The organism is Mesorhizobium sp. WSM4845 (genome assembly GCF_055811455.1).
This window is the reverse complement of the sequence record NZ_JBVVQA010000002.1, coordinates 113,350-171,020: the sequence shown is the minus strand read 5'-3', so window position 1 is coordinate 171,020 and position 57,671 is coordinate 113,350. Positions and strand designations below refer to the sequence as shown.

The window sequence follows — 57,671 nt, the reverse complement described above, 5'->3', positions numbered from 1 at the left end:
GAATTTGTGTCGATCAGTCTCATACTCGACCACTTGGCCGACCTGTTGACTCGACGACGAAACATGAACCGCCCAGATCGGTTTTTCTTTCGCATCGCGCGGCCTGCGACGCGCAAACAAGGCGCCGGTCGCCTCGTCGTACTGCGTTTCCACGAAGAGCTTGGCAAACGTCGGATGTGCTCTGTCCGCGCGGCGATTGTTCAGACAGACCTCGGAATAGCTGGTTAGTTCGAGGGTTCGTGCCTTCCTGCCATGGTTGACAATCGTAAGTGCCCGCACTTCTGCGTCGACATCTGGTGCGACGCATACTTTCCAGGAAATTTCGATGTCTTCGGCTCGACAGCGAAACTCGGCCCTGTCTCCATGAAACGTATGCGTGTAGATATTATGAGGTCGGAAAAGTGGTTGCTTGCCGATGGACCATGGAGTGTTGTCCGCCTGGTCTCGGACGTAGCAAAACTGGCCCCAACAATCGCGGGTGACATCCTCTCGCCACCGGGTAACGTCAAGGTCCTTCCATGTGCCCCAACCGGCTCCTGTAGCAGTGAGCATGACACTGTAGCGACCGTTAGAGAGCAAAGCGACGGTGGGGGCCGGATCCATCGATTCAGGAGCGCTACTGTGTCTGGTCGGCTCGGGCGCGCTATCGCTGTGGATTGATTTTGCCATCAACGTTTTCCCACTCAAGCGACGACACCGGCTTCGAAGGCAATCGTCACTGCAACCACCGCCGACAACTTTCCCGCGGCCTAATCGGCGACATGTCCATTCCAGATCCTTACTGCGGGTATCTCCCGATAGTAAGTGAGAACGCTCCACGTACCGGTATTCAGAAGAAAATGTTGTCCGGCTCGCGGTGGAAGCCCGATCCAACGCGCCGCAAGCACGCGCAGCACGTGCCCATGCGCGAACAGAGCAACGTCGCCGTTCGCAGCCCGCGCCCGCGTCACGACTTGATCCACACGCGCGCCAACTTGCCTCGGCGTCTCGCCCCCCGGGCATCCATCCCGGAAAATCAACCAGCCCGGTCTTTTCGCCTGGATTTGCTGGGGCGTCAGCCCCTCGTATTCGCCGTAGTCCCACTCGATCAAGCTTGGGTCGACGATGGCGCCGGCGCCGAGACCCACCAACTCACAAGTCTCCCGTGCGCGCTGTAGTGGGCTTACGAGAACGAGCGCGAACGTCTGCCGCGCCAACACCGGACGCGTCCGTTCTGCCTGTCGTCGTCCGTTGTCGGTCAAGGGGAGATCTGTTGAACCTGTGTGTTGCCCGCTCAGGCTCCACTCGGTCTCCCCATGCCTGATCACGAATACGTTCACGTCCAGCTCTCCTGGCTTAGACGCTGTCCCAAGGCCGTTGCTTGTCCCGACACTCCGCCCGCGATTTCGGTCAGGTCGCCGCCGTGTAATGCGATGTACCCCTGTGCTCGATCAGATCGTGACGGATCGCCTGCTTGAAGTAAGCGGCTCAAGCTGCCAGCCGCGGCAACCGGTCGATGACGTCGCCTGGCCCATGGAAGCGGGTCAGGTCGTTCACGACGGACATATCCAAAGGCATGGGGGCATCTCGTTCAGCTTCGCTCCCTCGAGGTAGTGCGGCTTGTGCCCATACTCCACCGCCCGGCTGGTCGTGATGCGGCGGACTACCAAAGCCCACCTATGCCGCCTCCATCTCATCGGTGTACATCCCAAGACTAGCCGCGCCGTTACAGCGAGCCCGGTGGTAAAGGGCCAGTTGGCCCATCTTCAGCTCCTCGTCGCGTCCATGCCACGCCTCCAGCGCCGGATCCTGGAGTGCGCGCCCGTAGGAGAAACTGATCTTCCAAGGCTTTGGCCCGGGCAGTTGGTTGATCGCGTTGAGGTGGGCGGTGGCCACCCGGTCGTCCTGACCACCCGACAGGAACACGATGCCGGGGACCGCCGCGGGCACGTGCCGGCGCAAGCAGCGGAGCGTGGCGCCTGCGACGTCCCGCATGGGAACCGGACGAGAGTAGTTCTCACCCGCGATCACCATGTTGGGCTTGAGCAGCATGAACTCCAGCACGACACGCTGTTCGAACAGGGCACGGAACACGGCGTGAAGGACCACGCCAGTGACATCCTCGCAGCGCTCGATCGTGTGCGATCCCTCCATCAACACCTCCGGTTCAACGATTGGCACGAGTTGCTGCTCCTGGCAAAGCGCGGCGTACCGCCCTAAGGCGTGTGCGTTGGCACTCACGCACGCGGCGCTCGGCAGCGTCTCCGCAATGCGTATGACTGCCCGCCACTTCGCGAAGCGGGCGCCCATGCCGCGGTATTCGGAGAGGCGATCCCGGAGCCGTCGAGCCCTTCGGTGACTGTCTCCTCGGGAGAGCCGGCAAGCGGCTTCGCGCCTGTGTCAACCTTGATCCCGGGCAGGATCCCCTGGCTGGAGAGGACCTGAGTGAGCGGCGTCCCGCCGGAACTCTTCTGGCGGATGGTCTCGTCGTGCATGATGACGCCGCTGATGAACTCGGCCGCGCCCGCGGAGGTGAAGAGCATTTCACGGTAGGTGCGCCGGCTTTGCTCGGTGGAATGGATTCCGAGCGCATCGAACCGCTTGATCAATGTGGGCACGGTCTCGTCCGCCGCCAAAATACCCTTTCCCTCGGCGACTAGCGCCGCTGCGATGCTCCCCAAATCGTGGGTCATCGTGGGCCCTCCCGTTTGCTCTCCGTCGTACTCGTGCACCTTTATCCGAACAAGAAATTATATGGCGCAAGTCAGATGAGATCAAGAGTACGAGAAAGAGTGTCGCAACAAGTCAGCGGGTTTCCCAAACAGGATTGCCTGCCTCAACCGTGTTGGCGGCAGTCCGGTCGCTGCTGAAGTGTGCCTCGCTCTCTGCACCCGACAGCTCAGTGCGCTCGCATGCCCTGATGTTGTCCTACAGCGCTACAGCCATCCTCCCGCGAAACCTGCTCGACGCAATCCCTCTACCACCGGCGAACAGCGGCGCATGAGTTTCCAGAGCAGGCCAGTCCGGTAGTTTTCGATCATAAGCACGACCGGTCCCTGGTCGATCCCAAAGTGGTACGGGGACACCCACCATCCCGTGGGACTTTCTTCTATCGTGAATGACGGATTGAAGGACGGTTTGAATCCGTAAAGCCGTGTCATGCCGAGATTCATCCGGGCAAAATTGCGGGCAGTGGGGATAACGATCTCTGGCGCGAATGGCAGCGAGGCTATGACAACCCAAGGTGCGACCGTCCCGTCGTCGGGCCCGAACGGAGCGCCGCGGGCAATATAATCGAAGAACTGCCGCTCAAGGCCATTGACCGTTCGCGTGATCCAGCCCGGCCCGTCGCAGGCCGTGAACCCCCAGCAATGTTGGCCATAGCCGGCGAACTCCATCGGGTTTCGAATTGCATACTCCTGCTGCACGAAAGTTGCTTGCCGGCTGTTCTCGAAATAGTCGCTGTCGTGGTGACGCATGAACGCATCGCGGATGCCGCGAAAGTCCACCCACATGTGCGACAGCTGATGAGTAAAGAGCGGGCCTGAATAAAGCAGCTCGCGGCCGTAGATTTTCTTCCATTCGTAGGTTGAGGTGTAGGCGGCATAGCTCTGCGGGTGCAACGGGTGGGTCGGCGAGCCAAGGCCGAGGATGTAGAGTAGCAAGCCCTCATCGTAACCCCGCCACCGATGCGGGATGAATCCGCTTTCCGGGCGCCAGCCATGCGTCAGCGAAAGACCGCCATTGCAGGCCCAGTTCCAGTCGGCACGCTCATACAGCGTAGTAGCGAGGTGGCGGATTTCCGCTTCATCCGGAGTGTCGCGATCGAAATAGGTAGCGACGGTTAGGGCGCCTGCAAACAGGAACGCGGAATCGATCGTGGACAACTCGCACTGCCAAACGCGGCGACCCGTCTCGATATCCAGAAAATGATAGAAGAAGCCTTTGTAACCAGATGTGTTTGGCTCCGGTCCCTGCGGACAATCCGTCAAGTATCGCAATCGTTTGCGGGCGATCTTTGCCGCGAATTCGCGGATAAGAATTCCTCGTTCTACAATGACGGGAATTGTCGCGAGCGCCATGCCGATTGCGGCGATGCTTGCCGGAGCATTCGGTTCCGTCTTGTCGCGTACCAGCCCGTTGTCGGGGTTCGTCTCATGCAGATAGTACAGCAATGTCGAGAACTGCAACCGCGCCAGGTCTTGATCGGTCGGCAACCGATCAAGCTCGGCATCCGTCGACAGCGTGTCGGGCATAGCGCGTAAGTGCTCCGTTAACCGAGGTTTACCGGGGCATCGGGCATGTTCGCCTCAAAGACTGATTTGGATTGCAGCTCAACTCAAATATTGTCGCTTTCCGTTGACGTCCGTCGAGACTCGCCGCCCTTGTCCATCAAGCCCCATTTCCAACCGCTGATGTCCGGCAGATCATCACCATACTTCTCGATGTACTGTCTGTGTTCGATCAGCTTCTCGTGAATAGCCTGCTTGAAGTAAGCGGCGCGGGCGCCCAGTTGCGGCAGGCGATCGATTACGTCCTCCACCAGATGGAAACGATCGAGGTCGTTCAACACCACCATATCGAAGGGAGTAGAGGTCGTGCCTTCTTCCTTGTAGCCGCGGACGTGCAGGTTGTCGTGGTTGGTTCGGCGATAGGTCAGCCGGTGGATTAGCCAGGGATAGCCGTGGAAGGCAAAGATGATGGGCTTATTCTTGGTAAACAGCGCATCGAAATCGCGACCCGGCAAGCCATGCGGATGTTCTTCCGGCGGCTGCAGCTTCATCAGATTCACCACGTTCACCACCCGCACCTTTAATTCCGGTAAGTGCTCGCGGATCAACGCCACTGCAGCCAGCGTCTCCAGGGTCGGGACATCGCCGCAACACGCCATCACCACGTCGGGCTCGCTGCCCTTGTCGTTGCTGGCCCACTCCCAAATGCCAAGACCTTGAGTGCAGTGCTTGACGGCTTGGTCTATCGTCAGCCATTGCGGCGCGGGTTGCTTGCCGGCGACCACGACATTGACATAGTTGCGACTGCGCAGGCAGTGATCGGTCACCGCCAGGAGGGTGTTGGCATCGGGCGGCAAATAGATCCGGATCACTTCCGCTTTCTTATTGGCGACATGATCGAGGAATCCCGGGTCCTGATGGCTGAAGCCATTGTGGTCCTGGCGCCAGACATGCGAGCTGAGGAAGTAGTTAAGCGATGCGATTGATCGGCGCCAGGGAATCTCGTGGCAGACCTTCAGCCACTTGGCGTGCTGGTTGAACATCGAGTCGATAATGTGGATGAAGGCTTCATAGCAGGAGAAGAAGCCATGCCGGCCGGTTAATAGATAGCCCTCCAGCCAGCCTTGGCACTGATGTTCGCTGAGCACCTCCATCACGCGGCCATCTGGCGCCAAATGGTCGTCCTCCGGGTAGATTTCGGCCATGTAACATCGGTTGGTAACCTCCAACACGTCCTGCCAACGATTGGAGTTGTTTTCATCCGGGCTGAACAGGCGGAAATTGTTGCTTTCCAAATTCAATTTCATCACATCCCGGAGAAACTTGCCCATCAGCCGTGCCGACTCGACCGTGGTTGCGCCTGGGCTGGGCACCGCCACTGCATAGTCCCGGAAGTCTGGCATCTTAAGGTCGCGCAACTTCAAACCGCCATTGGCGTGCGGATTGTCGCTCATTCGGCGATGCCCCATCGGAGCCAGCGATGCCAGTTTGGAATTGAACCGGCCATCTGCATCGAACAGCTCGTCAGGCCGGTAGCTCTTCATCCACTTTTCAAGAATCCGGATGTGCGCCGGCTTGTCCATGTCGCCCATGGGAACCTGGTGGGCGCGCCAATAGTCTTCACACTTCTTGCCGTCGATTTCCGGCGGGCAAGTCCAACCCTTCGGCGTGCGGAAGACGATCATCGGCCAAGCCGGGCGTTTCAGGTTGCCGTTGTTTCGGGCATCAGCCCAGATTTGTTCGATTTCCGCCACTGCGGTGTCCAGCGCGTCAGCCAACTGCTGGTGGACGTCCTCCGGGTCGTGTCCCTCGACGAAGTAAGGCGTATAGCCCATGCCCTCGAAAAACTTTTGCAATTCGTCCTTCGGAATGCGCGCTAAGAAGCACGGGTTGGCGATCTTGTACCCGTTGAGGTGAAGAATGGGCAGCACGCAGCCATCGCGGGCCGGATTCAGGAATTTGTTTCCATGCCAGCCGGTCGCGAGAGGCCCGGTCTCGGCTTCGCCGTCGCCAACGACACAGGCGACGATCAGGTCCGGGTTGTCGAAGGCCGCACCAAAGGCGTGGCTCAAGGCGTAACCGAGTTCCCCGCCCTCATGAATGCTGCCGGGCGTCTCCGGGGCAACGTGACTGGGAATGCCACCGGGAAAGCTGAACTGCTTGAACAGTCTCTTCATACCCTCCGCGTCTTGGCTGATATTTGGGTATACCTCGCTGTAGGTACCTTCCAGATAGGCGTGAGCAACCAGGGCAGGGCCGCCGTGTCCCGGTCCGATGATGTAGATCATGTTGAGGTCGTCGCGTTTGATGACCCGGTTTAGGTGGACATAGAGCATGTTCAGACCGGGCGTCGTGCCCCAGTGGCCGAGCAGGCGAGGCTTGATGTGCTCGCGTTTCAGCGGCTCCTTCAACAATGGGTTGTCGAGAAGATAGATCTGGCCAACCGACAGATAGTTGGATGCCCGCCAGCAGGCGTCCATCGCCTGTAATTCGTCAGTCGAGAGGGCGCTAACGGCCGCCGCCGAAATTTCGCCAGAACGACCTTTCTTTTTCGTTGCGGTCTTAATCGATGCCATCGTTCGCTCCTCTTCCAGAACGGGACCGGTCGCGTTGACACGGTCTTGGCAAGCCGCAGTTACTGCGCAGTTGGCATGGATATGAGAACGATGAACCGATACGGCTTATCCGAGGCCGACTTGGACGCTAGTATAGACCAAAATGGGCAAGGATGCTCGCGATTTCGCCTGGCGTTCTGACCTTGGCGGGACCGCGGGTGTCGTCACAAATCTGCCATCACCGGCACCGCATAGTTCTCATTGACCCGCCGCGGTGGCCTCGCCGCGCTCCACGAGGTGCTCAGTGCACGCGGTGACATGTCCGGGGAGGCGGCGGAGCGGTGGCAGCGAATTATCGGCCTGTTCGGCATCGACGCGGAGGCGGCCGTTTCCGAACTGTCGGGCAAAGCGATCAAGCCAGCCCGACTGGTCAAGGTATCCTGGCGACGGGGGAAGCCCTCAAAGGACTGTCTCGGAGGACACGCTTTTGGTCCAGATTGACTCAGACAAAGCCGAAACTGCTCACGAAAAATACGAGCGCTTGATTGCGCGCGCGAAGCTTGTGCCGGCAACGAAGACCATCGTCGTGCACCCTTGCGACGAGACTTCATTGCGTGGCGCTGTTGAGGCTGCCGACGAAAGCCTGATCGTACCGATCCTGGTGGGACCATGCCGCAAAATCCGCGCGGTGGCGGAGGAACACAGTCTCGACATCGGTCGTTTCGAGCTTGTCGACATGGCGCACAGCGATGCCGCGGCCGCAAAGGGTGTTGAACTGATCCAGGAGGCGAAGGGAGAGCTACTGATGAAGGGCAGCCTCCACACCGATGAGTTGATGCGGGCCGTCACCGCGTCCGCAACGGGGTTGCGCACGGCGCGGCGGATCAGCCATGTGTTTGTGATGGATGTGCCAGCCTATGCCGAGACATTGTTCATCACCGATGCGGCGATCAATATCTTTCCCGATCTCGACGCCAAGCGCGACATCATCCAGAACGCCATCGATCTCTTCACTCAGGTCGGTCTCGGCGAGCCGCGTGTCGCTATACTTTCCGCCGTGGAAACCGTCACCTCGAAAATACCGTCAACCATCGAGGCCGCGGCGCTGTGCAAGATGGCCGATCGCGGCCAGATCACGGGCGGCGTGCTGGATGGTCCGCTCGCCTTCGACAACGCCATTGACCCGGAGGCGGCTAGAATCAAGGGCATCCGGTCCGTCGTGGCGGGGCGCGCGCAGATCCTGGTGGTCCCCGATCTCGAAGCCGGCAACATGCTTGCCAAGAATCTAACCTTCCTTGCCAAGGCGGACGCCGCCGGCATCGTGCTCGGCGCGCGCGTCCCGATCATCCTCACATCGCGGGCTGATTCCATTCGCACGCGGCTGGCTTCCTGCGCAGTCGCAGTGCTCCTTGCCGACGCGCGCCGTCGCTCGGCAGCCTTGCCGGCAACGTAGCCATGGATGCGATCCTGGTCCTCAATGCCGGCTCCTCGAGTCTGAAGTTCCAGGTATTCGGATTTGACGGGTCGGGCGGTCTGCAAAGGCAAGTCAAGGGTCAGATCGATGGCGTCGGCACATCACCGCGACTGCTTGCCATCGGGCCTGACAAGAAGCCGTTGGTAGATCAAGCCTATTCCCCAGGCGATGTCCCGGATCTTCCCGCCGCCACAAACGTCGCGGGAACCTGGCTGCGGAAGACGCAGGGATTCAAACTCACCGCTGTCGGCCACCGCGTCGTTCATGGCGGGCCGGACTATGCTGAGCCCATACAGGTGGACGAGGACGTCCTACGAAATCTTGAACGTTACGTCCCGCTTGCTCCGCTGCACCAGCCGAATAACCTGGCGCCTATCCGCGCCCTGTTCGAGCGACGTCCGGAACTGCCGCAAGTTGCCTGCTTCGACACGGCATTCCATCGAGGCCACAGCGCGTTAGCCGACCACTATGCGATTCCTGAGCGCTTTTATGCGGAGGGGGTGCGGCGGTACGGGTTTCACGGACTGTCCTACGAGTATGTCTCCGGACGTCTGCGCGAGATTGCACCCGATATCGCGAGCGGACGTGTGATCATCGCGCACCTCGGAAGCGGCGCCTCCATGTGCGCGCTATCAGAAGGCCGCAGCGTTGAAAGCACGCTTGGATTTACGGCGCTCGACGGATTACCGATGGGAACGCGCTGCGGACAGATCGATCCGGGCGTGATCCTCTACCTCATTACGGAAAAGGGCATGACGGCGGCGCAGGTGCAGGATTTGCTGTACCGTGAATGCGGGCTGAAGGGGCTGTCTGGAATCAGCAATGACGTTCGCGACCTGCTGAAGAGCGATGATGCCAACGCCGCCTTCGCATTGGACTATTTCGTTTACCGTATCGGCCTGTACGCAGGGACGTTGGCGGCAGCGCTGGGTGGTCTCGACGCCTTCGTATTCACGGCAGGGATCGGCGAGAACTCGGCCGAGATCCGGGCGCGCATAGTCGAGAAACTTGGCTGGCTTGGCGCCGAGCTGGATCAAGCCGCCAATACAGCCGGAGAGTTAGTGATCTCGAGCGAGGCAAGCCGTATTGCGCTGTTCGCGGTCCCGACAGACGAAGAACTGATGATCGCGCGTCTCACACTGGAACTTATCGGGGCGGACAAAAAGGACGGTCTGGGCGAAAGCACGCGTATCAGTGCGGAGCGTTCGCCCTAGAACCACTACTGTCGATCGCAAAGTAAGGCTTGCCCGCCGGCAAGCCCACGGAGGAAAGGCCCGTCGCATGATTCCCGTCGCAAAAGCGCAATTGCTTGAAGGCAAGAAGGGGCTCATCGTTGGCATCGCGAATGACCAATCAATCGCGTGGGGCTGCGCCAAGGCTTTCCGCGCACTGGGTGCGAGCTCGCTGTCACTTATCTGAATGACAAGGCGAGAAAGTACGTCGAACCGCTAGCTCGGGAGTTGGAAGCGCCGATCATGATGCCGTTGGACGTCGGTGTGCCGGGTCAGATAGAGGCGGTCTTCGAGCGCATTGAGAAAGCCTGGGGCGAACTCGATTTTCTCGTCCACTCGATCGCCTTCTCACCGAAGGATACACTCCAGGGCCGCGTGGTCGATGCGCCAGAGGAAGTCGCCGCCATCGGCGAGTGGCTCAAGCGCGAAGGCACCTGTCTGCTGCTCGCGCCACACCACGATGTCGGTTTCATCTCTTCCGAGAACGTGCCTATCTTAGGCTAGTGCCCGTTATGCCGGGCGGTCAGAGGTACGGTTCGGCATCAAGCTGCGATTGCTGCTCATTGTGGCCTTGCCGGTGTTCGGAAAGTTACCACATAGCAGCATCAGGCAACAAACCAGCCCGTCACTTCCAGAAGGGGCGGGTCTCGTCGAGGCTTCCCCACAAGGTTTTTGCGCCAGCCCAGCCAAATTCGGCGCGCGCCTGACTCGCTCCGATCACCCATCCGATGGCGCGTTGCGCGGCCGGATCGCCGGCGCCGGGCGCTTCCGCTCCCGTCAACATGGCTCTGGCGACCGCCGCGTCGTTCAGATCGCCGAAGACCGCCTGAAGTTTCTTCAATTGCTTCAGGAACGGTTCAGCACGTTTCGCCGGGTACAAGGGAGAGAAGAACTCAACCGTATAGCGCAGCTTCTTTAGTTCCTTGCGCAACTCGTGGCGCTGCTCCACATCGAGAGTCTCCAGTCCACGTGCGTGCTTGCTAACTTTCTTCCAGCGCTTGCTGAGTGCCTTGCCAGCCAACTCGACGACCGGCGCTGCAAGCCGCTCGGTCTGGCCAAAATCTTGAGGAACGAGCCAGCCTCGCGCCTCCACGAAACGCGCCAGGTCGATCAGGAACGCCTGCACGCGCGCGTCGGGGAGAACCTTGCGAAGGTGATCGCGCAGTCCCCCCGCCTGCCTCGAGAGAACATCGGCAAGGGGCGGCAGACCCGGTTCATCCGCGTGGGCCTCGGCCTCCCGCCGTACGATATTGTTCGTCACCATATCGATATCCCTGAGACGCCCGACCTCCTGGCCAAGCCAGCGGGCTTCCATGCTGAGCCGCGTCATTTCCGGGCTCTTCAGAACGGAAGCGCAGACAGAGAACGCGCTTCGCAATCGGCGCAGGCCGATCCGCAACTGGTGCGGCCCTTCGGGATCGTCCAGCTCCCGGATCACTACGACATTCGTGGCGACCTGATCGAGGCACTCGCGAAGGACGTCGCGTGCCGCCTGCTCGGCGATCTGAGCCCGATCGAGTGCAACGTCCTCGGCATTGCGGGGCGCGAGCGGCGGGTCGATCCGTCCCTGTTCCGCGAGCAGATAGCCGCGCGCCGCCTTGGTAAGGCGGGAGAACCTCAGGCCCCCCTCAGGAAACAGTAGATGTGCAATGTCGAACAGTCCGCCCAAGCTGCCCTCGATGAGTTCGATCTCGAGTTCACGCAACTCGGCCGAGCGCCCCCCGGCGTGGATTTCGCCGATGTCTATTGCCAGTTCCGCACGCGTGCCGTCCTCAAGGGACAACTCGCTGGCGGAACGCCTGATCACGGTCTCGCAGACGAACTCAAGCGGCGCGCCGTTCACGCGGCGAACGACCTCCTCTCGGACCGCTGCGTCCGGAATCGCTTCGAGACACAGCCGCCCGCCCGGAGCCGGGTTCTCCACCTCGCCAACCTGCGAGAGGCCGCCATGCTGCTCTGGCTTGGTCTTAACGGTCTGTATCCAACGCCGCCCGTCGCGCCGGAGTCTGAGCGCCATTCCTGCCTTCTTCAGCGCATGATCAGGGGTGTCGAGATAGATGCTTTTGAGCGTCCTGGTTTTCGGGCGGCCAGTAACCAGCTTCAACGCCTTCGCGCGCACGCCCAGTTGGCTCGACGTCAGTTCGTCGAGGAGAAATTTTAGCTCGATCTCGCTCATGGCCGAGTGTTGTAGTGTTGTCAGGCCCGGTGCAAGACTATAGAGTAGCTTAAGCTAATAAAATTGCTATGCCAGCTAAGGATTCAACCCGGTGGGCTTGCGCCTTCCCGTGCTTACGAGCCTTTCCGGTTATCAACCGGGCTGGGTGCGGAGCGATGTCTCTGCCGGGCTTGCAGTTGCCGCGGTTGGGCTTCCCAGTGCTATCGCCTATCCTGCGATAGCGGGCCTGCCGCCTGAGACCGGCATCTACGCGAGCATCGCGCCGCTGGTTGCCTACGCGATCTTTGGCCCCTCGCGTCAGCTCATAGTCGGTCCGGACGCGGCTACGATGACGGTGCTTGCGGGGGTTTTGGTCGCGGTTACCGCGAGCGTGCCAGTCGGGCTCGAAGTGGACCGAACTGCGATCGCAGCAATCCTCGCGCTTGGCGTCGGTTTGTTTTGCCTGGCGGCGTGGGTGCTTCGGCTCGGCGTTCTTGCAACCTTCCTGTCGCGTCCCATCCTGACGGGGTTCTTCATCGGCATCTCGCTTTCGATCCTGATCGGCCAAATCGGTCGCTTCACCGGACTCAAGATCGAGGCGGAAGGCCTGCTCGCACCGGTCCTCGAACTTCTGCGCAAGGCCGGATCGATACATTGGCCGTCTCTTCTGCTGGCCGTGGGGATGTTCGGTTTGTTGCAGATCGCGCGGGCCATGCGTTTTCCGGTTCCCGGGCCAGTGCTGGTCGTGGTCCTCTCCGTAGTGCTTTCGGCCGTTTTCGACTTTGAAGGACGCGGCATCGCCGTAGTCGGCGATATTCCGACAGGGTTGCCCTCGTTGTCGTTGCCAGCGATCGCTGACCTTCCGATCCAGACATTGGCCCTCGGCGCCGCGGCGATCTTCCTCGTGAGCTACGGCGCCGGCATCATTACGGCCCGCAGCTTTGGGGCAATAGGCGGCTACCCGGTCGATCCAAACCGCGAACTCATCGGATTTGGCGCTGCGAACATAGGGGCGGGCCTTTTCGGCGCCTTCCCGGTGACGGCCTCCGACTCGCGCACGGCGGTCAACCTTACCGTTGGCGGACGCTCGCAGGTGACGAGCATCGTGGCTGCCGCGACCCTGATCGCGACACTGCTGTTTCTCGGTCCGACCCTAAGGATTATCCCGATCCCTGCGCTCGGGGCGATTCTTGCGGCTACTGCAATTAGCCTGATAGATCTCGCCGCCCTTAGGCAGATTTGGCGCATCAGCCGCATGGAGTTCGTCTTCGCCCTTATCGCGATGTGGGGTCCGATCGGTCTGGGCGTCCTTAACGGGGTTGTCATCGCGATCGGCGCGACGCTGGTCTATGTTTTGCGCAAGCTGATGTTTCCCCGCGACGCTATGCTCGGCCGTGTTCCAGGCCATGACGGTTTCTACAAACTGCATCGAACGCCTGAGGCCCGTCAGGTACCCGGCCTCGCCGTATGCCTCATTCAAGGCAGCCTGCTGTTCTTCAACACCGACTACGTCGCATCGCGGCTGCGGTCCATTGCCGAGGAATTGCCGGCCGACACACGCTGGCTGCTGATTGATGCAAGTGCAATTTCCCAGATCGACAGCTCGGCAGCGGCAATGCTGGAGGAGCTATGTGACGAATTGCGCAATCGCGGGATCAGGCTTGGCGTAGCGGAGCTTCACGCCGAAGCGCGCGATATCCTTGTTCGCGCCGGCGTGATCGAGCGCATTGGCTCCGACATGGTCTTCGACATTCCCGAAGAGGCGTATCATGCGTTCGAGGCCCAAGCGTGACAGTTCAGGGACTCTCCTGCTGTCACCTAACTGTCATTTTAATGGCTGCGTGCCAGTGGAGTGGAGGAAGACATGAGTAAGAAGAATAGAGACAGGGCGGCGGCTACGATATCCGAACCGGCGGAGGAAGCGAAATCGGGAGGAAAAAAATATGCGAAGGAACTCGCCCGGTTGCAGGTCGAGCTTTCCCACCTTCAGGCCTGGGTAAAGAAGTCTGGTGCCCGCATCTTGATCATTTTCGAGGGCCGTGACGCCGCCGGGAAAGGCGGCGTGATCAAGCGCATCACCGAGCGCGTCAGCCCACGCGTGTTCCGCGTCGTCGCCCTGCCGGCTCCGACCGATCGGGAGAAGACCCAGATCTACATTCAGCGCTACGTCCAGCACCTGCCCGCCGGAGGCGAGATCGTGATATTCGACCGCTCCTGGTACAACCGTCCTGGCGTTGAACGCGTCATGGGCTTCTGTAGCGAGAAGCAGGTGCGGCGCTTTCTCGAACAGGCGCCAGGTTTTGAAGCCACCCTTGTCGAAAGCGGCATAACGTTGCTCAAATACTTCCTCGATGTGAGTGAGGAAGAACAGGAGCGGCGTTTCCGACAGCGGGCCGACGACCCCCTTCGACAGTGGAAACTGAGCCCGATGGATGTCGAATCGTACAACCGCTGGTGGGATTACACCCGCGCTTACGACGAGATGATCCGTGCAACAGACACAAGGCATGCGCCCTGGTGGATTGTGCCGTCAAACGACAAGAAGCGCGCGCGCATCAACTGCATTTCGCACATTCTGAGCTCCATCCCCTATGAGCGCGTCGAGTTCGAAAAACCTAACTTCAGCAAACGCCAGAAGCGGCCCGACAACTTCGTGGACGATGCAACTCCGCGCAACGTGGTGCCGAACGTGCTTTGACCCAGCTAGACACGCAGTTCAGAACCATTACCGGTTCCTATTTGGTTTCGGGCTCCCAATTTAAGAAGAAGCCGACGTCGCCAGGGATTCCGCCGGGGAAGTTAATAATCATGGCCTTAAGCTTATAACCCTGCGGCTTCGCATTCTTCTGGTAGCGCTCATAGAACTGCTTGGCCTTGCCCTGGAGCGTTTCGGGCCATTGCGGATCAGCGCTGTTGATGGCTCGGCCGCTGTCAGTGCAAAGGGCCGACGGAAAACTATATACTAGTGCTTCGTACTTGCCGTTCTTGACAGCGTTCATCACCAGGCGGCGGACCATCGCGATTTCATTCTCGTTCACCTGGTCCTTGAGGAAACTTTCTGTGAACTTCGTGAGCTCCTGATTTTTTTTCGCCCGCAGCTTTTCCTGCTTGTCTGCCTCCGCCATCTGCTCCTCTAGGAGAGCCATTCGCAGTTGCTCAGCGCTCGGCGGCGCCGCATTTATGTCTAAAGCTGTGTCTTTGATGTTGGCCATTTTCTCCTCCACTCGAAACCGTTCGAGAATAGAACACAGAGGCAGATCGACGTCTTGCCAATCTCGTTCGTTGGGCTCAATTCATGCCCACCCAACCGCAAGAAGTAAATCAGCAGGGTAGTCGACTGAGGCAGGCTGCCAGCCGCACATTGAAGGAATCGGCCGCCGCGGCAAGAAGTCTGTCTTCGCAGTCCAGCTACCATCCCATGATGCCATGTGGCACATCAAGGTCAAATTCGCGATAGGCGGTAGAATGTGTCGCGACAGGCCGCGCTAGTAGCAATTACCGGAATCGGCTTCCCGGGGCGAGCATGGGCGATAGGACCTGTTTGAGTGATACCCATTGCCATAATACCGGTCGCCATAATACCGGTTGCGGTAATACCGGTCGCGGTAATACGGTTCGCCATAATACCGGTTGCGGTAATACCGGTCGCGGTAATACGGTTCGCCATAATAGGATCCGCCATAATAGGCTCCGCCATAATAAGGTCTGCCATAATAAGGTCTGCCGTAATAAGGATCGCCGTAGAAGCCGCTTCGGTAATACCCGCCGTAGTAGCCGTTGTTGTTGGCGATCATGCTGCCGAGCAGCGCTCCAGCGACAAATGCGCCGGCGGGAAACCAAAAGTCGTTGTGCCTATGGTATCCCGGACGATAGTGGCGATAGCCGCGATAACCCCTGTACCAGCCATCTCGAATTTGGATGACATCGGACTGCGCGCTTTGTGCCCTGGGCGCGAAGATCGGTGCGGCATCAACTGGAACAGTGCTTGTAAGTGCAAAAGTGGCGACCAGGGAGGTCGCTATGCCTGACAGGAACCTCATGATCGCGTCCCTCGCTGGTGGCAATGTTTGCCGTATGCGAAACGTCGTCATTAACTGAAAGAATCCAAATTTGTTCCCGAGACCGGCAAATTGTCTCAAGCCGCTCCGAACCTTTGACGGTCAGACAGGCCGCCGTCCCCAGAGCTACGGGCGCCGGCAACATCGATTCGCCTGCGTCCGGATGGGGATCCCCGCCGCCGAAAAACTCCCGATGCGTTTTAAGCGAGAATACCAGACCCAGTGAGTAGATGATCAGTTCGGTGAGGTTGCCCAGCGTCGCATTGAGAAGGCCGCCCACCCGTATCGCCCGTTTTGGTCGCCATCGACTCGGTGGCGTAGCTCAGCAGCGCGGCCAGCGGCACGATCGCCAGCACGGAAAGCACAAAAAGCAGCGTGTGTGCTTCGGGCTCGAGTGCTTGGGCGACGAACACCGCAGGCGCAAAGGCCAACAACCAGAGAACGGGATTGTCACGGATTTCTTTGAGCAAGGGGGGCCATGGATACGATCAGCGAAATACTGTTTGTCTTAGAACGAGCGCTGGCTGGTCCATGGCTTCAACCCCGCCAGCAGGCTTCCGAGCCATCAGTGCTGGTTGCCAAAAATGTCAGCTATCAGGCAGCGAAATGGGCTGATGAAGGGCGGCTTCGGGTCAACTTATTCCGTAGCGCGAGCGAATCTGGACGACTGGAACGGGTCGAAATCGGTATTTATTTCGTCTTCGGTACCAAGCGTCAGATTTCAACACTAGTGTCTATTTCGCGCCGAGCCTGGCCAGCACGGCCTTGGGGATGTTGTATTCCCGGATCACTGCGTCGTGCTTGCGCAAGCCGCACAATTCGCGCTGGATGAAATAGCCATGGACCGCCTCCGCCGCGTCCCTGAGCAGGCGAGCACGACGTTCGCCATCCTCGCCATGTTCACGCAACCTCGCCAGCGTTTCATCCACCCGCCGGCCGGCGCGGCCGAGCGCCGCCGCCTTTTCGCCGAGGATTTCATGGCCGAGCAGGTCGAGCGCGCTCTCCCGCGCTCCCGACCGTCCGAAATTCGATGGCATTCTCACCGACATGATTCACTCCGTTTTTTGCTGAAATCTGGCCCTACTCCGCCGGCCGCGTCTCCTCCAGCACGCTCTCCTCGTTGAACAGGAAGCCGCCGGACTGCCGCTTCCACAGCCGCGCATAAAGCCCGTCGATAGCGACCAGTTCGTCATGCGTGCCTTGTTCGACGATGCGGCCGCCGTCGAGCACCACCAGGCGATCGAGTGCCGCGATGGTCGACAGCCGGTGCGCGATTGCGATGACCGTCTTGTTCTCCATCAGCCTCGCCAGATTTTCCTGGATGGCCGCCTCGATGTCGGAATCGAGCGCCGACGTCGCCTCGTCGAGTATCAGGATCGGCGCGTCCTTGAGGAAGACGCGGGCGATCGCCACGCGCTGGCGCTGGCCGCCCGACAATTTCACGCCGCGCTCGCCGACAAAGGCCTCGTAGCCCTGGCGATCACGATTGTCGCGCAAGTCAAGGATGAAGTCGTGCGCCTCGGCCTTCTTCGCGACCGCGACCACCTCGGCGTCGGTCGCGTCCGGCATGCCGAGCTTGATGTTGTCGCGAAGCGAGCGGTGGAAAAGCGCAGTATCCTGGCTAACGACGCCGATATTGGCGCGCAGCGAATCCTGCGTCACCTTTGAAACATCCTGGCCGTCGATGGTGATCTTGCCGGCCTCGAGGTCGTAAAGGCGCAGGATCAGATTGGCCAGCGTCGTCTTGCCGGCGCCGGACGGCCCGACCAGTCCGACCTTCTCGCCCGGCCGCACTACAAGATCGATGCCGTTGAGCACGCCGAATCCCTTGCCATAGTGGAACTCGACCTGTTTCACGTCGATGCGGCCGCCGGCGACGACAAGCTCCCTGGCGTCAGGCGCGTCGGTCAGGCCGAGCGGCTGCGAGATCAGCGCCTTGGAATTTTCCAGCACGCCGAGATTCCGCAGGATGCCGTTGAGCTGCATCATCAGCCGGCCGAGTAGCATGTTGAGCCGCAACACCAGCGACAACGTGAAGGCGACGGCGCCGACGGTGATCGAGCCTTCGAGCCAGAGATAGACCGCAAAACAGGCGATCGCGGTGATCATCATCCCCGACAGCGTCGTCAGCGCCATGCGCACGCCGGTTAGCCGGCGGGTGAACGGGCGCAGCGCGTCAAGATAGATATCGAAGCCGCTCCTGATGTAGCGGTCGTCGCCGTCGGCCGAGAACAGCTTCAGCGTCTGCACGTTCGAATAGGAATCGACGATGCGGCCGGTGATCATCGAACCGGCCTCTGCGGTTTGCTCGGCATGCTTGCGGATCGCCGGCAGATAGCGCCTGGCCAGCCAGCCGAAGGCGGTGATCCAGATCACCACCAGCGCCGCCAGCCGCAAGTCGAGGCCGGCGACCAGCACCAGCGTCGTCACCGTATAGACGACCATGAACCAGACGACCTCGATGAAGCTTTGCATCAAATCGCCGGTCGCCTGCCCGGCCTGCCAGACTTTTGTTGCGATGCGGCCGGCGAAATCGTTCTGGAAGAAGTTGTAGGACTGGCGCGAGACATGGCGGTGCGCCTGCCAGCGCACCAGATTGTAAAAGCCGGGGGTGATCGTCTGCTCGTCGACCAGCGCCGCCACGCCTACGACGATGGTGCGGACGACCAGCACCACGGCGGCCATGAAGACAAGTTCGGGACCGGCGGCAGTCCACAGCGCATCCCAGCTGCGCTCGCCAGGGAGCTGGTCGAGAATGTCGACCAGCCTGCCGACGAAGTAGAACAGCCCAGCCTCGACCAGCGGCGCAATGCCGCCGATGACAAGCATGGCGAAGAAGGCGACCTTCGCCTGGCCGACATAGTGCCAGAGGAAACCGCTGACGCTGACCGGTGGCCGAAGGCTCGCGGGCTCCCTGAACGGATAGACCCAGTTCTCGAACCAGCGATAGACGGCAATCATCATTCTGGTGCCATCATTCTGCGGCCCATCATTCCGCTGCTTGACCCTTCACAATGGCATCGTTGGCGGCCGCACGCTCGTCGAGCAGGAAGCCGCCCGACTGACGCTGCCAAAGCTGCGCATAGAGCCCGCCGCTGGCGACGAGTTGCTCATGCGAACCCTCCTCGATGACGCGGCCCTTGTCCATAACGACGAGCCGGTCCATCGCCGCGATCGTCGAGAGCCGGTGCGCGATGGCGATGACGGTCTTGCCTTGCATGAGCTTGTAAAGGTTCTCCTGGATCGCCGCCTCGGCCTCTGAATCGAGCGCAGACGTCGCCTCGTCGAGGATGAGGATCGGTGCGTCCTTCAGCATAACACGGGCAATCGCGATGCGTTGCCGCTGGCCGCCTGACAATTTGACGCCACGATCGCCGACATGCGCATCGAAACCGGTGCGGCCACTGGCGTCCGAAAGCCTTGATATGAAATCAAGCGCCTCGGCGCGGCGTGCTGCCTCGACCAGCATCTCGTTGCTGGCGTCCGGTCGGCCATAAAGGATGTTCTCGCGCACTGAGCGATGCAGCAGCGAGGTATCCTGCGTGACCATGGCGATCTGGGCGCGCAGCGAATCCTGCGTCACCGCCGCGATTTCCTGGCCGTCGATCAGGATCTTGCCGCTTTCAAGGTCGTAGAAGCGCAACAGAAGGTTGACCAGCGTCGACTTGCCGGCGCCCGAGCGGCCAACGATGCCGACCTTTTCGCCCGGCTTCACTGTCAGCGACAGGCGTTCGATCATGCCTTTCTGCTTGCCGTAGTGGAAGCGGATGTCTTCGAAACGGATCTCGCCCTTGGTCACGACAAGGTCCTTGGCGCCAGGCCTGTCTTCGACGACGCGCGGCAGCGAGATCGAGCTGATGCCGTCCTGCACCGTGCCGATATTCTCGAACAGGGTGGACATCTCCCACATGATCCATTGCGACATGCCCCAGAGCCGAAGCACGAGGCCGATGACCAGGGCGACGGCGCCGATCGTCACCACCTGGCCGAGCCAAAGCCACAGCGAGATCGCAGTGACCGAAAACAACAGCAGTGAGTTGAGGACGTAGAGCAGGCCGTAGAGCTGCGTCACCAACCGCATCGATCGGTAGACCGTATCGAGAAAGCCGGCCATGCCTTCCCGGGCGAAGGACGCCTCGCGCCGCGCATGCGAGAACAGCTTGACCGTCTGGATGTTGGAGTAGCTGTCGACGACGCGGCCGGTCATGGTCGAGCGCGCGTTGGCCTGCTCCTCGCCGACCTTGCCCAACCGCGGGATGAAATAGCGCAGCAGCAAGACATAGCCGGCAAGCCAGACGGCAAGCGGTGCCGCCAGCCGCCAGTCGGCCGAGCCGACAATGAACAGCATGCCGAGGAAATACACCACGACATAATTGAGCACATCGATGAGCTTGATGACGCATTCGCGCACGGCGAGCGCCGTCTGCATCAGCTTGGTCGCGATGCGTCCGGCGAACTCGTCCTGGTAGAAGGCCATCGACTGCTTGAGCAGGTAGCGATGCACCTGCCAGCGGATACGCATCGGATAGTTGCCCATCAGCGTCTGCTGGTTGAGGAGCGCATGGAACCAGACCGTCCCCGGCAGCGCGAAAACCACGATGAAAGCCATGCCTGCGAGCTTCCATCCCTCGGTCTGCAGGAATGTCTCGCGATTCTGCACCGACAGCCAGTCGACGATCCTGCCCATGAAGCCGAACATCCACACTTCGGCAAGGGCGATAGCCGTCACCAGCATCGCATCGATTGCGATGTAGGGCCAGGCGCCGCGCGTATAGTGGACGCAGAAGGCGATCAGCGTCTTCGGCGGCTCGACCGGCTCCTCGGCAGGGAACGGATCGAGCCTTGTTTCAAACCAGCGGAACATTGTCTTGGTACTCACATGCTCGTTTTCGCTCTCGCCGCGCGGGAGCGTGTAGCGTCCTGGGAGCGCATGGCGTCATGGGTCGCGTGGCAGCAAGGACCGGCGTCCCGGAATCACCCGGGCCGCCGATCCTGCTTCGCGCAATATAGGATGTCGCGGGCTTTTCGCCGACAGGCTCGTTTGACGATCCTGACAGCGCTGCGTCGACGACCCGGAGTTTCGCGCCGGATTTCGCGCCAGGGCGGATCAGCCTGATGATCCGGCGCACCAGCGACGGCCGGCTGCGGTCGGGAACCGCGCGCGAGAAGTCGACGTCCGGCAGCATGCCGCGATGCGGGCGCCGGCGGGTTTCGGCGTGAACCGCCGACGAGTAGGTTTCGCCGACCAACAGCGCCCAGGTCGCCATCCTGCGCTCGTGCAGGTTTCTTGAACCGGGAATTTTGCAGGGATCGAACATCGGTCCGTCCTCCATGTGAAAATAGGGAGAAAAATCCGGCCTGTTCGCAGCTGAATGGCCAGCGAAAGGCGGGGGTTGAACAGCGGCGTGCTCAGGCGGGGCGTTCAGCCCCTTCGACAGCTTGAAAAACATCGCAGGATTCCTTCGAAGACCGAAAAAGGGTTTCGGCTAAGAATCGGTGCGATCGAAGTCTAAAAGGTCAGGAGAATCGTCGAACCGAAACCGCCGGCAGGCTGGTAAGCCCACATGAGGGGCGCTGGATGTGCATGATCATCATGAATTACCCCTCCATCGGTTCGGGTTGACAATGCCCGGCGTATAACCGACTTCGCAGAAAATGACCACCCGCCGGTCCAGAAATTTCCAAAACCGCGAACCTGTTGTGGCCGATCTGCCACTTATTAGAAGGATGCGGAAATGAACAACCGTCTCCGCATCGCGCTCTACCAGCCGGATATCGCCGGCAACACCGGGACAATCCTGCGCTTCGCGGCTTGCCTCGGTCTCGGCGTCGACATCATCGAACCGGCCGGCTTCCCGCTCTCCGACCGGGCGCTGAAACGGGCCGGCATGGATTATCTCGAAATGGCGGCGCTGACCCGGCATGTCGAATGGCAAGCCTTCGAGCACTGGCGCAGAGGCGAAGCGCGGCGGCTGGTACTGCTGTCGACCAGAGCCGCGACCGCCTACACCGATTTCGCCTTCGCCGGTGCCGACATTCTTCTGTTCGGCCGCGAATCCGCAGGCGTGCCTGACCCTGTCCACGAGGCGGCGGATGCGCGACTGATCATCCCGATGCAGCCGGGCGCGCGCAGCATCAACGTCGCGCTTTCCGTCGCCATGGTGGCCGGCGAGGCGATCCGACAGCTCGGATAGGATTTGCAGATCCTCAGCGGGTGCAGCGATTGTGGGGCTTTCTCGCCGACGACCGCACCGTCACTTGTCATTCTCACCCAGGCGCACATCGCCTTCTCCTGCGGTTTGCATTTCAAGGGTTTCTTCGTTACAAGCTCAACTTAACTTGAGGTCAAGCGGAAAATTCGAATGGCTCCGGTGACGGAACTGACGGTCGGCCAGGTGGCCACGCGCAGCGGGGTGGCAGTGTCGGCGCTGCATTTCTACGAGGCGCGCGGACTGATCCGCAGCCACCGCACATCAGGCAACCAGCGGCGCTACGGCCGCGACGTGCTGCGGCGGGTGGCGATCATCAAGGTGGCACAGGAGGTCGGCATCTCGCTGGCCGAGATTGGCGAGGCATTGGCATCGCTGCCTGAAGGCCGCACGCCGACGCGCGAGGACTGGAATGTGCTTTCAACCGCCTGGCGCGACCAGCTCGATCGCAAGATTGCCCAGTTGAAGAAGCTGCGCGACGGGCTGACCGACTGCATCGGCTGCGGCTGCATGTCGATCGACAAGTGCCCGCTGCGCAACAAGGAAGACCGGCTGAGCGCCCAAGGCCCGGGAGCAAGGCGGTTGTTGGTCGCTCGCTAATCCGCCGCCGGCAATCGCCTGATGGTGAATTCGATGACGTCGCCCGGCCGCTCGAACCAGCTTTCGATCTCGGTCCAGTAGGCCTGCTTGGGAAAGCGCTCGAACCACTCTTTCGCCTTGAGCCGCGCATCGGAGCGCGGCAGGACGAAGGTCTCGCGCAAAAACCCGTCGCGCGGCATGCGCTCGCGCTCGGCGCGCGAACGGTCGAGCCTCTTCTTCAGGCCATCCAGCGGCGGTCTTGCCGGAGTGCGCACGAAAGGACTCCATTCACACTTGACCCTTGCACCTAAGAGATTAGGGATCGCGGCCGGAAAAGACGAGTCATTTGTCGGGGTACGCCCGACAACAGGAGACAGCATTTGCAACGACCCGAAATACCGGCGGGGCTGCCGGCCGACATCGAACAGAAGAAGATGAAGGCGCGGCTGTGGTACGAGACGTTGCGCGAGCGCATCTGCGCCGCCTTCGAGCAGATCGAGCAGGACCTGCAGGGGCCGCAGGCCTCGTGGTCGCCCGCCCGCTTCGAAAAGACGCCGTGGCAGCGCGACGCCGGCAAGGGCGGCGGCGGCACCATGTCGATGATGCGCGGCCGCGTCTTCGAGAAGGTTGGCGTCCACACCTCGACGGTCTATGGCGAGTTCTCGCCGGAGTTCAGGAAGCAGATGCCGGGCGCCGAGGAAGACCCGCGCTTCTGGGCGAGCGGCATTTCGCTGATCGCCCATCCGTGGAACCCCAACGTGCCGGCGGTGCACATGAACACCCGCATGGTCGTCACTTCGCGCCAATGGTTCGGCGGCGGCGCCGACCTGACGCCGGTACTCGACCGTCGCCGCACCCAGGAGGACCCGGACACGGTCGCCTTCCACCGCGCCATGCAATTTGCCTGCGAGAAGCACGCTGGCGTCGCCGACCACGGGAAATTCAAGGCCTGGTGCGACGAGTATTTCTATCTGCCGCACCGCAACGAACCGCGCGGCACCGGCGGCATCTTCTTCGACTGGCTGCATTCGGACGAGGACAAAGGCGGCTGGAACGCCGATTTCAACTTCGTCCAGGATGTCGGGCGCACTTTTCTCGTCGTCTACGGGCATCTGGTGCGGGCCAATTTCAACGACAACTGGACCGAGGGCGACCGTGAAGAACAGCTCATTCGCCGCGGCCGCTATGTCGAATTCAACTTGCTTCACGATCGCGGCACCATCTTCGGGCTGAAGACCGGCGGCAACGTCGCCGCGATCCTGTCCAGCCTGCCGCCAGAGGTGAAATGGCCGTAAAATCTCGGTGAGTTGGACGTGAGTCGCAATCAGGTCCAAATCGCAGGATTCTGGCGGCGAATGTGGCGCGCTGAATATCTTTTTCGTCTAATATCCATTTGAAAAAGCAGGACTATTTTTCGTTACGGGCCGGGAAACGCCGGCGGTTCTTGCCTCCCTGGAACCGCGACCCGACGCGACCGGACGGCCCATGATTGAGTGGGGCACCTTCCAAAATGGTGCCTTCATTTCCAGGAGAGCATGCCATGCGCAAGCTTATTATGTCGGTTGCGGCTGCTGCCGTTCTTGCCTCTGGTGGCGCTGCCTTCGCAGCGGTCAAGCACACCACGGGCACGGTCAAGACCTATGATGGAACGGCCATGAGCCTTGTTCTGGATAACGGATCTACCTTTACGCTGCCCAAGGCCTTCAAGAATCCTGGCCTGAAGGCTGGCGAAAAGGTCCGCGTTTCGTGGGACATGAGCGGCAAGCACAAAATTGCCGAGGCAGTCAGGATCGTGAAGTGATGGCCTGCCCGCTGGAGCAAGACGAGGTCTTGCCTCCGGGGTAGCGTCAAGAGGGCGGAGCAGCGATGCTCCGCCTTTTTCGGTCTCTGCAGCAACCAAAACCATCCGATCGTGTTATGCTGGTTCGGCCAGCGCATGACCCGAAAACCCAACCGGTTTGCGACAGAGATCATGCGTCGATCAAAGGTGCTGGAGCTTCCGTGTCAGAGCAGATGCGGCACTCCGAGGAGGAAAGGGAGAAATCCGATGAAGGAATTCCACTGCGGCTCGCTCGTTCCGGGTTGTGACTGGCATACGCGCGCCGACGAGGAAGCCGAGATCATGCGGCGCGCAGTCGAGCATATGCGTGAGACGCATGGCGAGACGATCATTCGCGAGACGATGATCGAAGCGATCCGTTCGCGCATCGAAAAGGCTCGCGACGCGGCCTGATTTTGCCTAATTTTCGAGTGCTTCTGCGGCGCGCTTGAGAAGTGCGCCGCGATCCAGCGCAAAGCCGGACTCGATCCACTCGTTTTCGAGGTTCTTCAGGGTTGCGCCGAGTTTCGGCCCGGGCGACGCGCCAAGCCTCGTCAGATCGGCGCCCTTGAGCGGAAAGCCGGGCTTTTTCCATTTTTCGGCAAAGGCCAGCAGCCGCGAGAAGCCGCCAGTTTCGAGCAGCGCGTCGTTGTCCTCGACGGCGCGGGCTCGAGCGGAAGCGAGCGACAGCCGCAAGCGATCGACAAGGCCCTGACGATCGCCGCGATAGAGCCGTTTTGCGAGTTCCGCTTCGGTCGTCTTCGGCCCGACGGGCGCTGTCAGCGCCCACTGCCTGAGGCGACCGGCGTCGCTGACGGAGAACCTGAACCGCTCGGCGAGCGTCTTCATCCGCGCTGCGTCCGGTGGCACGATCGCTTCCAGCCTGAGCAGCGGGTCCGGCGTCGAGCCGAGATCCTTCTCCGCCCTGGTCAGCGCATGGATCGCATCGATGCCCCATTTCTCGCTCTCCGGCAGAACGCTGGTGAGCACGCCCGCCTGGCGCATCCACAGCAGGGCGCGCGATGGATCGGGGGCCGACAGCAGCTTCTTCAGTTCGGACCAGACGCGCTCGACCGAGAGTTGGCCAAGCCCCTCCTTGAGCCGGACGCAAGCCTTCAGCCCTTCGGCATCCGGCCGGCCGTCGCCATACCAGGCGAAGAAGCGGAAAAAGCGTAGGATGCGCAGATAATCCTCGCGGATGCGCGCCTCCGGATCGCCGATGAAGCGCAGCCGGCGCGCCTCGATATCGGCAATGCCGCCGACCAGGTCGACGATCGTGCCGTCGGCCTCGGCATAGAGCGCGTTGATGGTGAAATCGCGCCGTTCCGCATCGGCCTTCCAGTCGCGCCCGAACAACACCTTGGCCCGCCGTCCGTCGGTCTCGATGTCGGCGCGCAGCGTGGTCACCTCGAACGGCTTGCCGCCGGCGACAATCGTGATGGTGCCGTGCTCGATGCCGGTCGGCACGGCCTTGAAACCCGCCGCCTCGGCGCGGCGGATGGTTTCGTCGGGCACGGTCGTGGTGGCGATATCGACGTCGGCAACCGGCTGGCCGATGAGCGCATTGCGCACTGCACCCCCGGCGACGCGCGCCTCCTCGCCGCCATCCGCCAGCGCCGCAAGCAGCCGCTGCAAATGCCGTTCCCCGAGCCAGTCGGCTTTGCCCGCGAGCGACTCCCGGCCGCTCACGTATAGAGCCTTTCATAGAGCGTGCGGATGATGCCCGCGGTGACGCCCCAGATGTGTTGTCCGTCATAGGGCATTTCGTAGAAGACCCATTCGAGATCGTTCCACATGCGGCTGTCGCGGCCGTGGTTGGCCGGGTCCATCAGAAAGCGCAGCGGCACTTCGAAGGCGGCGTCGACCTCCTCGGAATTCAGCGTCAGTGAAAAGTCCGGCCGCACTATTCCCAGCACCGGGGCGATCCGGTAGCCGCTGCCGGAGACGTAATCGGGCATGCGGCCGATGATCTCGACCCGATCCTGGCCAAGCCCGATCTCCTCGAATGTCTCGCGCAATGCCGCCGCCTCCGGGCTCGGGTCGGTAGGATCGATCGTGCCCCCGGGAAAGGCCACCTGCCCCGAATGGTTGCGCAGCTTTTCCGCCCGCTTGGTCAGCAGAAGCGTTGCGTAGCGCCCGTGATCGACCACCGGGATCAGCACGGCGGCATCGCGCAGCGCCTTTGCGAGCTTCAAACGCGGATGTCCCGGGTTGAAGCGATGGTCACCATAATCGTCGGCGGCATGCGCCAGCGGCTGCGCCGCGACGCGGGCGCGAAAATCCTCGGCCGAAAACGGCGCCGGCGTCACTTGGTCCATAGTGTCACCTGGTCCATCGCGTCACCTGGTCCATCATGCCCCGGTTCATTTGGCGTCGCCCTCTCATGCGCTCAGCCGCTGCAGCTTTTCCGCCGGCATGATCGGATAGACCGCACCCTTCGAGCGGACCGCAAACATCCTTCGGCCGCCGACCTCGATCTCCTCGCCATGCTCGACCAGTTCATACATGACCGGCCGTGCCACCAGCGCCTCCAGCCGTCCGCGCACCAGAACATAGGGTTTCAGGCCGCCGGTTACCTCCTCGTCGACAAAGCGCAGCGGATGCTCCGGCCCGGCCTCGACCACATCGCCGACATTGGTACGAAAGGTGATGACCCGGCCATCGCCGGTGCCGCAAACATCCATCTCGACGGCTATGAAGGGCGCGTCGACGACGCGGATGCCGACCCTTTCCACCGGCGTCACCAGGTAGGTCCTGCCGTCTTCGTCCTTGCGCAGCACGGAGGAAAACAGCTGCACCAGCGGCATGCGGCCGATCGGCGTGCCCTGGTAGAACCAGGTGCCGTCCTGCCTGATCTCCATGTCGAGATCGCCGCAAAAGGCCGGATTCCAACGCTCCACCGGCGCCGGCCCTTTGCCCGCGCGGGCGGCACGCGAGATCAGCGCCTCCAATCCGCGCGCCTCGGTCGCTGTCGTCAAACTTCCTTCACGATCGTCGGCGCGTTCTGTCATGGTCACGAAATAGTCACTGTTGTTCCGCTTGTCAGCCTAAGTCAGTGATTTAAGTTCAAAGACAGGCGCCACGCGAGGCCGAATCGCGGCACTCTGTGGCCACGAAGCTGCAAGCCGGTATTTCCAACGAGAAGGATCGATGCTGCATGAGCGTGATGATCAAGGAAAGCCCGATCAGCGAAAAGGACATGATCGCCCAGGCCGAGACGGCGCTGGCCGACATTTCCAGGGTTCGCGAGGGCGTCGGCCGCGTCATCTTCGGCCAGGAAAGCGTCGTCGAACGCACTTTGGTGGCGCTGCTGGCCGGCGGCCATGCGCTGCTGGTCGGCGTGCCTGGCCTCGCCAAGACCAAGCTGGTCGAGACGCTGGGCATCGTGCTCGGCCTCGATTCCCGCCGCATCCAGTTCACGCCCGACCTGATGCCGTCCGATATTCTCGGCTCCGAGGTGATGGAGCAGGACGAATTCGGCAAGCGCTCGTTCCGCTTCATCTCCGGGCCGATCTTCGCGCAGTTGCTGATGGCCGACGAGATCAACCGCGCCTCGCCGCGCACCCAGTCGGCGCTGCTGCAGTCGATGCAGGAATACCACGTCACCATTGCCGGTGTCCGCCACGACCTGCCGGCGCCCTTCCACGTGCTGGCGACGCAGAATCCGCTGGAGCAGGAGGGCACCTATCCGCTGCCCGAGGCGCAGCTTGACCGTTTCCTGATGCAGGTCGACATCCTCTATCCGGAAATCGAGGCGGAGCGCCGCATCCTCCTGGAGACCACCGGCATTGAGGACGCCAAGGCGCAGAACGTGCTGCAGCCGGCGCGGCTGAAGGAGATCCAGACCCTCATTCGCCGCATGCCGGTGCCGGAAAGCGTCGTCGAGGCGATCCTCCAGTTGGTGCGCTCGGCGCGCCCCGGCCAGGGCAATGCCGAGACCGACAAGCACGTCGCCTGGGGCCCGGGCCCGCGCGCCAGCCAGTCGCTGACACTGTGCGCCCGCGCCCGCGCCCTTTATGACGGACGGCTGGCGCCGTCGATCGACGACATCAGAGCGCTGGCCGAGCCGGTGCTGCAGCACCGCATGGCGCTGACCTTTGCCGCCCGTGCCGAGGGCACGACCGTGCGCGACGTGGTGGCGAAACTGGCAAAAGGCATCTGATGGCGCGTATAGGCGATGCCCAGGCACCGGCGGCGACGCGTGACGCGCTCGCCCGCGGCCGGTTGCGGGCGTCGCTGGTGCCGGACCTGCTGGTCGAGGCGCGTCGCATCGTCAACACGGTGATCGCCGGCTGGCACGGCCGCCGCAAGCGCGGCATCGGCGAGAATTTCTGGCAGTTCCGGCCCTATGTCGAGGGCGACTCCTCGCGTATCGACTGGCGCCGCTCGGCCCGCGACGACCACATCTATGTGCGAGACCGCGAATGGGAGGCCGCCCATACGGTGTGGCTGTGGGCAGATCCCTCGCCTTCCATGCTCTACAAATCGACCGGCGCCACCGTCTCGAAGGAGTCCCGCGCGCTGGTGCTGGCGCTGGCCATGGCCGAGCTTCTGTCGCGTAGCGGCGAGCGCATCGCCTGGCCCGGGCTGACCGATCCGTTCACCGCCCGCAACGGCGCCGAGCGGATCACAGCACAACTCACCCATGCCGGCGAATTGCCGGCAAAACCCGACCTGTCCGCTATCCGCCGCTTCTGCGACATCGTCATCGTCAGCGACTTCCTCGATCCGGTCGAGGACACCATCGCCTGGCTTGACGTGCTCGCCCGCCACGGCGTGCGTGCCCATCTGATCGAGGTCGCCGACCCGGCCGAGGAGAGATTCCCCTATGCCGGCCGCACCGAATTCACCGATCCCGAGACCGGCGACAAGCTGACCGCGGGCCGCGCCGAAACGCTGGGCGACGACTACCGACTGCTTTACATCGCCCGCCGCCAGGAACTGACCGACTGGTGCAAGCGCCTCGGCTGGAGCTTTACCGTCAACCACACCGACCGCCTCGCCTCCGATGCGCTGGTGCGTGTCCACATGGCGATGACCGTCGATGGCAGCTCAGCCGGGAGGATCCGCGCATGAGCTGGCTGCCGCTCTCCTTCGGGGCGCCGATGGTGCTGTGGGGCCTTCTGGCCCTGCCGGTGATCTGGTGGCTTTTGCGGTTCACCCCGCCCAAGCCGCAGACTGAGGTCTTCCCGCCGCTGAAGATCCTGGCTCGCGTGCTGAAGCGCGAGGAGACGCCGCAACAGAGCCCGTGGTGGCTGACGCTACTCAGGCTGCTGATGGCGGCCCTTATCGTTGCGGCGCTGGCCGAACCTGTCTTCAACCCGCGTGAAAGACTGCCGGCCGAGGGCACCGCTCTTGCGCTGGTCATCGACAATGACTGGGCAAGTGCCGCCGACTGGGGCCAGCGCGTCGCCACTGCCGAACGGCTGATCACCGATGCCAGCTTCAACGACGTGCCTGTCATCATCGCCTTCACCGCCGAAAAACCGAATGCCGAGATCGGCCCGTTCGACGCCGCCACCGCGCTCGACCGGCTGCGCGCAGCAAAGCCGCGGCCGATCCCGACCGACCGCCCGGCCGTCTACGCCCGCGTCGCGGCAGCCCTGGAGAGCTTGCCGGGCGCCAGCGTCGCCGTGCTCGCCGACGGTCTGGCGGCGGAAGGCGACGAGGCCGCCTTCAACACGCTTCTGTCGAAGAACGCCGCACGTGTCGTCTGGGCCGCCTCCGACCGGCCTGGCCTGATCGGCCTGACCGGCGCCGACAACCAGGTGGACGGCTTCGAGCTGACCGCCATCCGCGCGCCGGGCGATCCGGCGCCGGCTCAGGTGACCGCCGGCGCTTTCGACGACAAGGGCCGCCGCATCGCGGACGCCACGCTGACCTTCTCGCCGGGCGAATCCACCGCCACCGGCACGATGGCCGTGCCGTTCGAGCTGCGCAACGACTTCGCCTCGATCGCGCTCGACGGTCAGCGGCAGGCCGGCGCCGTCCGCGTGCTCGACGAGAGTTCCAAGCGCCGCCGCGTCGGACTGCTGTCGCAGGCCGAAGCCGACCAGGCGCAGCCGCTTCTGTCGCCGCTGTACTACATCCGCCGGGCGCTGCAGCCTTTCGCCGACCTGGCCGAGCCGTCGAGCGCCGACCTTGCCGACGCCATCCCGCAGCTCCTCGACCAGAAACCGGCGATGATCGTGATGGCCGATGTCGGCACCATTCCGCAGCAGGTGCGGCAAAGGCTGGTCGACTGGGTCGACAATGGCGGCACGCTGGTACGGTTCGCCGGCTCGCGGCTGGTCGCCGCCGGCAATGACGACGACCTGCTGCCGGTCAGGCTGCGCACCGGTGAGCGCTCGCTCGGCGGCGCGCTGTCGTGGACGACGCCGCAGCCGGTGACCGATTTTCCGAAGACCGGCCCCTTCGCCGATCTCGCTCCGCCGGCCGAGGTCACCGTCACCAGGCAGGTGCTGGCCGAGCCGACGCCCGATATCGTCGAGCGCAGCTGGGCCACGCTTGCCGACGGCACGCCGCTGGTGACCGGTATGAAGAAGGGCAAAGGCACGCTCGTCCTGTTCCATGTCACGCCGGAGGCGACCTGGTCGAACCTGCCGATCTCCGGCAGTTTCGTCGAGATGCTGCGCCGCATCGTGCAACTGTCGCGCAACCAGGGTGCGGCGGTCGCCAATGCAGAAGCCGCCGCCGCCTCGCTGGCCCCCTACCGCATGATATCAGCCGATGGCACGCTGGTGCCGCCGACGCCGGATGCACGGCCGCTGGTGCCGGGTGCCGGCCCGCTGCCGGTGACGTTCGAGAATCCGCCCGGCCTGTACGGCTCCGATACCGGCGTCATCGCTCACAATCTGCTCAATGCCGAAAGCAGCTTGGCACCGCTGGTCCGACCTCAGATCACCGTGCCGGTCACCACCGTCCAGTACGCTTTCGACGAATCGCACAATTTGAAGGGCCCGCTGGTGACGGCAGCTCTCCTGCTGATGGTCCTTGATACGCTGGCAGTGTTCTGGATGGGCGGCCTGTTATCGCGCCGGCCGCGCCGCGCCGGCACGGCCGCCGCAACCACCGCCGCCCTGTTGATTGCGCTCGGCGCCCTGGTCGGCCACACCGACATCGCCCGCGCCGACGATGCCAAACCCGGTGATGAGCGGGCGATCGAGGACATTTCGAAAACCCGGATCGGCTATGTGCAGACCGGCGACCGGAGCGTCGATTCGATCAGCCAGGCCGGGCTGGAGGGCCTGACCCGCTTTCTGATCGAGAAGACCGCGCTCGAGCCGGGGGCGCCGGCCAGCGTCGATATCTCGAAGGACCAGCTTGCCTTCTATCCGCTGATCTACTGGCCGATCGATCCTGCCGCGCCGATGCCGAGCCAGGCCGCGATCGCCCGCGTCGACGCCTATATGCAGCAGGGCGGCACGGTGCTGTTCGACACGCGCGACCAGTTCGCCACCGGCATCGGCGCGGAGCAGGCCAGCCCGGCGACGGAGCGGCTGCGCGACATCCTCGGCAACCTCAACGTGCCGGCGCTGGAGCCGGTGCCGTCGGACCATGTGCTGACCAAATCCTTCTACATCCTGCCTGAGTTTCCCGGACGCTTCGCCGGCGGCCCGCTCTGGGTCGCGGCGTCGCTCGAAGCCAGCAACACCGAGAACCGCCCGGTACGCACCGGCGACGGCGTCTCGCCGATCATGATCACCGCCAATGATTTCGCCGGCGCCTGGGCGGTCGACGAGAATGGCGACCCGCTTTTGCCGACCGTGCCGTCGGATCCGATGCAGCGTATTTATGCGCTGCGCGGCGGCGTCAACATCATGATGTACATGCTGACCGGCAACTACAAATCCGATCAGGTGCATGTGCCGGTGCTGCTCGAACGGCTGGGGCAGTAAGCCATGAACTTGTCGCTCGCCTTCGAACCGCTCATCTCCTGGCCGCTGCTCGGCCTGGTGCTGGCGCCGCTGTTGCTGCTTGCATTGGTCGGCCTGTGGTTCCGCCAGCGCGGCGCGGTCTTCCGTTTTGCCGCCCTGCTGGCGCTGACTGCTGCCCTGCTCAACCCGGTGTTGCTCGACGAAGAGCGCGAGGCGCTGAAAAGCGTCGTCGCCGTCGTCGTCGACCGCAGCCAGAGCCAGGACATTGGCGAGCGCACCAGGCAGACCGACGAGGCGCTGGCCGGGCTTCAGCAGCGCCTCGGCCGCTTCAAGCAGTTCGACGTCCGCGTCGTCGAGGCCGGCAAGTCGGAAGCCGCCGAGGAGCGCACCGAAACGCGGCTTTTCGGGGCGCTTGAGAGCGCTTTCCGCGACGTGCCGCCTTCGCGCATCGGCGGCGCCATCATGATCACCGACGGCGAGGTGCATGACGCCCCAGGCGGCACGCCCGACTTCAACGCGCCGCTGCACGCGCTGATCACCGGCAACGACCAGGAAAAGGATCGCCGCATCCGCTTCGAGAATGCGCCGCGCTTCGGTCTGGTCGGCAAGCCGCTCGAAATGACCTATCGCGTCATCGGCACCAACAACGATGCCGGCTCGGTCGATGTGCGCGTCTCGGTCAATGGCGAGCAGGTTTCGGTCGAGCGCGCCACCATCGGCCAGGCCATGCCGCTGCAGGTGACCATTCCCGGCGCCGGCCGCAACATCGTCGAACTCGCCATCGATCCCGAGCCCGACGAACTCACCGACACCAACAACCGCGCCATCGCGCTGATCGACGGCATCCGCGAGAATTTGCGCGTGCTGCTGGTTTCCGGCGAACCGCATGCCGGCGAACGCACCTGGCGCAATTTGCTGAAATCCGACGCCTCGGTCGATCTGGTCCACTTCACCATTCTGCGGCCGCCGGAAAAGCAGGACGGCACGCCGATCAACGAATTGTCGCTGATCGCCTTCCCGACACGCGAACTGTTCGTCGAGAAGATCAAGGATTTCGACCTGATCATCTTCGACCGCTACCAGCACCGCGACGTGCTGCCGGTCCTCTATTACGACTACATCGCCGAATATGTCGAAAAGGGCGGCGCGCTGCTGATCGCGGCAGGACCCGAATATGCCGGCGAAAGTTCCATCGCCCGCACGCCTTTGATGTCGGCGCTGCCGGCGATGCCGACCGGCGAAGTCGTCGAAAAGGCCTTTTATCCGCGCCTCACCGAGCTCGGCCAGCGCCATCCGGTGACGCGCGGGCTTGACGGCTCCGCCACCGAGCCGCCGCACTGGAGCCGCTGGTTCCGCACCATCGGCGTCGAGAACCCCGGGGGCGAGGCGGTGATGAAGGGCGCCGACGACCGTCCGTTGCTGCTGCTCGACCGTAAGGGTGAAGGCCGCGTCGGCATGTTTTTATCCGACCAGGGCTGGTTGTGGGCGCGCGGCTTCGAGGGCGGCGGCCCGCATGTCCAGCTCTATCGCCGCATCGCCCACTGGCTGATGAAGGAGCCCGAACTCGAGGAGGAGCGGCTGACTGCCGACGGCCGCGGCATGATGCTGGAAATCCGCCGCCAGACGATGAGCGACGATCCCGGCCCGGCGCAAATCATCACCCCGTCCGGCAAGGCGATGACCGTCAAGCTCGAGAGAGCCGAACCCGGCGTCTTCCTCGGCAGCATCGAGACCAGCGAGATTGGCCTCTATCAGGTCGGCAATGGCGACCTGAAAGCGCTTGCCCATGTCGGCCCGGTCAACGCACCGGAATTCACCGACGTCGTCTCCACCGAGAACCGGCTGAGAGCGCCGGCCGAGGCCACCGGCGGCAGCGTGCGCCGGCTGGCGCAATCGTCGACCCTTGGCAATCTCGCCGGCGGCGTGACGCTGCCATCGGTCGTCCCGGTCCGCTCCACGGGCGCGGCGGCCGGCAACGACTGGATCGGCCTGCGCACCACCGATGACAGCGTGCTGAAGGCCGTCTCGCGCGTGCCGCTGTTCGGCGGGTTCCTCGGCCTCGGCCTGCTGCTTCTGGCATTGGGCTCGATGTGGTACCGCGAGGGGCGGTAGCGACGCCGACTTTCCTCTCCCCTTGTGGGAGAAGGTGGCCGAGCGAAGCTCGGTCGGATGAGGGGTGTTCCAGCTTGGCAGCGACGGCACTCCGTCCAGCACCCCTCAACCGTCTTGGCGCTGCGCGCCAATCCACCTTCTCCCACAGGGGGAGAAGGGGAAGCGGGCGCGCTACTCCTCCGGTTCCGTCGTGAACATCAGCGGGTAGCCCTTGGCCTTGCCGGCATCGGTCGCCCGTGTCGCTTTGGTCTCGGCGACGTCCCTGGTGAAGACGGCGACGACGCAGACGCCGCGCTGGTGCGCGGTGATCATCACCCGCCGCGCCTGGTCCTCGCTCAGCTTGAATTCGCCCTTGAGCACCGTCACCACGAACTCGCGCGGCGTGAAATCGTCATTGAGGAGGATGACCTTGTAGAGCTTCGGCCGTTCGATCTTCGGCCGCGTCTTGGTTCGGGGTTTAGTGACGATCTCAGGCATCGGAACCGGCAACTGCGCGCAAGAATTTCGCTTTTATTCTGACATGGACGAAAGCGATCGTCCATTTTGGACCGCCCGCAAACCGCCTTCCCGGCGGGCGCGGCCGTTCACAAGTCCGTGCCTTATGTGGGACCGCCGCCAAGCCGCGCAGAAACGATACGGGCCGTTTCGTTTAGAAAAAAACTACCGCCGCAACACCGCACTCAGCACATCCCTGATGCCGATGGCGCCGACGAAGCGCGACTGGTCGTCGAACAGGGCCACCGGTGCGGTCTGCGAGCGGTGCATGGCCAGCATCACCGTCTTCAGCGAGGTGCCGGGATTGGCCCAGAATACCTGCGTCGTCTCCTCCGGCTGCGCCTCGACATCGGCGCACGACACCCAGAACGCCGGCTTGCCGTCGCGCTCGGCCGCCGCCACCAGCCCGTGCTCGTCGATCTTGAAACGCGTCGTCTTGCGGCGGTCGAGCCACACCCAGCCGTCCTCGCCGTGGTCGAGATCACGGCGGTCGCGCATCACGTTCCAGGCGGTCAGCACCGAGAGCGGGTTCACATTGGCGATGAAGTCGCGGACATAGTCGTTGGCGGGGCGCAGCACGATGTCTTCCGGCGCGCCGGTCTGCACGATGCGCCCGCCTTCCATGATGGTGATGTGGCTGCCGATCTTCAGCGCCTCCTCGAGATCGTGGCTGACGAAGACGATGGTCTTCTTCAGCTCGGCCTGAAGCTGCAGCAATTCGTCCTGCAGCTTGGTCCGGATCAGCGGGTCGAGCGCCGAGAACGGCTCGTCCATCAGCAGGATCGGCGCTTCGGTGGCAAACGCGCGCGCCAGCCCGACGCGCTGCTGCATGCCGCCGGAAAGCTCGTGGGCGTATTTCGACGCCCACTGGTCGAGCCCGACGAGCTTCAACTGGCGCTCGACGCGCGCCTTGCGCTCGGCTTCGGGCACGCCGGAAAGCTCGAGCCCGAAGCCGACATTTTCCGCGACGGTGCGCCAGGGCAGAAGGCCGAACTGCTGAAACACCATGGCGACCCGCGTCTGTCTGATGTGGCGCAGCGTGGCGGCGTCGCAGGCAGCGACATCGACCATGCGGTCGCCGTCCTTGACCATGACGTTGCCGCGCGCCGGCACGTTGAGCAGGTTGACGGCGCGCAGCAGCGTCGATTTGCCGGAGCCGGAGAGGCCCATCAGGACGGAAATCTCGCCCTCGTTGACGGTCAAATTGGCACCGGCACAGCCGAGCACGGCGCCGGTCTTCTCCAAAATTTCCTGACGCGTCGCGCCCCTGTCGACGAGCGCCAGCGCTTCCTTGCGCGCCGCGCCGAAGACGATGTCGACATTCTTGAAATCGACCGCAGCGCTCATTTGGCGGCTCCCGTGCCGATGCGGCTGATGCGGTCGAGGATGATGGCGAGCACGACGATGGCGAGGCCGGCTTCGAGCCCGAGCGGGATGTTGACCGAGTTCAGCGCGCGCACCACCGGCTTGCCGAGGCCGTTGGCGCCGATGAGCGCAGCGATCACGACCATGGAGAGGCAAAGCATGATGCACTGCGTCAGGCCCGCCATGATGGTCGGCAGCGCCGCCGGCAACTCGACTTTCCACAGCAGCTGGCGTTTTGTCGCGCCGAAGGCTTCGCCGGCCTCGATCATCGGTTTCGGCACCGAGGTGATGCCGAGATGCGTCAGGCGGATCGGCGCGGGAGCGGCGAAGATGACGGTGACGATGAGGCCGGGAGCGATGCCGAGGCCGAACAGAATGAGCACCGGAATCAGGTAGACGAAGGTCGGCATCGTCTGCATCAGGTCGAGGACTGGCTGGAGATAGCGGTAGCCACGCTCGTTGTGCGCCGCCCAGATGCCAATCGGCACGCCGATGGCCATCGAGGCCGCAGCAGCGCCCACGACCAACACCAGCGTCTCGACGGTTTCCTGCCAGAGATCCTGGTTGACGATAAAGAGCAGGCCGAGCGCGACGGCAAGCGCCAGCTTCCATGATTTCTGCAGGTACCAGGCAAGCCCGGCTATGGCGGCGACCAGAAGAACCGGCGGGACGAGCAGCAAAAGATCGACCAGCCCGTCGAGAACGACGGTGAGCCCGTCGGCGATACTGTCGAAAAACCATTCGAAATTGGTGGTCAGAAAGTCGAAGAAGGTCTTGCCCCACCGCCCGATCGGGATCTTGAAGCTCGAAATCAGTTGCGAAACCGGATCCATGGCAAATGTCCCCTCATTCTTCTTCACCTCTCCCCTGACGGGGTGGGTCGAGCCGCGCAGCCGAGCCGGGTGGGATGGTCACGGTTATGCTCCGTTTCCGAACCATCCCAACCGGCGCGCGTGCCGCGCCGAACCTCCCCACACGGGGAGGTGTAAGTTTGCTACGAACCCAGTGCGGTTTTCACCGCGGCCGCGGCGTCGCCGCCGTCGAAGGTCGTCACGCCGGCGAGCCATGGCGTCATCGCGTCCGGATTGGCCTTGAGCCATTCGGTAGCCGCGGCTTTCGGGTCGGCGCCGTCATTGAGGATCGCACCCATGATCTCGTTTTCCATCTTGAGTGAGAACACCATGTTCTTGAGCAGCGCGCCGACATTCGGGCATTCGGTGGTGTAGCCGGCCCGGACATTGGTGGCGACGGTCGCGCCGCCGAAATTCGGGCCGAACACCTCGTCACCACCCGACAGATAGGCCATCTTGATGTTGGCGTTCATCGGATGCGGCTCCCAGCCGAGGAAGACCACGTCTTCGCCCGATGCGGCCGCCTTCTGCACCGCCGACAGCATGCCGGCCTCGGAGCTTTCGACAAGCTCGAAATCCTTCAGGCCGAACTTGTCGGCGGCGATCATGTCGAGGATCAGGCGGTTGCCGTCATTGCCGGCTTCGATGCCGTAAATCTTGCCGTCGAGCTTGTCCTTGAACTTGGCGATATCGGCGAAATCCTTGAGGCCGGCGTCATAGGTGTGCTGCGGAACGGCGAGCGTATATTTCGCGCCTTCGAGGTTGGTCACGACCGTCTCGACCGACTTGTCTTCGAGATAGGGTTTTATGTCGGCTTCCATGGTCGGCATCCAATTGCCAAGGAAGACGTCGACGTCCTTGTTCTTCAGCGAGGTGTAGGTGACCGGAACCGACAGCACCTGCACGTCGGGCTCGTAGCCGAGCGCTTCGAGGATGACGCTGGCGGTAGCGGTGGTGGCGGTGATGTCGGTCCAGCCGACATCGGCAAAACGCACCGGCTTGCAGCTTTCCGGCTCGGCGGCGAATGCGCCGCTCGCCGAAAGAAATGCCGCCAGACCGAGGCCGGCGGCGAATAGTTTCATACTCGACATCTGTATTCTCCCATTGCGATCTATCGGCGAAGCGAAGTTGCGGTTTTGTCTCCGCCTTGTTTCGTCAGCCAAACACCATTCTGGTGCGGTTTCAAGCGATAAGACAATTGCGAGCAACGGCGCGGACTGGCCGACCAGCGACACGCCGCCTGCTGCTGCAGGCGCTTTTCGGGTGGCCAGGCGCTTTTCCGGTGGAACGTCGGGACGCCCCCTCCCCGCGTTGGGACAACTCGGCTTAAAGAGGCGGCATGGCCAAGCTGTACTTCCAGTATGCGACGATGAATGCCGGCAAGACGACGATGCTGCTGCAGGCCTCCTACAATTACCGCGAGCGCGGCATGACGACGATGCTGTTCGTCGCCGGCCACTACCGCAAGGGCGACACCGGGCTGATCTCGTCGCGCATCGGCCTGGAGACGGAGGCCGAGATGTTCCGCGACGGCGACGACCTGTTCGCCCGGGTCGCCGAGCATCACGACCACACGACGGTGCATTGCGTCTTCGTCGACGAGGCGCAGTTCCTCGAAGAGGAGCAGGCGTGGCAGCTTGCCCGCATCGCCGACCGGCTGGACATCCCGGTGATGTGCTACGGCCTGCGCACGGATTTCCAGGGCAAGCTGTTTTCCGGCTCGCGCGCGCTCCTGGCGATGGCAGACGATCTTCGCGAGGTGCGCACCATCTGCCGCTGTGGCCGCAAGGCGACGATGGTCGTGCGCCTCGGCGCGGACGGCAAGGTGGCGAGACAGGGCGAGCAGGTGGCGATCGGCAAGGATGTTTATGTCTCGCTCTGCCGCCGCCATTGGGAAGAAATGGGTCGCGCCGCGCCCGACGATTTCATCGGTTTCACCAAGGCCTGAGCAGCGCCGTCGGCGAAGCTGCCGATCTCCCCGCAAGGGGGTCGCAAGGGCGAGGTCGGGTGTCGCTTCGGCTTTTCGCCAATCACCAGCGGTGGAAGACAGGCCGATGGGGTCGGGTTTTGTTTGAGGTATCGCGGCATCTTCCGCCTTTCCTTCCCCCCTTGCCATACATATATTCGCGGCGTTCGCGACACGAACAATTGCCGAAGCGGGAGGCTCCTATGGCGACATTGCAGAATTTCGATGCCGAAATTGCCAAGACCAATCAGGTCGTGCAGGACATGCGCACCAAGATCGAGCAGTCCGGCGCCGTGCTCGACACGCTTGCCAAGACCGACAGGAAGATCGGCGACGCCAATTTCGACCTCGAGAACGCCCGCATCGAGGATGTGCTGAAGCAGCAGAAGGTGATGGAAGGCAACATCGCCGACCTGATCATCGGGCTGGAGGACGCCACCAACGTCTTCGGCGCCGAATTCGAGAGCATGAAGAACTACACCGGCTGGGAAAGCTTCGTCGGCATATTTTCCGACCAGAGCAAGCAACGCATGCGCACCGACCGCGTCCGCAACATGTCGCTGGCCGGCAATCTGCAGGAGCTTCTGGCGAAATCCGACACCATCGTCGGCATCCTCAAGGCGCAGAAGCAGATCCTCGACCAGCGTTACAAGACCTCCGAGGCCAGCCTGTCGCAGGTGATCGAGCGCCGCAAGGCAACCATGTCGAATCTCGAGACCGTGCAAAAGCGCATCGAGGAGCTCAATCCGATGCTGCTCGACATCGAGAACAAGATCGCCGCCTCGACCAGCCAGAAGGAGCGCACCGAGCTCGAAGGCGAGCGCTCGAAACTGGCAACCGAGTACAACGAGAAGCAGGCCAAGGAGCAGGAACTGCTGGCCGAAAGCCAGACGCTGGAGCGCTACACCTCGATGTTCCAGACCTTCGTCGATTCGCTCAACAACCAGATCGCGGCGCAGTCGACGCTGATCAACAAGCTGACCATCGATACCGAGCAGCGCATCGTGCTCTACAAGGCCCTGGAAGATTCGCTGAAGACCGCCGCCCAGCAGGACGTCGCTCACAAGATCAACACGCTGGGCAGCCAGGTCGACAACACCGCCGAGGAAACCATGGCCGGCATCGGGGCGGCCTCGCAGAAGCACATTGGCGATCTCCTCGAAATGCACGAGAAGAACATGGTGGCGACCGCCGATATCCAGCGCCGCAAGAAGCTGGCCGACGATGCCTTTGCCCGCCGCTTCGACGACGTGCTGAAAAAGCACAATGCGGCAAACTACGTGCAGTCGTAATTGCTGCATATCTCCCAAGGGCTGGCTGCATGACCCCCGAAAACGAAGCGGCAACGCGGTATTTCTCGGCGATCACCGCGGCACTCAGCGGCCTCGAAGTGTTCATGCGCGACGATCGCTCGCCGCTTTACCGGCACGGCATCGTCGCCAAGATCGTCGCCGAATACATTGCGCGGCTCGACAACTCGTTTTCCTGCTGGCGCAACCGGCTGGGCTTCATGGAGACATTCCGCATCTCGCGCGCCGAAAGCGGCTTTCCGGTCTTCCAAAACGTGCTCGAACTTGAAAACGACCGCCGCCAGGCCGATACGCGTCTCGCCAACATACCGCTGGCCGACGAGTTGCGCGAGGAAATGGCCGACTTCATCCTGCGCCACAAGGAATTCCCCGAGGCGCTGCAGAAGTCGATGGCCGAGCGGCTCTATCTGGAGGGCGTCAGGAGCGAGACGACCTTCGGGCCGTTCACCTTGGCGCAGACGGCAAAAGTCTCGGTCAATCCGAAGACCAGGCGGCCTTACTACCTCGCCCATTGGGCAGCCTTCGACGGCAGCGCCAACCTGCCGCTGGTCTACATGGTGACGGTCGAGGATTCCTCCGAAGAGATGATCGGGCAGCTTGTCGACCGCCATGGCAAGCTCAACGAAAAGGTCGACATTCCGCTTCCGGTTGAAGGACTGCTCAATCCCGAGCTTGCCCACCGCTTCGACGACTTCACCGAGAAGAACTCCGCCTATACGCTGTCGCCGGCTACGATCGCGGTCAACCTCGACAAGGATTTCGAGCAACTCCACCCCAAGCAGCTGCGCCGCGTCGTGCTCGGGCCTTTCTATTCGGCCGGGATCACCGACAACAATTCGACGGTGACCGACATTCTGGACAAGGTGCGCAAGCCGGAAAACGCCTGGCTGCTGACCTGGACCATCCAGGAGGTTTATTCGAAGTCCGAAAAGCCAGGCCGCAAAGGTCTGTTTTCGAGCGAGAAGGCGACGCAGGAATTCTTCATCGACACCGACGATCTGGAGGCGGCGCGCCAAGGCGTGTCGAGCTACGAGAAGCACGCGCTGATCCCGCATGAGGCCTATCAGGCGCTCTACGCCGCCGGCGAGGCGCAGAAGATCTTTTCCGGCTACAAGGTCCACATCCTGTCCAAAGGACAGGTCATCAGTGACGTCTGACAGTCAAACTGCGGAGCATCCTTCATGGACACCGGCCTGACCACGATTTCGGAAGCGGCAATCGAAAAGCACCGCGCCACCGCGCAGAGCTTCATCACCCGCATCGTCGTGCTGGAGGACCCGTCGCGGGAATCCGGTACCGCGCTTGCCGGCACCAACCGCCGCTTCGTCTCGACCGTCTCGGTCGGCTCGGTGCGCCGCACGCGCGAGGTCGAGCTTTCCAAGACCGTCGCCGCCGTCCATCCCGACGACCAGCTGCTGAGCATTGCACAGCACATGCTGCTTTATCGCACCCGGCGCGGGCTGGCGATCGCACTGGCCATCGCCGATGTCTTCGCCGAAGGCTCAGATCTCGAGAGCCTGAAGGCGAAAAACGCCCGCGCGCCGCTCGAAGGCGACGAGGCCGCCGCCTTCAAGAAGCTGCTGTCGGCCTCGGCCTATATTTCGGCCTTCAGCCTCGCCTCCTATCTGTTCCAGCTGATCGACAGCGATGGCGAGGCGCCGAACGACACGCCCGAGCCGGACTTTTTGTTCGACACGCCGCAGGACGCGGTGAAATCGATCGTGGCCGGCCTCGACAGGGCGATAGCAGGCGCGAAGGACGACGCCGAGCTGATGACCCGGGCGCGCGCCTTCGCCCGTGTCGTCATCGACGGACTTTTGGCGCGAAAGGGCCGCTTCGACGGCATCGGTCCGTTTGAGAATGCGCATATCCGCATCGACGTCGACGACTTCACCCTCGACGGCTTCGACGTCGCGCCGGGCAAGCGGTCGAAGCCGCTGGTGATGACCTTCAAGAAGCCGGAAGAGGTCGTCGGCAACCACATCGCCAAATACCAGTCGGTCAAGCTCGCCAAGATGCTGATGGCATACGATTTCGAGCGCGAGCTGAACCCGTTCGTCGAGCTCGGCGGCTTCCTGTTCACCTTCATCGGCGACGGCGCGCCCGGCACCGGCAAGACGACGCTGATCCAGATGATCGCCGGTCTCGTCAACGGCTACTGCCAGGTCGCCGGCTATCCCTTCGCCTACGAGAACTTCGGCGTCGACCAGATTTCCTCCTACCAGGGCAAGTCGGGCCAGAGCTGCCGCCAGTTCATCAACAATGTGCTGAACCCGCGCGTCATCGGCTTCGGCACCATCGACGATATCGACCAGGTGGCGGCCCGCCGCTCCGACGATCGCGCCTCGGCCGGCCAGCAGGAAATCACCGGCGTCCTGATGGACGCATTCGGGGGTGCGGCCACGGTGGTGCGCGGCAACTGCTCCTTCGGCATGTTCTCCAACTATCCCGAAAACGTCGACGACGCGCTGCGCCAGCGCGCCGGCGCCCGTTGGCTGGTCGATGGGCCGCAAACGCGCGACGACTACATCGATATCTTCGTGCTGCTCGCCGGCAAGAACCACAAGATCCCGCTCGGCGACCACAAGCTCTACGCCGCCCAAGAAATCCAGCGCGCGGTAATGGAGGCCTATGTAGAGCACGAGAAGCCCAGGGAAGACGGGCTGATGAAGGTCTATGAGCGCTACATGAAGGAGAACGGCGCGCCGAAGTCGATGGCCGACATCGGCACCTATCTGCACATGATCAAGGAGGCCGAGCCGCGCTTCACCGGCCGCGCCATCAAGAACGTCACCGATGCGATCAAGATGCGCGCCATGGACATCGAGCTGCCGGACGAATGGTTCGTGAAGCCGGAAGTCTTCATGCACAAGAGCTACGACGACAAGAAAGCGATGATCGAGGAACTGCGCGGCCCGTTCTCGATGGACATGGTCATGCAGGAGGTCAACCGCTACGCCGACTCGGAGTTCCGCTACTCCGACAGGTCCGACGACGCAGCCGTGACCAAGATGATCCGCGACACCCGCCTGCGCGACCGCGCGATGCGCGAAATCGAGGAGTTGAAGAAGAAGGGCCTGTGGAATGCGTGAGCCCTTTTCCTTCTCCCCGTTCACGGGGAGAAGGTGCCCGAAGGGCGGATGAGGGGCAGCGCAATGCGTGGTGGAAACGAACCGAAAGTGGCGAGAGCCCGGCAACTGCGGAAGGTCGAAAACGACGCCGAAGATAAACTTTGGAGCGAACTGCGCGGACGACGGTTGAACGGGTACAAATTTGTTCGCCAGTTGCCGATCGGTCCATATTTCGCAGACTTTGCCTGCCGAGAGGCCAATCTGGTCGTGGAGGTCGATGGGAGCCAGCATGCAAATCGTTCCCAGGATCGATACAGGGATGAAACGATGAATCGGAACGGCTGGTCGGTGCTGCGGGTGTGGCACGCTGATGTCCTAGCGAGCCGCAAAAGCGTGTGGGATACGATCGTAGCGGTCCTGGACGGTCGACTGGATGAGAAGATGATAGCTGTCGACGCAAAATTTCTGCCTTCGGCAACTTCGGAGAAAAGATGATGAGCGCTTGCACCGCCCCTCATCCGCCCTTCGGGCACCTTCTCCCCGTGAACGGGGAGAAGGAATAATGGCCAAGAAATCCGACCTTTTGCGCGAGAACGAGCTGATCTATGGCCGGCTGCTGACCATCGACGAGCCGCATCTGATCCAGCGCTACAACAAGGCTTTGGTCGCCTTCGGCCTGAAGCCGACGAAGCTGAAGAGCTTCGAGATCGACCGCACCGGCTTCTCGCCGCAGGTGGCCGAGGAATGCGGCGACTACAGCTATCTCGATCCCAACGAGATCAACCGCCGCTTCATCATCCTGACGCCGTCGCAGGTCGACCTGCCGGTGGTCCACACCGCCTTTTCCAACACCTCGCAGCTGATGTTCGAGTTCATGTCGGCGAACCAGCGCGCCATCGACGCGCTGACCATCAAGGATGTCATCTACGGCGAGATCGAGGATTCGGTCCCCAAGGTCGACGACATCGAGGACCTGCTGTCGATCAACCAGGTCGAGTTCAAGGTGCTGTCGGCGGAGGACGTGCTCGGCAAAGCCGCCGAACTCGGCAAGCTCGTCGACCGGCTGAAGCAAGAACCGGACGCCTGGCGCGACAGTGCCATGCTCACCCGCATGGTGGAGCTTGCCAAGATCTGCGGCGACATCCGCGAGAACGCGCTGGTGCCGGATCAGGTGATCTTTCGCCACAGCGCCTATTGGACCAGCCATTTCGGCGGGCTCTATGTGTTCATCGACCCTGACATGACGACGGTGATCAGCGACCCGGCAGCACCCGGCTTCCGCCGCTCGCGGCCGTGGCAGGTGAGCTACCTCTCGATCAACGATGCCGACAGGGTGTTCAAGTTCCTCGCCGCGACCGGCCGCATCGAACTGCCGCGTGCCTCGTGGATCGAAACATCAGGCTATCTCGAACACCGCGCCGAAATGGTGGTGCGGGCGCTGATCCGCGACGCCGAGCCCGACCGTAATCTGACCGACGTCGACAAGGTCTGGCTGCAGACCTGGATCCACAGCCATGCCGACCTGATCACCAGGGACGGCAATTTTCCTTTCCTCAACGCCGCCAAGCGCGAGATCGCTCACCTCGGCTATCTCAAGGTCGAGGACGTGTTCCCGCAGCAGCGTTTCCTGACGATCCGGGCCAAGCCCGGACATCCCGACGCCTGGCTGACCAACCAGCTGATCTCGGATTTCGTGCCGCAGGATTTCGTCTCGCGCTACGTCTTCAACAAACCGGGTTTTTACAGCGACTATGACGGCTTCAGCGACGCCTGGCGATCGCATGTTGTGGACGTTCTGAAAACCACATATCTGAAAGACAAGGTGGCGTTTCGCACACGCCTCTACGGCCTTGCCGATTGAATGCCTAACCTTATCGAACTCTTGGCTGACTGACGAGGGGTGACATCGCCATGCTTGATCCGATCGTGAACTTCTTCACACGGATGTTCCAGTGGATCGGCCGCGGCATCGGCTTCGCCGTCGGCGTGATCCTGTGGCCGTTCATGTGGGCCGGGCGCTGGTATACGCAGCGCGGCTGGATCCTGAAGGCGGTGCTCGGCCTCGCTCTGCTCATGCTGATCGGCCTCTACGGCTATTTCATCTGGAACACGCAGGTCTGGAGCAATTTCAATCCCGCCTATGCGGAAGCATATAGGTTCACGCAGCCGGCCGGAACCGCGCCGGCGCAGGCCGCTCCTTCCGCCACCGGGGAAACCGCTGGCGTCGAGGGAGAGGTCAAGACCTGCACCCACTCGGCCATTGTCCAGGTTACGGCCGATCTCATCGATTTCAACGTCAACGAGAATGCCTGGATCTCGTCGATGATACTCTACAAGCTCGGGCTCTTCGGCATGGACTGGGACCGCACGCCGTTTCTCGACAACAAGGCCTCCTTCCAGCGCGGGGTCAATCAGGCCATCCGGCGCACCACGGTCGAGCTTGTCGACACGCTGGGCCGCGTCCGCGGCACCAGCCAGATCGACCAGAACCTGCAGGATGCGCGCGGCGCGATCACCTTCGACGAGGAGACCTGGTACTTCGGCCTCAGGCCCTTTGGTCCGAAAACCCCGACGCCGAGTTTTTATCGCACGGCGGCGAGCAGCCTTCGCGCCTTCAACGACCGGCTCATGAAATGCGAGGTTGTCTTCAATGCGCGCGCCGACAATCTGTTGCAGTTCGTCGACCGGATCGCGAGTGACATAGGCTCGACGTCGGACCTGATCCGCGACCGCTCGCAGAACTTCAACAGCGGCTGGTTCGACACGCGCGCTGACGACCGCTTCTGGTTCGCCTACGGCCAGCTCTACGGCTATTACGGCATCCTGACGGCGGCGCATCACGATTTTCAGCAGGTCCTCGACAATCGCGGCCTCACGCCGCTGTGGAACAGCGTGGAAGGCCAGCTCAAGGCAGCGCTCGCCATCCAGCCTCTGATAATCTCCAACGGCCGCGAGGATGGCTGGATCATGCCCACCCACCTCACCACGATGGGTTTTTATGTGCTTAGGGTTCGATCGAACCTCGTCGAGGTCAGGTCCGTCCTGGATCGGTGAAGCAAGCGATTGGTGAAAGACGCCTTGGCTTGAATCACCGCTGGCCCTGGTCGAGATCGGCAACGTCCTGTCGCAGCAGTTCGGCTGCGCATCTCCGGGAGCGGAACCTGATCGTCTCGCCGTCGTTCAACCGTGGGCGGCAGCCAGCGAGGACACGCGATGGATATCCGGGAATTTGCTCGAAATTTCTATGCCACCATCGATGCGCGGGACTGGGATAGACTGGCCGGTCTGGTCTCTCCGGATCTCGCCGTTCATCTCGCCAGCGCCAGTCCGATCGGCTTCGATGACTGGCGAAAATCCCTGACCGAATTCTTTGTTGGTTTCCCGGACGGACATCACGTCATCGACGACTTTGTCGGCGATGCCGACAAGGTGGTCACGCGCGGTCGCTTTCAGGGCACACATACCGGCATCTTCCACGGCGTCGCACCGAGCGGAAATTGCGTCTCGGTTGGTGTGATTGATCGCGTCGAGAACGGCATCGTGGTCGAACATTTCGGCCAGCTTGACGGCTTGGGGCTGATGCACCAGATCGGCGCATTCTAGCGCCACCGCTCGAAGCGCCGACCGGCGTTCCAACCCTGTCGCATTCCGTGCATTCCGCGGCTGTTTTGAGACGGCAGGACGGCGCGTGCTCTGGCTTCTATACGGCGCGACAACCCGCGAAAATCCGGGACAGGTCGACCGGGAAACAGACAGCCGTCTTTCTCTAAAGGAAACATAGTTGCATGCAAGTTGACGCCACGGCAGCGACAGGGGTAGAACGTGCCCTCGCCTGCAGCGCCAGGCTGTTCCGAACAGGCTTGCGACCACACTGATCAAACCCGTCCCCTCCACCGTCCAATCCAGAGGAAAGCCGCCATGGCCGAAGTGAAGTCCGACATCGAGATCGCGCGCGCCGCCGACAAGAAACAAATCCAGGCGATCGGCCAGAAAATCGGCATTCCAAGCGAGCATCTTTTGCCTTACGGCCACGACAAGGCGAAGATCTCGGCCGAGTTCATCAAGTCGGTGAAGACAAACAGGGACGGCAAGCTGATCCTCGTCACCGCCATCAACCCGACGCCGGCCGGCGAAGGCAAGACGACGACGACGGTGGGCCTCGGCGACGGTCTCAACCGCATCGGCAAGAAGGCCATCGTCTGCATCCGCGAGGCCTCGCTCGGGCCGAATTTCGGCGTCAAGGGCGGCGCTGCCGGCGGCGGCTATGCGCAGGTCGTACCGATGGAGGACATGAACCTCCACTTCACCGGCGATTTCCATGCCATCACCACGGCGCATAATTTGCTTTCGGCGCTGATCGACAACCACATCTACTGGGGCAACGAACTCGGCATCGACATCCGCCGCGTCGTCTGGCGCCGCGTCATGGACATGAACGACCGCGCACTGCGCGAGATCATTTGCTCGCTCGGCGGCGTCGCCAACGGTTTTCCGCGCGAGGGCGGCTTCGACATCACCGTCGCCTCGGAGGTCATGGCGATCCTGTGCCTCGCCACTGACCTGAAGGATTTGGAAAAGCGCCTCGGCGACATCATCGTCGCCTATCGCCGCGACAAGTCGGCCGTCTATGCCCGCGACCTCAAGGCCGACGGCGCCATGGCCGTGCTGCTCAAGGACGCCATGCAGCCCAACCTGGTGCAGACGCTGGAGAACAACCCGGCCTTCGTCCATGGCGGCCCCTTCGCCAACATCGCGCATGGCTGCAACTCGGTCGTTGCCACCACGACGGCGCTAAAACTTGCCGACTATGTCGTCACCGAAGCCGGTTTCGGCGCCGATCTCGGTGCCGAAAAGTTCTTCGACATCAAGTGCCGCAAGGCCGGCCTGAAGCCGGCGGCCACGGTCATCGTCGCCACCGTGCGCGCCATGAAGATGAATGGCGGCGTCAAGAAGGAAGATCTCGGCAAGGAGAACGTCGAGGCGGTCAAGAAGGGCTGCGCCAATCTCGGCCGTCACATCGAGAATGTCAGGCAGTTCGGCGTGCCTGCGGTGGTCGCCATCAACCATTTCTATTCCGACACCGACGCTGAAATCAGGGCGATGAAGGACTACGTCGCCTCGATGGGCGAAGAGGCGATCCTGTGCAAGCACTGGGCCCACGGCTCGGCCGGCATCGAGGAACTCGCCAACAAGGTGGTGACGCTGGCCGAATCCGGCTCCTCGCAGTTTGCGCCGCTCTATCCCGACGCCATGCCGCTGTTCGAGAAGATCAACACCATCGTCCAGCGCATCTATCGCGGATCCGAAGCGATCGCCGACAAGTCGGTGCGCGACCAGCTCCACGCCTGGGAGCACGCCGGCTACGGCAACCTACCGGTTTGCATGGCCAAGACGCAATATTCGTTTTCGACGGATCCGAACCTGCGCGGCGCGCCGACCGGCCACACCGTGCCGGTGCGCGAGGTCAGGCTGTCTGCCGGCGCCGGCTTCATCGTCGTCATCTGCGGCGAGGTCATGACCATGCCCGGCCTGCCCAAGGCGCCGTCCTCGGAGAAGATATTCCTGAACGAGATGGGCCAGATCGAAGGCCTGTTCTGAGAATTTTGAAGGCCGCAATGATAGGGGCGCCGCAGCGCTGCGGCGCCCTCTTTTTGCTTGGCGTGCCAAACTTTTAGGCGGCGCTGCGTGCCAGCGCGCGCTGGTTGGAGGCGTAGGGCGTATCGCGCTCGGGCAGCACGCCGGTCTTCAGGCAGTCGATCCATTCGGCGGTCTTGAGAACGGCGGCGAAGCGCGACTGCAGGACAACCGTCACCACGCGATGGATGTCCTCGGCCGAGGCGTAGCCGGCGCTGTTGGCATAGGGTAGCGACCCCGTTGCATCCGACAGGAACTCGACGGCAAAGCCCATATGGACGGCGTGGATGACCGTCGACAGATCGCAATTATGCGTCATGTAGCCGATGACCGTAATCGTATCGATAGCGTTGGCGCGCAGCCATTCCTCGAGGTCGGTGCCGGTGAAGGCGCTTGGCAAGGTCTTTTCGATGTAGTGGTCGCGGTTTCGCCTCGCGATCTCGGGATGCAATTCTGCGCCGTGACTGCCCTTGGCGAAGACCGGTGATGTTTCCGGCGCCAACTGCTTGACGACCACCACCTTGACGCCTGCCTCGGCGGCCGCGTCCATGGCGCGCGCCACATTGGCGACGGTGTCGCGGAAGGGCGGGTGCTTGATGGCGAGATTGCCGCCGTCATAGTCGTTCTGAACGTCGACGACGATGAGGGCACGGCGTGGCGCTTTGCCTTTGGCTGATTCCGACATGGAGTTTCCTTTCCCGTTGACATTGATGGGTCGAGGATAGACTCGGCATCGGTCCGCAAAAGTGTCCCGATTGACATAGTTCGAAATAATTGGGACATTCGGGTCCAACCCCTCATTGGTGCTCATCATGGCCGATCCGATCGTTGCCGCCATCGCCTTCGATGGCATCAGCCCGTTCCACCTCTCCGTGCCCTGCCTTGTATTCGCAGAGGATCGCACGACGCTCGGCCTGCCGCGCTTCGAGTTCCGGGTCTGCGCGATTGAGGACGGGCCGATCCGCACCGATGCGGGGCTGACCATCAGCGTCCCGCACGGGCTTTCCGCGCTTGATGACGCCGACATCGTCATCGTGCCCAGCTGGAAGAACCTCGAAGTCCCACCGCCGGCGGCACTGATCGAGGCGCTGCGTCGCGCGCACCGGCGCGGCGCGCTGATTGTCGGATTGTGCCTGGGAACGTTCGCTGTTGCGGCGACCGGCCTGCTTTCGGGGCGGCGAGCCGCGACGCACTGGGCTTTTTCCGACCAGCTGCAGGCCCTCTATCCCGACATTCTCGTCGAGCCGGAGGTGCTCTACATCGACAACGGCGATGTCGTGACCTCGGCCGGTGTCGCCGCCGGGCTCGACTGCTGTCTCCACATCATACGGGCTCGCTATGGCGCGGAGGCGGCACTCCGGCTTGCCCGGCAGATCGTGCTTTCTCCTCATCAGGCAGGGCGGACAGGCACAGTTCATAGAACGTCCGATCGCCAGGACCGAAAATGCCGACCGCTTCACCCACGCCATCGACACCGTGCGCCAGACGTTGCACGAGACGCACAGCCTGGACAGTGTCGCCGCTACCGCCGGCCTCACCCGCCGGACATTCACCCGCCGCTTCCAGAAAACAATCGGCACCAGCTTCGGCGACTGGCTGACCGACCAGCGCGTCGCGCTGGCGCAGCGACTGCTGGAAGTAACGGAAAAATCGATGGAGATGATTGCCTTCGAGGCCGGCTTCGGCAGCGCCACCTCGCTGCGCCAGCATTTTGCGGCGCGGCTCAGAACCACGCCCGCGCAGTACCGCCGCGAATTCTCGAAGAACGCTCAGGAGCGCGTGGCAAGATAGTTCCAACTCATGTTGGAACAACCACTGTCGGTGTCGGCGCTGCCCCTCACCTGCCTGCCGGCATCCTCTCCCCGTATAGTGACGGGGAGAAGGGGCTGGCCGCAACCTCGGTACCCTTTCTGCAGCGCTGGTGTTTGCGAAATCGCCGATGACGGCATCTTTCTCCCCGTCACTATACGGGGAGAAATGCCCGGCAGGGCAATGAGGGGCAGCGCAAACCTGAAGCGATTGCCCGCGCTCGATCCTGCCCTGCTTGAAAGGGCTTGCGTCACCTGTCATATTTTATTGCATCCGCCTCCTGCCAAGTGATCGTGCTTATCTCTCCCCAACTATCGCTCATGCCCGTCGAGCCGCCGCTTCGCTGATCCAGCTGGAGCAAAGGATGCTCCAGCCACGCCTGACCGGCCGCGCCGGGTTGCCGACAACCGTGGTGTTTGCCGGCACATCGCTCGTCACGACAGCACCCGCTCCAACAATGGCGCCGGCGCCGATGCTGATCCCGCCGAGGATGATGGCACTGCCGCCGATCCAGGCATTGTCGCCGATCTCGACAGGCTTCGCGATCTCCAGCCCCGCCTGTCGACCGGCAGCCTCCTTGTGGTGCTCGGCGCAGTAGATCTGCACGTTGGGACCGAGCAGCGTTGCCTTGCCGATGCGGACTGGCGCGGTATCGAGAATGGTGCAGCCGGCATTGAGAAAGACGCGATCGCCGAGAAAGAGATTGAAGCCGTAGGCGCAGTGGAACGGCGCTTCGATCCGGGCACCCTCGCCCAAAACGCCGAGCAGCGACTTCAAGGCAGGTCCGATGTTCCCACGGCGCCGGGGCGGCAGCGAATTATGCTCGAACACCGCATCGCGCGCCATGACCCGCAGAGCCTCCAACTCCGGATCGAGGCAAGTGTACCACTCGCCCGCCGCCATTTTTGTGCGTTCGCTTCGAGCCATGGCGGTTAACCCTGCTGTTTCAATATGGCGAATGCCAGAGATCGCAGGCCTCTGGTCAAATGCCGAACCTATGCTAGCCTGCCCCGGCTGGGCTGTCCCCAGGCCGTGTGATCGAGGGGTCAATCATGCTGTACATTCTTGCACTTCTCATCGGCGTCGTGGCCGGCCTTCGCGCCATGACCGCGCCCGCCGCCGTCGCCTGGGGCGCCTGGCTCGGCTGGCTGCCGGTCGCCGGAACCTGGGCCAGCTTCATGGGCCACTGGTTCACCGTCGGCATCTTCACCATCCTGGCCATTGCCGAGCTGGTCACCGACCAGTTGCCGTCAACGCCGAGCCGCAAGGTGCCGCAGCAGTTCGGCGCGCGCATCGCTGTCGGCGCCTTCACCGGCGCGGTGATCGGCGCGACCGGCGGCGCCACCGTCGGCGGCCTGATCGCCGGCGCCATCGGCGCGGTTATCGGCACGCTGGGCGGTGCCGAGCTGCGCAAACGCCTGGCCGTGGCTTTCGGCAAAGACAAGCCCGCCGCCTTCATCGAGGACGCGGTGGCGATCGTCGGCGGCCTGTTGATCGTGGCGGCCGTGGCATGACGGCAAAGCCATTCGACGCCATCATCATCGGCGCCGGACAGGCCGGCCCGCCGCTCGCCGGCCGGCTGACGGCGGCCGGCATGAGCGTGGCGCTGATCGAGCGAAAGCTGGTCGGCGGCACCTGCGTCAACACCGGCTGCATGCCGACCAAGGCCATGGTGGCCAGCGCCTATGCCGCGCATCTCGCCCGCCGCGCCGCCGACTACGGCGTGACGCTCTCCGGTCCGGTCGGCGTCGACTACAAGGCGATCAAGGCCCGCAAGGACAAGGTGTCGGACGACGCGCGCGGCAACCTCGAAAGCTGGATTGCCGGCATGGACGGATGCACGCTTTTTCGCGGCCATGCGCGCTTCGAGACGGCCGACACGGTGCGCGTCGGCGACGAGCTGCTGAGCGCCGGCAAAATATTCATCAACACCGGCGGCCGCGCCTCGGTGCCTGATCTGCCAGGCGTCGACGACATTCCGTTCCTGACCAACTCGTCGATGATGGATCTCGACGTGCTGCCGCGCCATCTCGTCGTCGTCGGCGGCAGCTACGTCTCGCTCGAATTCGCGCAGATGTTCCGCCGTTTCGGTTCACAGGTCACGGTGATCGAAAAGAGCCCGCGGCTGATCGGCCGCGAGGACGAGGATGTCTCGGCCGCCATCCTGTCCATCCTCGAGAACGAAGGCATCGCGGTTCATCTCGGCGCCGGCGACATCGGCTTCGCCAGGCAGGGCAGCGACATTGCCGTGACTTTCACCGCCGGCAAGGCGCCGGCTGTCGGCTCGCATGTGCTTCTGGCAGTAGGCCGGACCCCCAACACCGACGATCTCGGCCTCGACAAGGCCGGCGTCGAGGTCGACAAACGCGGCTTCATTGTCGTCGACGACCAGCTGCGCACCAGCGTGCCCGGCATCTGGGCGATGGGCGACTGCAACGGCAAGGGCGCCTTCACCCACACCTCCTACAATGACTACGAGATTGTCGCCGCCAATCTGCTCGACAACGACCCGCGCAGGGTGAGCGACCGCATCGAGGCCTATGCGCTCTATACCGACCCGCCGCTCGGCCGCTGCGGCATGACCGAGGCAGCGGTCAGAAAGTCCGGCCGCCGCGCGCTGGTCGGCCAGCGGCCGATGACCCGCGTCGGCCGTGCCGTCGAGAAAGGCGAGACGCAAGGTTTCATGAAGATCCTGGCCGATGCCGACACCAAGGAAATCCTCGGCTGTTCGGTGCTCGGCCCCGGCGGCGACGAGGCGATACACTGCGTGCTCGATCTGATGTACGCCAAGGCGCCGATCAGCACGCTGGCGCGCGCCATGCACATCCACCCCAACGTCTCGGAACTTCTGCCCACCATCGCCCAGGAGTTGAAGCCGCTGGCATAGGCCGGGCAGGACCAGTATGTCCACCGCGCCCGGCCGGGTAGGCCCCTTGCGCCCATAGCGTGAAAAGCTGGACCAATCGACAGCGTATCGACGAAAGGGCATGAGTTTTCCTGGAGGATCATCATGCAGAAATCGATCGAGCGCATTGCCGGCGACAGCGAAGGCGTTTGCTACGAATTCCCGGTCTTCCGCTTCGAGGGAACGGACGAGGCGGCATCCTCGGCCTATCTGCAGGCCGCACTGCATGCCGGCGAACTGCCGGGCGTCGTCGCCATCGACGCGCTGATGCCGATGCTTGAAAAGGCCGAAGCCGAACGCCGCATCAAGGGCGATATCACCGTCGTGCCGCAAGCCAATCCGATCGGCCGCGCCCAGTATCATTTCGGCGAGCACCAGGGCCGTTTTCACCTGGGCACGCGCACCAACTTCAACCGCGGCTTTCCGCTGCTGGCCGCGCCTGACGTAAAATTGTTGCCCGACACCACGCTTGGCACTGCCGATCAGCGGCTGAAGAGCCGGCTGCTGCAGCTGTCGATCGGCCACGACATCGTGCTCGACCTGCACTGCGACGACGAGGGCCTCGCCTACCTCTATGTCCACACCAGCCTGTGGCCGGCGATGGCGGATTGTGCGGCGGCCATGGGCGTCGATGCGGTGATCCTGTGGGATGAAGATACCGACGGCACCTTCGAAGGCGCCTCGATCGCGCCGTATCTGAACCTCCCTGCCGAGGTGGCGCGGTTCGACCGGCGCGTCGCCACCACGGTCGAGTATCGCGGCATACTCGATGTCGACGGCGCTCTGGCCGGCGCCGATGCCGATGGGCTCTATCGGCTGCTGGTGGCGCGCGGCGTGATCCTGGATCAGGCCCTGTCCACGCCCGGCAGCTTCACCGGAATCGTTGCGCCGCTCGAAAACATCGACATGATGCCGGCGCCTCGGGCCGGCGCGGTCCTCTATAACGTGAAGCCCGGCGACCGTGTGGCAAAAGGCGCACTGCTCGCCACCATCGTTCATGCGCCGGGTGAAGCCGGCGGCCGCACCCAGCTGTTCGCGCCGCAGGCGGGCATCATCCTGACACGGCGTTCCCGACGCATCATCCGCGCCGGCGAAGATCTGCTGAAGCTGGTCGGCGACAGCAAAAGCGCCGATGCACGGTCGGGAACGCTGGAGGATTGAGGGCTCATGCCCTTCTCCATGCCCTCCCCTTCTCCACCCCTTCCCCTTCTCCAGGCCCCTCATTGAATCCGTCCATTGAATCCAGTTGCGCGGCCGTTCAATCGCCGCTATTGGAATCGCCATGAACATGCGCTCAATCAAGACCGTCTGGTGGTGGGCTCGCTGACAGCGGCCTGTTCGAACGCGTGCGCGTTAAAAATGGAAGGTGGCCGCAACGGAATGTCCGGGCGGCCATTTGTTTTTCAAAGCCATGCCCCGGGTCCGTTGCCCCCAAGACGCTGAAATATCCAAGATGCTGAAATAGCCAAGACGCTGATGGAGACGGCAATGACGACGAAAATTCTGGAGAACGGGGCGGAGCGCTTCGTCACGGCGGGTGGCGTGACGATTACCCGCGAGCGCCATGACCGGCCTTACGAAGGCGCGATCGACGCCTATGTCGACGGGCTGAATGCGCGCCGTGGCGCCGTGTTTTCGTCGAATTACGAATATCCCGGCCGCTATACGCGCTGGGACACCGCCATCATCGACCCGCCGCTTGTGATCTCGGCGCGTGGCCGCGCCATGCGCATCGAGGCGTTGAACAGCCGTGGCGAGATGCTTCTGCCGGTGGTCGGCAAGGCGCTCGGCGGCCTTGACGAGGTGACGATCGCCGAGACGTCGAAAAGACTGATCTGCCTCGACGTGGCCAGGCCCGGCCGTGTTTTCACTGAAGAAGAACGCAGCCGCGTTCCCTCCGTCTTCACCGTGCTGCGCGCCATCACCGCTCTGTTCAAGACAGAGGAAGACGCCAATCTCGGTCTTTATGGCGCCTTCGGGTACGATCTCGCCTTCCAGTTCGATCCGGTCGACTACAAGCTCGAGCGCCAGCAAAGCCAGCGCGACCTCGTGCTGTTCCTGCCCGACGAGATTCTGGTCGTCGACCACTATTCGACCAAGGCCTGGACCGACCGCTACGACTATTCCAGCGATGGGTTTTCGACACAGGGATTGCCGCGCGACGAAATCGTCGAGCCGTTCAGGACCGCCGACCGCATCCCGCCGCGCGGCGACCATGAGCCCGGCGAATATGCCAACCTGGTGCGCAAGGCGATGCAGAGTTTCAAGCGCGGCGACCTGTTCGAGGTGGTGCCCGGCCAGATGTTCTACGAGCGCTGCGAGACACCGCCCTCCGATATCTCCCGCAAGCTGAAGGCCATCAACCCCTCGCCCTATTCCTTCTTCATCAATCTCGGCGAAGGCGAATATTTGGTCGGCGCCTCGCCCGAGATGTTCGTGCGCGTCAACGGCCGCCGTGTCGAGACCTGCCCGATCTCCGGCACGATCAAGCGCGGCGGCGACGCCATTTCCGATAGCGAGCAGATCCTGAAGCTGCTCAATTCGAAGAAGGACGAATCCGAGCTGACCATGTGCTCGGACGTCGACCGCAACGACAAGTCGAGGGTCTGCGACCCGGGCTCGGTGCGTGTCATCGGCCGCCGCCAGATCGAGATGTATTCGCGGCTGATCCACACCGTCGACCATATCGAGGGGCGGCTGCGCGAAGGCATGGACGCCTTCGACGCGTTCTTGTCGCATGCCTGGGCGGTCACCGTCACCGGCGCGCCGAAATTATGGGCGATGCGCTTCATCGAGCAGAACGAGAAGAGCCCGCGCGCCTGGTATGGCGGGGCGATCGGCATGGTCAATTTCAACGGTGACATGAACACCGGCATGACGCTTCGCACCATCCGCATCAAGGACGGCATCGCCGAGGTGCGCGCCGGCGCCACGCTGCTCTTCGACAGCATTCCCGAGGAAGAAGAAGCCGAAACCGAACTGAAGGCATCCGCCATGATCTCCGCCATCCGCGACGCCAAATTAGGCAATGCCGCCGACACCGAACGCGCCACCGCGCGCGTCGGCGACGGCGTCAACATCCTGCTGGTCGACCACGAGGACTCCTTCGTCCACACGCTGGCCAATTATTTCCGCCAGACCGGCGCCAATGTCTCGACCGTGCGCACGCCTGTGCCGGACGAGGTCTTCGACCGGCTGAAACCCAACCTGGTCGTGCTGTCGCCCGGTCCCGGCACGCCGAAGGATTTTGACTGCGCCGCCACCATCAAGCGGGCCCGCGCGCGCGACCTGCCGATCTTCGGCGTCTGCCTCGGCCTGCAGGCGCTGGCCGAGGCCTATGGCGGAGAGCTGCGGCAGTTGCACGTGCCGATGCATGGCAAACCGTCGCGCATCCGCGTGTCGAAGCCGGGTATTATCTTTTCCGGCCTGCCCAAAGAGGTGACGGTCGGCCGCTATCACTCGATCTTCGCCGATCCGGTGCGGCTGCCCGACGGCTTCGTCGTCACGGCCGAGACGGAAGAAGGCGTCATCATGGCCTTCGAGCACAGCAAGGAGCCGATCGCCGCAGTGCAGTTCCACCCGGAATCGATCATGACGCTCGGCCACAATGCCGGCATGCGCATCATCGAGAACATCGTTGCGCATCTGCCGCGCAAGGCCAAGGAAAAGGCGGCTTAGGGCGAGGAGTTTCCGTGTTGAGGTTTGCGCCCTACGTCGCCCCCCTCTGTCCTGCCGGACATCTCCCCCACTTGGGGGGAGATTGTCTCTCATTTCGGCTTTCGCCAATCTCAAGCATTGCAGATCTAGCCCGAATATCTCGCACGACGTCATCCATGACAGCCGATCTCCCCCCTTGTGGGGGAGATGTCCGGCAGGACAGAGGGGGGCGCCGAAGAACGCGGCTTCCTCAATGACAACAGCCGAAATCAAGGCGACCGCCAAGCGCAAGGTCGCCAGCCTCGCCTTCTGGTCGATCATCCTCGC

48 protein-coding genes and 4 pseudogenes (2 of these 52 only partly in view) are annotated in these 57,671 nt (G+C 62.7%); 29 read left to right on the top strand and 23 right to left on the bottom strand.

Features of this window, described 5'->3' with window-relative positions:
• The 5 genes and pseudogenes from AC0L2C_RS03065 to AC0L2C_RS03045 form a co-directional block, all read right to left on the bottom strand.
• Nucleotides 1-669 carry the 5' portion of a GH36-type glycosyl hydrolase domain-containing protein gene (locus AC0L2C_RS03065; RefSeq protein ID WP_473522664.1) on the bottom strand. Its footprint begins 3,249 nt before the window's first position, so only the first 669 of its 3,918 coding nucleotides appear in the window; it begins with the start codon at nt 667-669; its stop codon lies beyond the left edge, outside the window.
• A gap of 80 nt (nt 670-749) precedes the next feature.
• Nucleotides 750-1,319 (bottom strand): histidine phosphatase family protein, encoded by a 570-nt coding sequence (locus AC0L2C_RS03060; RefSeq protein ID WP_473522663.1) that lies wholly within the window; start codon nt 1,317-1,319, stop codon nt 750-752.
• Nucleotides 1,320-1,656: 337 nt separating this feature from the next.
• Nucleotides 1,657-2,672: pseudogene (locus AC0L2C_RS03055) on the bottom strand (class I fructose-bisphosphate aldolase).
• A 243-nt stretch (nt 2,673-2,915) separates the two neighbouring features.
• On the bottom strand, nt 2,916-4,235 hold the full coding sequence (locus tag AC0L2C_RS03050) for a glucoamylase family protein (RefSeq protein WP_473522662.1): 1,320 nt from the start codon (nt 4,233-4,235) through the stop codon (nt 2,916-2,918).
• Between the two features lie 83 nt (nt 4,236-4,318).
• Nucleotides 4,319-6,787: a phosphoketolase family protein gene (locus tag AC0L2C_RS03045; protein WP_287246361.1), complete on the bottom strand. Its 2,469-nt coding sequence runs from the start codon at nt 6,785-6,787 to the stop codon at nt 4,319-4,321.
• A 466-nt stretch (nt 6,788-7,253) separates the two neighbouring features.
• Here AC0L2C_RS03045 and AC0L2C_RS03040 point away from each other — a divergent pair, with 466 nt between their 5' ends.
• The 3 genes and pseudogenes from AC0L2C_RS03040 to AC0L2C_RS03030 all read left to right on the top strand — a co-directional run.
• Nucleotides 7,254-8,219, top strand: a complete 966-nt coding sequence (locus AC0L2C_RS03040; RefSeq protein ID WP_473495802.1) for a phosphate acetyltransferase — start codon at nt 7,254-7,256, stop codon at nt 8,217-8,219.
• 2 nt (nt 8,220-8,221) lie between these two features.
• Nucleotides 8,222-9,454: an acetate/propionate family kinase gene (locus AC0L2C_RS03035; RefSeq protein WP_473522661.1), complete on the top strand. Its 1,233-nt coding sequence runs from the start codon at nt 8,222-8,224 to the stop codon at nt 9,452-9,454.
• A gap of 67 nt (nt 9,455-9,521) precedes the next feature.
• Nucleotides 9,522-9,868: pseudogene (locus tag AC0L2C_RS03030) on the top strand (SDR family oxidoreductase); the annotation flags it as partial.
• Between the two features lie 229 nt (nt 9,869-10,097).
• Here the strand turns inward: AC0L2C_RS03030 and AC0L2C_RS03025 are convergent.
• Entirely contained in the window at nt 10,098-11,648 is a 1,551-nt protein-coding gene (locus tag AC0L2C_RS03025; RefSeq protein ID WP_473522660.1) for a CYTH and CHAD domain-containing protein, read from the bottom strand.
• Nucleotides 11,649-11,739: 91 nt separating this feature from the next.
• On the opposite strand from AC0L2C_RS03025, the gene AC0L2C_RS03020 reads away from it, so the two are divergent.
• Nucleotides 11,740-13,419: a SulP family inorganic anion transporter gene (locus AC0L2C_RS03020; protein WP_473522659.1), complete on the top strand. Its 1,680-nt coding sequence runs from the start codon at nt 11,740-11,742 to the stop codon at nt 13,417-13,419.
• 72 nt (nt 13,420-13,491) lie between these two features.
• A complete protein-coding gene (gene ppk2 / locus AC0L2C_RS03015; protein WP_128247200.1) occupies nt 13,492-14,325 on the top strand; it encodes a polyphosphate kinase 2 in 834 nt (277 codons plus the stop codon).
• Nucleotides 14,326-14,362: 37 nt separating this feature from the next.
• On the opposite strand, the gene AC0L2C_RS03010 is transcribed toward ppk2, so the two are convergent.
• The 7 genes and pseudogenes from AC0L2C_RS03010 to AC0L2C_RS02980 form a co-directional block, all read right to left on the bottom strand.
• Complete coding sequence (locus AC0L2C_RS03010; RefSeq protein ID WP_128178093.1) at nt 14,363-14,839, bottom strand: histidine kinase; 477 nt, start codon at nt 14,837-14,839, stop codon at nt 14,363-14,365.
• Between the two features lie 273 nt (nt 14,840-15,112).
• The gene (locus AC0L2C_RS03005) at nt 15,113-15,667 is read right to left on the bottom strand and encodes a BA14K family protein (protein ID WP_473522658.1); all 555 of its coding nucleotides are present in this window, start codon (nt 15,665-15,667) and stop codon (nt 15,113-15,115) included.
• Nucleotides 15,668-15,914: 247 nt separating this feature from the next.
• Nucleotides 15,915-16,155: pseudogene (locus AC0L2C_RS03000) on the bottom strand (calcium/proton exchanger); the annotation flags it as partial.
• A 264-nt stretch (nt 16,156-16,419) separates the two neighbouring features.
• Nucleotides 16,420-16,734 carry a DUF6665 family protein gene (locus AC0L2C_RS02995; protein WP_128174437.1) on the bottom strand — a complete coding sequence of 105 codons (315 nt, stop codon included), beginning with the start codon at nt 16,732-16,734 and terminating at the stop codon, nt 16,420-16,422.
• Between the two features lie 31 nt (nt 16,735-16,765).
• Nucleotides 16,766-18,649: an ABC transporter ATP-binding protein gene (locus AC0L2C_RS02990; RefSeq protein WP_473522657.1), complete on the bottom strand. Its 1,884-nt coding sequence runs from the start codon at nt 18,647-18,649 to the stop codon at nt 16,766-16,768.
• Between the two features lie 25 nt (nt 18,650-18,674).
• Nucleotides 18,675-20,549: an ABC transporter ATP-binding protein gene (locus AC0L2C_RS02985; protein ID WP_473522786.1), complete on the bottom strand. Its 1,875-nt coding sequence runs from the start codon at nt 20,547-20,549 to the stop codon at nt 18,675-18,677.
• Nucleotides 20,533-21,003, bottom strand: a complete 471-nt coding sequence (locus AC0L2C_RS02980; RefSeq protein WP_287064227.1) for a hypothetical protein — start codon at nt 21,001-21,003, stop codon at nt 20,533-20,535. The genes AC0L2C_RS02985 and AC0L2C_RS02980 overlap by 17 nt, the downstream gene beginning before the upstream one ends.
• Nucleotides 21,004-21,420: 417 nt before the next feature.
• On the opposite strand from AC0L2C_RS02980, the gene AC0L2C_RS02975 reads away from it, so the two are divergent.
• Nucleotides 21,421-21,879 carry a tRNA (cytidine(34)-2'-O)-methyltransferase gene (locus tag AC0L2C_RS02975; protein ID WP_287064228.1) on the top strand — a complete coding sequence of 153 codons (459 nt, stop codon included), beginning with the start codon at nt 21,421-21,423 and terminating at the stop codon, nt 21,877-21,879.
• Nucleotides 21,880-22,047: 168 nt separating this feature from the next.
• A complete protein-coding gene (gene soxR / locus AC0L2C_RS02970) occupies nt 22,048-22,494 on the top strand; it encodes a redox-sensitive transcriptional activator SoxR (protein ID WP_473522656.1) in 447 nt (148 codons plus the stop codon).
• Here soxR and AC0L2C_RS02965 read toward each other — a convergent pair.
• A complete protein-coding gene (locus AC0L2C_RS02965; RefSeq protein WP_006202578.1) occupies nt 22,491-22,748 on the bottom strand; it encodes a hypothetical protein in 258 nt (85 codons plus the stop codon). The genes soxR and AC0L2C_RS02965 overlap by 4 nt on opposite strands.
• A 105-nt stretch (nt 22,749-22,853) precedes the next feature.
• Here AC0L2C_RS02965 and hemF point away from each other — a divergent pair, with 105 nt between their 5' ends.
• From hemF to AC0L2C_RS02950, 3 genes are all read left to right on the top strand, one after another.
• Complete coding sequence (gene hemF, locus AC0L2C_RS02960) at nt 22,854-23,768, top strand: oxygen-dependent coproporphyrinogen oxidase (protein ID WP_473522655.1); 915 nt, start codon at nt 22,854-22,856, stop codon at nt 23,766-23,768.
• A 245-nt stretch (nt 23,769-24,013) separates the two neighbouring features.
• Entirely contained in the window at nt 24,014-24,274 is a 261-nt protein-coding gene (locus AC0L2C_RS02955; RefSeq protein ID WP_027151030.1) for a DUF1344 domain-containing protein, read from the top strand.
• 246 nt (nt 24,275-24,520) lie between these two features.
• Nucleotides 24,521-24,706, top strand: coding sequence for a DUF1059 domain-containing protein (locus AC0L2C_RS02950; protein ID WP_023799945.1), 186 nt, complete (start codon nt 24,521-24,523; stop codon nt 24,704-24,706).
• Nucleotides 24,707-24,712: 6 nt separating this feature from the next.
• Here the strand turns inward: AC0L2C_RS02950 and AC0L2C_RS02945 are convergent, their stop codons facing one another.
• From AC0L2C_RS02945 to AC0L2C_RS02935, 3 genes are all read right to left on the bottom strand, one after another.
• Nucleotides 24,713-25,981, bottom strand: a complete 1,269-nt coding sequence (locus AC0L2C_RS02945) for a CCA tRNA nucleotidyltransferase (RefSeq protein WP_473522654.1) — start codon at nt 25,979-25,981, stop codon at nt 24,713-24,715.
• Nucleotides 25,978-26,610, bottom strand: coding sequence for a CoA pyrophosphatase (locus tag AC0L2C_RS02940; protein ID WP_287220113.1), 633 nt, complete (start codon nt 26,608-26,610; stop codon nt 25,978-25,980). The genes AC0L2C_RS02945 and AC0L2C_RS02940 overlap by 4 nt, the downstream gene beginning before the upstream one ends.
• Before the next feature lie 63 nt (nt 26,611-26,673).
• Nucleotides 26,674-27,303 (bottom strand): DUF1285 domain-containing protein, encoded by a 630-nt coding sequence (locus AC0L2C_RS02935; RefSeq protein WP_287220254.1) that lies wholly within the window; start codon nt 27,301-27,303, stop codon nt 26,674-26,676.
• A gap of 146 nt (nt 27,304-27,449) precedes the next feature.
• On the opposite strand from AC0L2C_RS02935, the gene AC0L2C_RS02930 reads away from it, so the two are divergent.
• Genes AC0L2C_RS02930 through AC0L2C_RS02915 form a run of 4 tightly spaced genes read left to right on the top strand, consistent with a single transcriptional unit; the run spans nt 27,450 to nt 34,281 of the window.
• Entirely contained in the window at nt 27,450-28,454 is a 1,005-nt protein-coding gene (locus AC0L2C_RS02930) for an AAA family ATPase (protein ID WP_027151026.1), read from the top strand.
• Nucleotides 28,454-29,368 (top strand): DUF58 domain-containing protein, encoded by a 915-nt coding sequence (locus AC0L2C_RS02925; RefSeq protein WP_287220111.1) that lies wholly within the window; start codon nt 28,454-28,456, stop codon nt 29,366-29,368. The genes AC0L2C_RS02930 and AC0L2C_RS02925 overlap by 1 nt, the downstream gene beginning before the upstream one ends.
• Complete coding sequence (locus AC0L2C_RS02920; protein WP_473522653.1) at nt 29,365-32,190, top strand: DUF4159 domain-containing protein; 2,826 nt, start codon at nt 29,365-29,367, stop codon at nt 32,188-32,190. The genes AC0L2C_RS02925 and AC0L2C_RS02920 overlap by 4 nt, the downstream gene beginning before the upstream one ends.
• Nucleotides 32,191-32,193: 3 nt before the next feature.
• Complete coding sequence (locus tag AC0L2C_RS02915) at nt 32,194-34,281, top strand: hypothetical protein (protein WP_287220109.1); 2,088 nt, start codon at nt 32,194-32,196, stop codon at nt 34,279-34,281.
• Nucleotides 34,282-34,452: 171 nt separating this feature from the next.
• Here AC0L2C_RS02915 and clpS read toward each other — a convergent pair whose 3' ends face one another.
• From clpS to AC0L2C_RS02895, 4 genes are all read right to left on the bottom strand, one after another.
• Nucleotides 34,453-34,758 (bottom strand): ATP-dependent Clp protease adapter ClpS, encoded by a 306-nt coding sequence (gene clpS / locus AC0L2C_RS02910; RefSeq protein ID WP_027151022.1) that lies wholly within the window; start codon nt 34,756-34,758, stop codon nt 34,453-34,455.
• A gap of 183 nt (nt 34,759-34,941) precedes the next feature.
• A complete protein-coding gene (gene choV, locus AC0L2C_RS02905; RefSeq protein ID WP_287220108.1) occupies nt 34,942-36,123 on the bottom strand; it encodes a choline ABC transporter ATP-binding protein in 1,182 nt (393 codons plus the stop codon).
• Nucleotides 36,120-36,974, bottom strand: coding sequence for a choline ABC transporter permease subunit (choW, locus tag AC0L2C_RS02900; protein ID WP_023799956.1), 855 nt, complete (start codon nt 36,972-36,974; stop codon nt 36,120-36,122). The genes choV and choW overlap by 4 nt, the downstream gene beginning before the upstream one ends.
• 161 nt (nt 36,975-37,135) lie before the next feature.
• Nucleotides 37,136-38,083 carry a choline ABC transporter substrate-binding protein gene (locus AC0L2C_RS02895; protein ID WP_287220106.1) on the bottom strand — a complete coding sequence of 316 codons (948 nt, stop codon included), beginning with the start codon at nt 38,081-38,083 and terminating at the stop codon, nt 37,136-37,138.
• Between the two features lie 248 nt (nt 38,084-38,331).
• Here AC0L2C_RS02895 and AC0L2C_RS02890 point away from each other — a divergent pair, with 248 nt between their 5' ends.
• The 9 genes from AC0L2C_RS02890 (at nt 38,332) to AC0L2C_RS02850 (ending at nt 48,937) form a co-directional block, all read left to right on the top strand.
• Nucleotides 38,332-38,940, top strand: coding sequence for a thymidine kinase (locus tag AC0L2C_RS02890; RefSeq protein WP_473522652.1), 609 nt, complete (start codon nt 38,332-38,334; stop codon nt 38,938-38,940).
• Between the two features lie 221 nt (nt 38,941-39,161).
• On the top strand, nt 39,162-40,250 hold the full coding sequence (locus tag AC0L2C_RS02885; protein WP_128186578.1) for a hypothetical protein: 1,089 nt from the start codon (nt 39,162-39,164) through the stop codon (nt 40,248-40,250).
• 29 nt (nt 40,251-40,279) lie between these two features.
• On the top strand, nt 40,280-41,425 hold the full coding sequence (locus AC0L2C_RS02880) for a hypothetical protein (RefSeq protein WP_287220102.1): 1,146 nt from the start codon (nt 40,280-40,282) through the stop codon (nt 41,423-41,425).
• A 24-nt stretch (nt 41,426-41,449) separates the two neighbouring features.
• Nucleotides 41,450-43,360 (top strand): AAA family ATPase, encoded by a 1,911-nt coding sequence (locus AC0L2C_RS02875; protein WP_287220100.1) that lies wholly within the window; start codon nt 41,450-41,452, stop codon nt 43,358-43,360.
• 63 nt (nt 43,361-43,423) lie between these two features.
• The gene (locus tag AC0L2C_RS02870) at nt 43,424-43,834 is read left to right on the top strand and encodes an endonuclease domain-containing protein (RefSeq protein ID WP_473522651.1); all 411 of its coding nucleotides are present in this window, start codon (nt 43,424-43,426) and stop codon (nt 43,832-43,834) included.
• A 67-nt stretch (nt 43,835-43,901) separates the two neighbouring features.
• Entirely contained in the window at nt 43,902-45,200 is a 1,299-nt protein-coding gene (locus AC0L2C_RS02865; protein ID WP_287220097.1) for a DUF6638 family protein, read from the top strand.
• A 50-nt stretch (nt 45,201-45,250) separates the two neighbouring features.
• Nucleotides 45,251-46,393 (top strand): DUF2333 family protein, encoded by a 1,143-nt coding sequence (locus tag AC0L2C_RS02860; protein ID WP_287220095.1) that lies wholly within the window; start codon nt 45,251-45,253, stop codon nt 46,391-46,393.
• A gap of 159 nt (nt 46,394-46,552) precedes the next feature.
• A complete protein-coding gene (locus AC0L2C_RS02855; RefSeq protein ID WP_473522650.1) occupies nt 46,553-46,942 on the top strand; it encodes an ester cyclase in 390 nt (129 codons plus the stop codon).
• Nucleotides 46,943-47,257: 315 nt separating this feature from the next.
• The gene (locus tag AC0L2C_RS02850; RefSeq protein WP_027151012.1) at nt 47,258-48,937 is read left to right on the top strand and encodes a formate--tetrahydrofolate ligase; all 1,680 of its coding nucleotides are present in this window, start codon (nt 47,258-47,260) and stop codon (nt 48,935-48,937) included.
• Between the two features lie 73 nt (nt 48,938-49,010).
• Here AC0L2C_RS02850 and AC0L2C_RS02845 read toward each other — a convergent pair whose 3' ends face one another.
• Nucleotides 49,011-49,658 (bottom strand): cysteine hydrolase family protein, encoded by a 648-nt coding sequence (locus AC0L2C_RS02845; protein WP_023799968.1) that lies wholly within the window; start codon nt 49,656-49,658, stop codon nt 49,011-49,013.
• Nucleotides 49,659-49,785: 127 nt separating this feature from the next.
• Here AC0L2C_RS02845 and AC0L2C_RS02840 point away from each other — a divergent pair.
• A pseudogene (locus tag AC0L2C_RS02840) lies at nt 49,786-50,764 on the top strand (helix-turn-helix domain-containing protein).
• A gap of 336 nt (nt 50,765-51,100) precedes the next feature.
• On the opposite strand, the gene AC0L2C_RS02835 reads toward AC0L2C_RS02840, so the two are convergent.
• Nucleotides 51,101-51,709 (bottom strand): sugar O-acetyltransferase, encoded by a 609-nt coding sequence (locus AC0L2C_RS02835; RefSeq protein ID WP_473522649.1) that lies wholly within the window; start codon nt 51,707-51,709, stop codon nt 51,101-51,103.
• A gap of 125 nt (nt 51,710-51,834) precedes the next feature.
• Between AC0L2C_RS02835 and AC0L2C_RS02830 the strand changes: the two genes are divergently transcribed.
• From AC0L2C_RS02830 to AC0L2C_RS02810, 5 genes are all read left to right on the top strand, one after another.
• Nucleotides 51,835-52,296, top strand: a complete 462-nt coding sequence (locus AC0L2C_RS02830) for a DUF4126 domain-containing protein (protein ID WP_473522648.1) — start codon at nt 51,835-51,837, stop codon at nt 52,294-52,296.
• Complete coding sequence (locus tag AC0L2C_RS02825) at nt 52,293-53,669, top strand: FAD-containing oxidoreductase (RefSeq protein WP_473522647.1); 1,377 nt, start codon at nt 52,293-52,295, stop codon at nt 53,667-53,669. The genes AC0L2C_RS02830 and AC0L2C_RS02825 overlap by 4 nt, the downstream gene beginning before the upstream one ends.
• Before the next feature lie 123 nt (nt 53,670-53,792).
• Nucleotides 53,793-54,848, top strand: coding sequence for a M14 family metallopeptidase (locus AC0L2C_RS02820; RefSeq protein WP_473522646.1), 1,056 nt, complete (start codon nt 53,793-53,795; stop codon nt 54,846-54,848).
• A 327-nt stretch (nt 54,849-55,175) separates the two neighbouring features.
• The gene (locus tag AC0L2C_RS02815) at nt 55,176-57,365 is read left to right on the top strand and encodes an anthranilate synthase (protein WP_473522645.1); all 2,190 of its coding nucleotides are present in this window, start codon (nt 55,176-55,178) and stop codon (nt 57,363-57,365) included.
• Between the two features lie 232 nt (nt 57,366-57,597).
• A protein-coding gene (locus AC0L2C_RS02810; protein WP_473522644.1) for a cation diffusion facilitator family transporter crosses the window boundary here: on the top strand, nt 57,598-57,671 show its 5' end (the start). It continues 856 nt past the right edge of the window; the window shows 74 of its 930 coding nt (coding positions 1-74); the start codon lies at nt 57,598-57,600; its stop codon lies beyond the right edge, outside the window.

Bases quoted from the DNA above. Each gene is read 5' to 3' on its own strand.
- AC0L2C_RS02915 (WP_287220109.1), top strand. From the start codon at position 32,194: ATGAACTTGTCGCTCGCCTTCGAACCGCTCATCTCCTGGCCGCTGCTC.
- AC0L2C_RS02850 (WP_027151012.1), top strand. From the start codon at position 47,258: ATGGCCGAAGTGAAGTCCGACATCGAGATCGCGCGCGCCGCCGACAAG.
- AC0L2C_RS03005 (WP_473522658.1), bottom strand. From the start codon at position 15,667: ATGAGGTTCCTGTCAGGCATAGCGACCTCCCTGGTCGCCACTTTTGCA.
- AC0L2C_RS03025 (WP_473522660.1), bottom strand. From the start codon at position 11,648: ATGAGCGAGATCGAGCTAAAATTTCTCCTCGACGAACTGACGTCGAGC.
- AC0L2C_RS02980 (WP_287064227.1), bottom strand. From the start codon at position 21,003: ATGTTCGATCCCTGCAAAATTCCCGGTTCAAGAAACCTGCACGAGCGC.
- AC0L2C_RS03045 (WP_287246361.1), bottom strand. From the start codon at position 6,787: ATGGCATCGATTAAGACCGCAACGAAAAAGAAAGGTCGTTCTGGCGAA.
- AC0L2C_RS03010 (WP_128178093.1), bottom strand. From the start codon at position 14,839: ATGGCCAACATCAAAGACACAGCTTTAGACATAAATGCGGCGCCGCCG.
- AC0L2C_RS02865 (WP_287220097.1), top strand. From the start codon at position 43,902: ATGGCCAAGAAATCCGACCTTTTGCGCGAGAACGAGCTGATCTATGGC.
- AC0L2C_RS02835 (WP_473522649.1), bottom strand. From the start codon at position 51,709: ATGGCTCGAAGCGAACGCACAAAAATGGCGGCGGGCGAGTGGTACACT.
- AC0L2C_RS02875 (WP_287220100.1), top strand. From the start codon at position 41,450: ATGGACACCGGCCTGACCACGATTTCGGAAGCGGCAATCGAAAAGCAC.
- AC0L2C_RS02815 (WP_473522645.1), top strand. From the start codon at position 55,176: ATGACGACGAAAATTCTGGAGAACGGGGCGGAGCGCTTCGTCACGGCG.
- AC0L2C_RS02955 (WP_027151030.1), top strand. From the start codon at position 24,014: ATGCGCAAGCTTATTATGTCGGTTGCGGCTGCTGCCGTTCTTGCCTCT.
- AC0L2C_RS02855 (WP_473522650.1), top strand. From the start codon at position 46,553: ATGGATATCCGGGAATTTGCTCGAAATTTCTATGCCACCATCGATGCG.
- AC0L2C_RS02895 (WP_287220106.1), bottom strand. From the start codon at position 38,083: ATGTCGAGTATGAAACTATTCGCCGCCGGCCTCGGTCTGGCGGCATTT.
- AC0L2C_RS02940 (WP_287220113.1), bottom strand. From the start codon at position 26,610: ATGGACCAAGTGACGCCGGCGCCGTTTTCGGCCGAGGATTTTCGCGCC.
- AC0L2C_RS02990 (WP_473522657.1), bottom strand. From the start codon at position 18,649: ATGATGATTGCCGTCTATCGCTGGTTCGAGAACTGGGTCTATCCGTTC.
- AC0L2C_RS02950 (WP_023799945.1), top strand. From the start codon at position 24,521: ATGAAGGAATTCCACTGCGGCTCGCTCGTTCCGGGTTGTGACTGGCAT.
- AC0L2C_RS02830 (WP_473522648.1), top strand. From the start codon at position 51,835: ATGCTGTACATTCTTGCACTTCTCATCGGCGTCGTGGCCGGCCTTCGC.
- AC0L2C_RS02925 (WP_287220111.1), top strand. From the start codon at position 28,454: ATGGCGCGTATAGGCGATGCCCAGGCACCGGCGGCGACGCGTGACGCG.
- AC0L2C_RS02870 (WP_473522651.1), top strand. From the start codon at position 43,424: ATGCGTGGTGGAAACGAACCGAAAGTGGCGAGAGCCCGGCAACTGCGG.
- AC0L2C_RS02885 (WP_128186578.1), top strand. From the start codon at position 39,162: ATGGCGACATTGCAGAATTTCGATGCCGAAATTGCCAAGACCAATCAG.
- AC0L2C_RS02935 (WP_287220254.1), bottom strand. From the start codon at position 27,303: ATGACAGAACGCGCCGACGATCGTGAAGGAAGTTTGACGACAGCGACC.
- choW (WP_023799956.1), bottom strand. From the start codon at position 36,974: ATGGATCCGGTTTCGCAACTGATTTCGAGCTTCAAGATCCCGATCGGG.
- AC0L2C_RS02920 (WP_473522653.1), top strand. From the start codon at position 29,365: ATGAGCTGGCTGCCGCTCTCCTTCGGGGCGCCGATGGTGCTGTGGGGC.
- AC0L2C_RS02825 (WP_473522647.1), top strand. From the start codon at position 52,293: ATGACGGCAAAGCCATTCGACGCCATCATCATCGGCGCCGGACAGGCC.
- clpS (WP_027151022.1), bottom strand. From the start codon at position 34,758: ATGCCTGAGATCGTCACTAAACCCCGAACCAAGACGCGGCCGAAGATC.
- AC0L2C_RS02880 (WP_287220102.1), top strand. From the start codon at position 40,280: ATGACCCCCGAAAACGAAGCGGCAACGCGGTATTTCTCGGCGATCACC.
- AC0L2C_RS02930 (WP_027151026.1), top strand. From the start codon at position 27,450: ATGAGCGTGATGATCAAGGAAAGCCCGATCAGCGAAAAGGACATGATC.
- AC0L2C_RS02820 (WP_473522646.1), top strand. From the start codon at position 53,793: ATGCAGAAATCGATCGAGCGCATTGCCGGCGACAGCGAAGGCGTTTGC.
- AC0L2C_RS02985 (WP_473522786.1), bottom strand. From the start codon at position 20,549: ATGTTCCGCTGGTTTGAAACAAGGCTCGATCCGTTCCCTGCCGAGGAG.
- ppk2 (WP_128247200.1), top strand. From the start codon at position 13,492: ATGAGTAAGAAGAATAGAGACAGGGCGGCGGCTACGATATCCGAACCG.
- AC0L2C_RS02860 (WP_287220095.1), top strand. From the start codon at position 45,251: ATGCTTGATCCGATCGTGAACTTCTTCACACGGATGTTCCAGTGGATC.
- AC0L2C_RS03035 (WP_473522661.1), top strand. From the start codon at position 8,222: ATGGATGCGATCCTGGTCCTCAATGCCGGCTCCTCGAGTCTGAAGTTC.
- AC0L2C_RS02995 (WP_128174437.1), bottom strand. From the start codon at position 16,734: ATGTCGGTGAGAATGCCATCGAATTTCGGACGGTCGGGAGCGCGGGAG.
- soxR (WP_473522656.1), top strand. From the start codon at position 22,048: ATGGCTCCGGTGACGGAACTGACGGTCGGCCAGGTGGCCACGCGCAGC.
- AC0L2C_RS02890 (WP_473522652.1), top strand. From the start codon at position 38,332: ATGGCCAAGCTGTACTTCCAGTATGCGACGATGAATGCCGGCAAGACG.
- AC0L2C_RS03050 (WP_473522662.1), bottom strand. From the start codon at position 4,235: ATGCCCGACACGCTGTCGACGGATGCCGAGCTTGATCGGTTGCCGACC.
- AC0L2C_RS02975 (WP_287064228.1), top strand. From the start codon at position 21,421: ATGAACAACCGTCTCCGCATCGCGCTCTACCAGCCGGATATCGCCGGC.
- AC0L2C_RS02845 (WP_023799968.1), bottom strand. From the start codon at position 49,658: ATGTCGGAATCAGCCAAAGGCAAAGCGCCACGCCGTGCCCTCATCGTC.
- choV (WP_287220108.1), bottom strand. From the start codon at position 36,123: ATGAGCGCTGCGGTCGATTTCAAGAATGTCGACATCGTCTTCGGCGCG.